We start from the raw sequence: 54,763 nt of genomic DNA, 5'->3' as shown, positions 1-54,763 counted from the left end.
TCATGTGGCGGAACAGCGCGTAGTGCTGGAACACGAAGCCGACCTGGCGCTCGCGCACATGCGTGTCCGACGCGTCCTGGCCGTCCAGCAGCACGCGCCCTGCGTCAGCCTGCTCCAGGCCGGCAATGATGCGCAGCAGCGTGGTCTTGCCGCAGCCCGACGGGCCCAGCAGCGCGACCAGTTCGCCGGTGGGGAAGTCCAGCGACACGTCGCCGAGCGCGGTGAAGTTGCCAAAGCTCTTGTGGATGTTCTGAACCTGGATGCCCATCTCATTCTTCCCGGGTCGTCGACTGGCTGGCACGCCATTCGATGAATTGCTTGATCACCAGCGTCACCAGCGCCAGCAGCGCCAGCAGCGACGCGACGGCGAAGGCCGCGGCGAACTGGTATTCGTTGTAGAGGATCTCGACGTGCAGCGGCAGTGTGTTCGTCAGGCCGCGGATGTGGCCCGACACGACCGACACCGCGCCGAACTCGCCCATCGCGCGCGCATTGCAGAGGATGACGCCGTACAGCAGGCCCCACTTGATGTTGGGCAGCGTGACGCGGCGGAAGGTCTGCCAGCCGCTGGCGCCGAGCACGATCGCGGCCTCTTCTTCGTCGCGGCCTTGCGCCTGCATCAGCGGGATCAGCTCGCGCGCGACGAACGGGAAGGTCACGAACACGGTGGCCAGCACGATGCCCGGCACGGCGAAGATGATCTTCACGTCGTGCTCTTGAAGCCACGGCCCGAACCAGCCCTGCGCGCCGAAGATCAGCACGTACATCAGGCCGGCCACGACCGGCGAGACCGAGAAGGGCAGGTCGATCAGCGTGATGAGGATCTGCTTGCCACGGAACTCGTGCTTGGCGATCAGCCAGGATGCGCACAGGCCGAACACCAGGTTCAGCGGCACGGCGATGGCGGCCGCGATCAGCGTGAGCTTGATGGCCGAGAAGGTCTCCTCGTCGGCCAAGGACGCGAAGTAGACCTCCCAGCCCTTGCGCAGCGCCTCGGTGAACACGGCGACCAGCGGCAGCACGAGGAAGATGGCGAAGAAGCCCAGGCCCAGCGCCAGCAGCGTGAAGCGGACGGCCGGTGATTCACGCGTGGCGGGGTTGTCCTGGTACTTGGCGCGGGCGCGGGGCGGTGCGATGTGCAATGCGGTGCTCATCGCGCCTCCCGCCGGGCCGCCCCAAGGCGGGCTGCACGCCCCCTCGGAGGACGGAGAGCGAAGCGAACGTGGGGGCTCATCATTTCCGGCCTCCCCGCTGCGAACTCCAGGCCTGCAGGCCGTTGATGACGAGCAGCAGCACGAAGCTGGCGATGAGCATGACGGCCGCGATGGCCGTGGCGCCGACGTAGTCGTACTGCTCCAGCTTGGCGATGATCATCAGCGGCGTGATCTCACTGACCATGGGGATGTTGCCGGCGATGAAGATGACTGAGCCGTACTCGCCCACGGCGCGCGCGAAGGCCAGCGCGAAGCCGGTCAGCAGCGCCGGCAGCAGCGTCGGCAGCACCACGTAGCGGAAGGTCGTCCAGCGTTGCGCGCCGAGCGACGCGGCGGCCTCCTCCAGCTCGGTCTCCATGTCCTCCAGCACTGGCTGCACGGTACGCACGATGAAGGGCAGGCCGATGAAGATCAGTGCCAGCAGCACGCCCAGCGGCGTGAAGGCGATCTTCACGCCCTCGGGGCCGAACAGCGGCGCCAGCAGCCCGCCCGGTGCGAACAGCGAGCCGACCCAGCCGTTGGGCGCATACAGGGCGGTCAGCGCGATGCCGGCCACGGCGGTGGGCAGCGCGAAGGGCAGGTCGATGAGCGCGTCGACCAGCTTCTTGCCCGGGAACTCGTAGCGCACGATGCACCAGGCCAGGATGAGGCCGAAGAAGAGGTTGATGAAGGCGGCGATCAGCGAGGCGCCGAAGCTGAGCTTGTACGAAGCCATCACGCGCGGCGACGTGGCGGCCGCCCAGAAGGCTTCGAGGCCGTGGCCCGAGGACTTCAGGAACACGGCAGCCAGCGGGATCAGCACGATCAGCGACAGGTAGAACAGCGTGAAGCCCAGCGTCGGTGCGAAACCGGGCAGGACGCGTCGTCGTAAGGACAGAGCCATGGGGTGATGTTGGTTTTGTTTCTCGGGCCGAGCGCCGGGCCGCTCCCAAGCCGGCCCGTCTGGCGATGTGCGACCGGCAGGCGCGCCCGCGTTCAGCGCGGCGCGACTGGGCGAGGGGTTCTCACATCAGCGCTTGATCGAAGCCATCACCTGATCGAACGTGCCGCCGTCGGCAAAGTGCGTCTTGCTGACCTTGGCCCAGCCGCCCAGCGTCTGGTCGACGGTGAACAGCTTGATGTTGGCGAAGCGCTGCTGATGCTTCTTGAAGACGGCCGGGTCGCGCGGGCGGAAGTTGTTCTTCGCGATGATCTCCTGGGCTTCCGGGCTCCAGTGGAAGTCGAGGTAGGCCTTGGCCAGCGCGGCCGTGCCCTTCTTGGCTGCGACCTTGTCGACGATGGCCACGGGTGCATCGGTCTCGATGGAGATGCTGGGGTTGACCTGCTCGAAGTTGCCCTTGCCGAACTCGTTCTCGATCAGCTCGACCTCTGCTTCGAAGGTCACGAGCACGTCCCCGATGCCGCGCTGCGTGAACGTGGTCGTCGCGCCGCGGCCGCCACCGTCCAGCACCGGCACGTTGGCGAGCACCTTGCCGACCAGTTCCCTGGCTTGCGCGTCGGTGCCGCCGGTGGCCAGCACGCTGCCCCAGATGGCGAGGTAGCTGTAGCGGCCGTTGCCCGTGACCTTGGGGTTGGGCAGGATGACCTGCACGCCGGGGCGGGCGAGGTCCGCCCAGTCCTTGATGCCCTTGGGGTTGCCCTTGCGGACGAGGAAGGTCATCGTGGACGAGTACGGGGCCGCGCCGTTCGGGAAGCGGCTGCGCCAGTCGGCCGGCGTCAGGCCGCTCGCGGCGAGCTGGTCCACGTCGGTGGCCTGGTTCATCGTCACGACGTCGGCCTCCAGCCCGCCGATGACGGCGCCGATCTGCTTGCTGGAGCCGCCATGGCTCTGGTTGACGCTGACGGCCTGCCCCTTGGCCTTCTGCGCGGCGACGAAGGCCGGATTGATCTGCTTGTAGAGCTCGCGGGCAACGTCGTAGGAGACGTTCAGCAGCGTCGGGTCGGCGGCAAACGCGGGCAGGGCGGCGGTGGCGGCGACCAGTGCAAGGACCGCACGGCGGGTGGGCAGAAGGAAGGGCATGGCAGGGCCAGTCGAATGAACGAAAGGCGTGAGGGTGCCCAAAGTCGCTTATTCGCGGAAGGACAGTTTTCTTATTTCCTTATTCGGTCCGGGGCATTGCCCTGCGGCGGGCTTGGTAACCTCATGAGCATGCCGTTTGCCCTGACCGATGCCCCCGCCGCGCCCGCCGAGGCCACGCGCCGGCTGGCGCTGCTGCTGGAGAGCACCGGCGAGGGCATTTTCGGCATCGACATGGCCGGCTGCTGCACCTTCGTCAACCGCGCCGCCTGCGAAGCGCTGGGTTGGCGCGTCGACGAGGTGCTGGGCCGCAACATGCACGAACTCATCCACCACTCGCGGCAGGACGGTGCCCACTACCCCGAGTGCGACTGCCCGATCTTCAACGCCTTCCGCCGCGGCGAGCCCTGCCGCATCGACGACGAGGTGCTGTGGCGGGCCGATGGCAGCCTCTTCCCGGCCGAGTATTCGAGCTATCCGGTCATCGAGGGCGGCGAGGTGCAGGGGGCCGTCGTCACCTTCGTCGACATCTCCGCCCGCCGCCAGGCCGAGGCGCTGCTGCGCGCCAGCCACGACGAACTGGAGCAGCGCGTGGCCGAGCGCACGGCCGAGCTGCGCGAGCTGGCCCACCACCTGGAGGCCATGCGCGAGACCGAGCGCAAGCGCATCGCCCGTGAGATCCACGACGAACTCGGCTCGCTGCTCGTCGCGCTGAAGATGGACATCGACTGGCTGGCCCGCCGCGTGGGCGACCCCGCGCAGCGCGAGCCCATGGTGGACAAATGCCAGCGCATGGGCGGCCTCGTGGACACGGCCGTGGACGCCGTCGGCCGCATCATCACGGACCTGCGCCCCAGCATCCTCGACCACCAGGGCCTGTGGGCCGCGCTGGAGTGGCAGGCGCAGGAGTTCCAGCTCGCCGGCAGCGACGAGCGCGAGGTGGTCTTCAGGATGCACGTCGCGGCGGACGTGGTGCCGCCGGAAGGGGGCCTGGCCATCGCGGTGTTCCGCATCTTCCAGGAGGTGCTGTCCAACGTGGCGCGGCATGCTCACGCCCGCCACGTCGACATCCGCATCGACGTGGATGCGCCGCCCGCACCGGTGCTCTACCTGCAGGTGCGCGACGACGGCATCGGCGCGGCGCCCGAAGCGCTCAACGATGCCCGCAGCTACGGCGTGCTGGGGATGCGCGAGCGCGCGGCGCATTTCGGCGGGCGGGTGGGCATCGAGAGCTTCCCGGGCCGCGGGACGACGGTGCGGATCGTCATGCCGCTGGAGGCCTCGCCGTGATCCGCGTGTTGATCTGCGACGACCACCTCATCGTCCGCCAGGGCATCAAGCAGGTGCTGGCCGAGGCCGAGGACGTGAGCGTCGTCGGCGAGGCGGCCAACGGGCCGGACGCCATCCAACAGGCACGGGCGGGCGGCGTGGACGTCGTGCTGCTCGACATCGCCATGCCGCAGCGTGACGGGCTGGACATCCTCAAGGCGCTGAAGTCGGAGTTCCCCAAGCTGCCGGTGCTGATGCTGTCCACCTACCCCGACCGGCAGTACGCCGTGCGCAGCCTCAAGCTCGGCGCGGCCGGCTACCTGAACAAGAGCGCGGACAGCGAGCAGATGATCGACGCGGTGCGCAGCGTGGCCCGCGGCCGGCTCTTCATCACGCCCAGCGTGGCCGAGCTGCTCGCGGGCGCCGTGGGCGCGGGCGGGCGGCCGCTGGACGACGACAAGCCGCTGCACGAGCGGTTGTCGCACCGCGAACACCAGGTCTTCCAGCTGCTCGCTGCCGGCCGCAGCGTCGGCGAGATCGCCGAGCAGCTGGTGCTGTCGCCCAACACCGTTTCGACCTACCGGGCCCGGGTGCTGGAGAAGATCGGCGTGCGCAACGACGTGGAGCTGGCGCTGTTCGCCGTGCGCATGGCGCAGTTGGGATAGGCCACCCAAAATCAAAACCTTGTTTCATTTTGGCGCTACATTGCCGGCCGCATGCATCACCGCGCCAGCCGGCGCACAGAAAGAACGCCATGAGTGCCACCCAGCAGATCGCCGAAGCCTTCACCACCGCCCGCGCCGCTGGCCGCGCCATCGACGCCTATCCCGGCACGCCGCCCGCCACACTGGCCGAGGCCTATGCCATCCAGGCTGCGGCCATCGCGCGCTGGTCCGAAGCCGTGGCCGGCTGGAAGGTCGCCCGCGTCAACCCGGCCTTCGCCGCGCAGTTTCCCGAAGAGCGGCTGATCGGCCCCGCGTTCGCTCGCAACGTCCATCGCGTCGCGCAGGGCGGTACGGCGCAATGCCCCGTGTTCGAAGGCGGCCTCGCGGCCGTCGAGGCGGAGGTCGTCATCGTCGTCGCGGCCGATTCGCCAGCGGGCAAGAGCGACTGGACGGCGGAGTCCGTCATCCCGCTCGTGAAGTCCATGCACATCGGCGTCGAAGTCGCCAGCAGCCCGCTCGCCACGCTGAACGACATCGGCCCGGGGGCGGTCATCTCCGACTTCGGCAACAACTGGGGCGTCGTCGTAGGCCCTGAGATCGCCAACTGGCGCGAGCTGGAGACGATCGCCGTCGAGACCTTCATCGACGGCCGGTCGGTCGGCACCGGCAAGGTCGCCATCCAACCCGGCCCGCTGGGCGCACTGGCGTTCACGCTGAACAAGCGTGCGCAGCAGGGACAGACGCTGAAGGCCGGCGACGTCATTTCCACCGGCATGATCACCGGCGTGCACGACATCCGCATCGGCCAGCAGTCGCGGCACGTGTTCGGCGGCGTCGGCGAGGTGCAGGTGCAGATCACCAAGGCGACGGCCACCGGCGCCTGACGCTCGACGGCGGCGCCGTCACTCGATCTTCTTCATCGCCCGCTGCACGGCCAGCTCCGCCACCTGGCGGCCCAGCGCCAAGCCGTGCTCGTCGGCCGTGCGGGTGTGGATGCCGGCCCAGATGCGGGCGTTCTCGATCTCGATCGCGGCCTGCGAGAAGCTGGTGAAGTGGCGCGTCAGTGCGCCTGCGAAGGTGGCGGTGAAGGGCACGGCATCGGTGCCGAACAGCAGTTGCAGCGAGCGCGACCAGGCGCCCGACGTCACCGAATGCCCGGAGACGTAGTCCGGATGCGGCGGCGTGTTGATCAGCGGCTCCCACGACGGGTCGGGGTTGCGGGACGCGGCCCGGATCGCCGTCAGCGGACGCCAGGTGCCGAGCTTGCGCTTGACCTCCCAGCCGGTGATCAGCGCGTCCATCGCGGCCATGTTGATGACGGCGAAGATGCGTGCGTTCTCCGGCATCGTGGTGGCTTTGGCGGCCGCGCCGGCGCGCGCGGCGGCGTTCCACATCTGGCCGCCGTTCAGCAGCGTGAAGATCGCCGCGGCGGTCTGGTCGGCCGTCCGCTCGGTGGAGTAGCGTCCGCCCAGCCGGCGCACTTCGTCCAGCTCCTTGAGGTACTGCGGGCTGTCCACGGCCAACGGGCCGGGCACGGTCACCTCGGTCGACGACTTCACGAAGAACGGCTTGACCTCGGCCCATGCGACCGACGCGAACGTGCCCATCGATGGCGGCGCGGGCTGCCAGCTGCCGGGCGTTCCCGGCGGGGTGTAGGCGACGCGCGCATTCCAGCCATCGCCGCTGCGCATGGCGATGCACTGCTCGGCCACCCGGCGGCCCAGCGCGCTGCCGGCGCTCTTGGCACCTTCGTCGGACAGCTTGGCCAGCGAGGCCTGCAGCGCTGTGTCGAGCGCCGGCTTCTGCTGCGGGTAGATCGACAGCAGCACCGCATGCGCCGCAGCGGCCGCGGCGGCCTCAGCCGACGCCCCGGCCGGCGCGGTGGGTGCGGGCTTCATGTAGGCCTCGTGCGTGCGCGTGACCGCGTTGACGGCGTCGAACATCGCGACATGCGTCAGCGCCAGCGCGCGTATCTCGATCGGCGGCGGGCTGGACTGCGTCAGGCTCAGGGCGGTGACGTTCCAGTCCGTCACGACGTCGGCGCGGGCGCTGTGCAGAGCAGGAAGCAGCGCTGCGGCCAGGGCCCATACTGGGAGGGAAAGCTTCATGGCGGCTCCTTCGCGGCCGTTCGACCGCAAGACTGCGCCCGTCACTCTCGCGGTCGCGAGCGTCGATTCAAAGCCCCATGGCGAGGGGGCGCCGTCATCAATCGCGAGGACGAGAGACGCTGCGGAGACGGAGCGCGACAGTCCCGCTGCGGCTCAGACCGCCGCCGTCGCCAGCCGCTGCGGCAGCCTCATGAACGTCAGGGCGCAGAGGAAAGAGCCGATGCCCATCGCGAAGGCGCCGACGAACAGCCACGTGTAGCTGGACGTCGAGTCGTAGATCAAGCCGCCCAGCACGGGCCCCAGCGCCATGCCGATGCTGCTGGCCATGGTGGTGCCGCCGATCACGGTGCCCATCATGCGCAGCGGGAAGTTCTCGCGCGCGATCACCGCGAACAGCGGCATCACGCCCGCGTAGGTGAAGCCGAACAGCGCGGCCACGGCGTAGAAGCTGCCCAGCTCGCGCGCCTGCACATAGCCCAGCACGACGATGGCCTGGGCCAGCAGCGCCAGCACCAGCGTGCGCGCCGCGCCGAAGCGGTCGCCCAGCAGCCCGAACACGAGGCGCCCGCCCATGCCGGCCAGCCCCTCCAGGCTGTAGATGGACACGGCCGCCATCAGCGGGATGCCGCAGGTGACGGCATAGCTCACCGTGTGGAAGATGGGCCCCGAGTGGGTGGCGCAGGTCAGAAAACTCGTCAGCACCAGGATCAGGAAGGGCGCCGAGCGCAGGGCCTGGCCGACGGTCATGCCCGGTTGGTGCGACGCGCCGGCATCGTCTGCGGTGGCGGCCTGGGCCAACGCGGGCGGGCGGCGCACCAGCAGCGCTGCGGGCAACATGATGCCGGCCACCACCGCCGCGATGATCTGCAGCACCGTGCGCCAGTCGTGCGTCTGCACCAGCCAGGCGGCCAGCGGCGACATGGTCAGCGGCGCCATGCCCATGCCCGCCGACACCAGCGACACGGCCAGGCTGCGCCGCGTGTCGAACCAGCCTGTCACGCAAGCCATCAACGGCGCAAAGATCGCCGCCGCAGCCAGACCGACGACCGCGCCGAACAGCAGCTGGAAGGCCAGCAGCGACGTCGCAACGCTCGCCAGTGCCAGGCCCGCGGTGAGCAGCAGCGAGCCCGCGATGAGCACGGCGCGCGGCCCGACGCGGTCCGACAGCGCGCCCCAGGCCATGCTGCCGACCGCCATCGCCGCGAAGGCGATGGTCATCGCGGCGGAGATGCCGGTGGTGGACCAGCCCGTGTCCAGCGCAATGGGCCGCAGCAGCACGGGCAGCGAGAACAGCGCGCCGATGACCACGCAGCCGAGCAGGCCGCCGACGGCGACGATGACCCAGCGGTAGTGGGCGCGCAGGGTGTTTGTCCAGGAAGGCATGACGGATCCTCATGTCGTGGCGCGGCGAGACGGTTCCGCCGCTTCACGATGAAGACGAACGACGGCGTGCCGGATCGACAGCGGCAGCGTTGCTCTGCTGCTTGTTCGGGTTTTGCCGAAGTTCTGGAGATCGCCCGCCCTGGCTGCGGTTCAGTGGGTAGGTTGGGGTGGAGGAACTGAACCCCAACTGATGCGGTAGGTATGAACGTGTTGGGGTTCGCCTTGCTCACCCCAACCTACGGGCTTTGGAGGCGGCCAACTACTCGGGCTTTGGAGGCGCCTAATCGCCCAGCAGCCCGCCGCGTACGTGTGTGCCAGCGCCCCCGATGCCGAGGTTGTTGGCTTCACCTAGCTCGGACGTAGTCAGCGAGGGCATGCCAAAGCCGCCTGTTCGGAACATGTCACCTAGCGTCCATATGGCCCCGCTTTCAAGGCGTTTGCGGCGCTCGGCCTCCACTTCCGCCTTGAAGTCCTGAGCAGCCAAGCCCTCGAGAAGCATTGAGCCTGCGGTCCAAAGCAGCTTCCTGAAGGTGAGAGAGACTGACCCCGGGTCGCTCCAAAGGAACTGCACCTTCTCCTCGATTTCCTTCGGCACCTGCAGGGCCTCTTTGACCAGCTTGGTGCGCTGCGCTTCCTCCAACGAAAGTGCGAACTTCTCGAGGGTGCGCTCGATGTTCTGGACGTGGTGGGCAAACGTGTTGCGGACGTTAGCGAGCGCTTGAAATGCGGTGCGCTCCGTCTTCGCAAGGATGCCCAGGTCCACCGCTAGATTCAGCTTGCCTGCCCGCCCCTCAAGGCCCAACCGGGCGCAGTGCTCAGCCAGGATCGGGTTGTGAGCGTGCGCGGCGATAACTGCGCCTAGAGCGGCCTCCAATACAACAACAAGCTTGATCGCGAATTCCCAGTCGGTCCCGCCGTCACGAAGGCTCGTGTAGTAGCCCTGAGGCAGACCCAACTTGCGCTCGATGCGAGTCAGCTGCAGCACCGAGTTGGCTTCAATCTGCGCCAGCGTCGCTTCGTGTTCTTCGCTTGTAGGCATGCTCGTAGGCCGCTGGGCGGCTTCCTCTGTCGGGCACTCTAGCCGACAAGCCTGCCAGCATGCGGTCGACAACGACCGTCGGACTATTGCTGTGAGTACCGGCCATGCCGTCGCATACCAGTAGACGACCGCTTCTGCTGCAAGTGGCCGACATGCACACATGTAGCGTCCGGTGCGGAGTCGCCGCCGAGCAACGAATGTTCAGGTTTTCCCTCGTAGTTCCACCCCTACAGAAACTCGCCGCCCACCACGATTCCGCGACGGCCCGCCCGTTCCTAGAGTCGCTCCCATCCTGAGGAGCACTCGATGACCCACGATCCCTACGACGCCGACCGACCCCTGCTGATGCGTTGCGCCTGCGGCCAGCACGCCAGCGCGGCCGACCACGTCGCCGCCGAACTACGCGCCCGCAGCGAGTCCGCCGACTTCGAAGCCGAGTCGGCCAGCTTTGTCGAAGCCACGCTGGTGAAGGCGCTGTTCCCGCAGGACGCGCTGCGCCGCCGCTTCCTGAGGGCTGTCGGCCGCAACACCGCGATGGCGGCCATCGGCAGCATGTTGCCGCTGGCCAGTCTGCAGGCGATGGCGCAGGACACCAAAGGCGCGCTGGAGAAGAAGGACCTGAAGATCGGCTTCATCCCCATCACCTGCGCCACGCCGCTGATCATGGCCCACCCGTTGGGCTTCTATGCCAAGCAGGGGCTGAACGTGGAGGTCGTGAAGACGGCGGGCTGGGCGCTCATCCGCGACAAGATGATCAACAAGGAGTACGACGCCACGCACTTCCTGTCGCCGATGCCGCTGGCCATCAGCCTGGGTCTGGGCGCACCGGCCACGGCGATGAACGTGGCCACCATCCAGAACACCAACGGCCAGGCCATCACGCTCAGCGTCAAGCACAAAGACAAGCGCGACCCGGCGACGTGGAAGGGCTTCAAGTTCGCCGTGCCCTTCGAGTATTCGATGCACAACTTCCTGCTGCGCTACTACGTGGCGGAAGCGGGGCTGGACCCGGACCGCGACATCCAGATCCGCGTGGTGCCGCCGCCCGAGATGGTGGCCAACCTGCGCGCCGGCAACATCGACGGCTTCCTCGGCCCGGACCCGTTCAACCAGCGCGCGGTGTTCGAGGAGGTGGGCTTCATCCACCTGCTCACCAAGGAGCTGTGGGACGACCACCCCTGCTGCGCTTTCGGCACCAGCACGGCCTTCACCCAGCAGAACCCCAACACCTTCATCGCGCTGTACCGCGCCGTGCTGACGGCCGCCGCGATGGCGCGCCAGGCCAAGAACCGTGAGCTGATCGCCAAGGTCATCGCGCCGCAGGCCTACCTGAACCAGCCGGAGACCGTCATCGCCCAGGTGCTGACCGGCAAGTTCGCCGACGGCCTGGGCAATGTGAAGGTCGTGCCCGACCGCGCCGACTTCGACCCCATGCCCTGGCAGAGCATGGCCGTGTGGATCCTGAGCCAGATGAAGCGCTGGGGCTATGTGAAGGGCGACGTGAACTACAAGCAGATCGCCGAGAAAGTCTTCCTGCTGACGGACGCGAAGAAGCAGATGAAGGCGCTGGACCTGGCCGTGCCGGACGACAAGGCCGGCGGCTATCCGAAGTTCAAGGTCATGGGCAAGGAGTTCGATCCGGCCAAGGCCGATGCCTATGTCAACAGCTTTGCGATCAAGCGGGCCTGACATGCAACGCTCGTTGAACTTCCGCGCCGGCCTGCTGTCGCTGCTGCTGCTCGGCTGCCTGCTCGGCCTGTGGCATCTCGCCACGCTGGGCGGCATGCAGGCTGCGGCGTCAGCGGCCATGACGCCCGAGCAGATCGAGTACGCCAAGCTGATGGGCAAGCCCTTCGACGCGACGCCGGTGGCCGCGAAGAGCGGCTTCCCGACGCTGGCAGTGATGGGCCGCACGGTGGTGCACCACCTGTCCGAGCCCTTCTACGACCGCGGTCCCAACGACAAGGGCATCGGCCTGCAGCTGGCCTACTCGCTGGGCCGCGTGGGGCTGGGCTATCTGCTGGCGGCGCTGGTGGCCATCCCGCTGGGCTTTGTCATCGGCATGAGCCCGCTGGTCTACAAGGCGCTGGACCCGTTCATCCAGGTGCTCAAGCCCATCTCGCCGCTGGCCTGGATGCCGCTGGCGCTCTACACGATCAAGGACTCGGCGGCGAGCGGCATCTTCGTCATCTTCATCTGCAGCCTGTGGCCCATGCTGATCAACACGGCCTTCGGCGTGGCCGGCGTGCGGCGCGAGTGGCTGAACGTGGCGCGCACGCTGGAGGTGAGCCCCATCCGCCGCGCCTTCGAGGTCATCCTGCCGGCCGCGGCGCCCACCATCCTGACGGGCATGCGCATCAGCATGGGCATCGCCTGGCTGGTCATCGTCGCCGCCGAGATGCTGGTGGGCGGCACGGGCATCGGCTATTTCGTCTGGAACGAGTGGAACAACCTCAGCCTGCCCAACGTCATCTTCGCCATCCTCGTCATCGGCCTCGTGGGCATGGCGCTGGACCTGCTCTTCGCCCGCGCGCAGAAGGCCGTCACCTATGTCGACTGAACTCGTGCAAGTGCAAGGCCTGGCCAAGCGCTATGGCGACGCGACCGTCTTCGACAACGTCAACTTCACGCTGACCGAGGGCGAGTTCGTCTGCATCATCGGCCACAGCGGCTGCGGCAAGACGACCATCCTCAACGTGCTGGCCGGCCTGGAGCAGGCGAGCGACGGCCATGTCTTCATGGCCCAGCGCGAGGTGAATGCGCCAGGGCTGGAGCGCGGCGTCGTCTTCCAGGGCCACGCGTTGATGCCCTGGCTCACGGTGCGCCAGAACATCGCGTTCGCGGTGCGCAGCAAGTGGCCGGACTGGAAGCGTGCCGAGGTCGACGCGCAGGTGGAGAAGTACGTCGCCCTCGTGGGCCTGACACCCGCGCTGGACAAGAAGCCCAGCCAGCTCTCCGGCGGCATGAAGCAGCGCGTGGGCATCGCGCGCGCCTTCGCCATCGAGCCGCGCATGTTGCTGCTGGACGAGCCTTTCGGCGCGCTGGACGCGCTGACGCGCGGCACCATCCAGGACGAGCTGCTGAAGATCTGCGCCGCCACGCGCCAGACCGTCTTCATGATCACGCACGACGTGGACGAAGCGATTCTTCTCGCCGACCGCATCCTGCTGATGGCCAACGGCCCGCAGGCGCGCGTGGCGGAGATCGTCGTCAACACGATGAGCCGTGACCGCCAGCGCGCCACGCTGCACCACGACCCGCAGTACTACCGCATCCGCAACCACCTCGTCGACTTCCTCGTCGAGCGCAGCGCGACCTTGTCCCACGGCCGCGCCCCGGAGCATCCACCCGAAGTGCGCCCCGGCTTGCCGGAGCCCGCCGAAGTCATTCCCCTCGACACCCACCCCGCCATCCACAGGAGCACCGCATGAGCCGCCTCGAAGTCACCGAAAAAATCATCGCCACCAAGGTTGCCAAGGGCATCAAGTGGGCCGACGTCGCCGCCGACATCGGCCTCAGCAAGGAATGGGTCACGGCCGGCTGCCTGGGCCAGATGACCTTCAACGACGAGCAGGCCGCCAAGCTGGCCAAGACCTTCGACCTGACCGAAGCCGAGGCGCAGTGGCTCAAGGTCGTGCCCTACAAGGGCAGCCTGCCGACCAGCGTGCCGACCGACCCGCTGATCTACCGCTTCTACGAGCTGATCAGCGTCTACGGCACGACCTTCAAGGAGCTGATCCATGAAGAGTTCGGCGACGGCATCATGAGCGCCATCGACTTCAAGATGGACCTGCAGCGCGAGCCCAACGCAGCCGGCGACCGCGTCAGCATCGTCATGAGCGGCAAGTTCCTGCCCTACAAGACGTACTGATTGGCCCACCCCCTACCGGCTTCGCCGGCCCCCTTCGAGGGGGCGCCGCTGGTGGCCTGGCAGAGCCAGATCCACGGCGGCCGCTGGATGAGTCGCTTCACTCCGTGAAGCTCAATGGAGCAGGCCATGCGCCCACCCTTGCCACCGTTTTCCCTTGAGTCCGCGACGCAGAAAGTGCGCCTCGCCGAGGACGCTTGGAACAGCCGCGACCCCGACCGCGTCGTCGGCGTCTACACGGACGACACGGTTTGGCGCAACCGCGCCGAATTCCCGGTCGGCCGCGAGCAGGTACATGCGCTGCTGACGCGCAAGTGGGCGCGCGAGCTGGACTACCGGCTCATCAAGGAGCTGTGGGCCTTCACCGGCAACCGCATCGCCGTGCGCTTCGCCTACGAGTGGCACGACGACTCGGGCCACTGGTTCCGCAGCTATGGCAACGAGAACTGGGAGTTCACCGACGAGGGCCTGATGCGGCGGCGCTTTGCCAGCATCAACGACCTGCCCATCGCCGAGTCGGCGCGGCTGTTCTTCTGGCCGCTGGGCCGGAGGCCGGACGAGCATCCGAGCCTGAGTGACCTGGGGCTCTAGGCGCGCACCGCCAGCATCACTGCATACGCCTTGAACACGGCCGTCGCCTGCTGGCCGACGGTCAGGCCCAGTCCATCTACCGCGTCGCTGGTCACGCTCGCGGTCACGACCGTGCCGCCCGGCAAGGTCAGGCCCACCAGCGACGACACCGCGCCGCGCTCCACGCGCGACACGGTGCCGGCCAGCTGGTTGCGCGCCGACAGGCGATAGCCACCAAAGTCCGTCACCAGCACGACCTCGCTGGACTTGACGAGCGCCAGCGCCTGCTGGCCGGTGCTGACTTCGAGTTCGTGCGCAGCCTCGGTCGTCAGCGAGGCCGTGACCTGCTGGCCGCCGTCCAGCGCGACACGCACCGTCGTCGTCGACGGGCCGGCGTGTACGGCCGAGATGCGGCCCAGGAACTGGTTGCGGGCGGTGGTCTTCATGCTCATCCTTTTCAGCAGCGCATCGAGCGCCGGTTGCGTGGCCAGCCAGGCGGCCTGTTCGTGCAGGAAGGCGGCGTGCCGGGCTTGAAGTTCTCGCCAGGCGGCCAGCAGCGCGTCGCCCTCGGCCGTCAGCCGCGTGCCGCCACCGCCGGCGCCGCCGGTGGCCTTGTCGACCAGCGGCGCATGCGTCAGCGCGGCCGCCGCGTCCAGCACCAGCCAGGCGCCCTTGTAGCTGTAGCCAGCGGTGCGCGCGGCCTTCTGCAGCGAGCCGGTCAGCGCCAGCGCGGCCAGCAGGTCAAAGAAGCGCCCGTCCAGCCGGCCGCCCAGGCGCAGCTCGCCCTGCAGCAGCGGGTGGTCCTGCGTGCTCACCCGACCTGCTCCAGCGCCGCGGCGAGATCCGGGTCATCGACACGCAGCCGGCGCTGCAGGCCGCCGCCGTCGAGTATGAAGACCTCTTCGGCAAGCGCCTTCACGTCCTCGGCGTCGTGGCTCACGATGAGGGCCGGGATGCCCAGCCGTCGCCGCAGTTCGCGCAACTCCTCGCGCAGCTGGCGGCGCAGCGTCGTGTGCAGTGCGGCGAAGGGCTCGTCCAGCAACAGCACCTGCGGCTTGCAGGCCAGCGCCCGCGCCAGCGCCACGCGCTGCTGCTGGCCGCCGGACAGCGTGGCCGGCTTGCTGCGCGCCAGGCCGGCCAGGCCGAAGGACTCGATCAGTTCGTCCACCCGCGCTGCGTCCGCGGGCGTGAGGCGGCGCCACCAGTCCGTCAAGCCGAAGGCGATGTTGTCGCGCACGCTGAGGTGCGGGAAGAGGGCGTAATGCTGGAACAGGTAGCCGATGCCGCGGGCCTGGGGCGGCAGGTCGATGCCGGCGGCCGTGTCCAGCAGCACGCGGCCGCCCAGCATCACATGGCCGGCCCGCACCGGCAGCAGCCCGGCCATGGCCTGCAGCGTCAGCGACTTGCCGGCGCCCGACGGGCCGTACAGCGCGACGAAGGGCGCGTCGGACTCGAAGGCGATGTCGAGGTCGAAGCGGCGGCGGGCGTCGCTGACCGAGAGCTTGAGCGCAATGTCGATCAAGGTCTGTCGAAGCCGTGCTTGGCGAGGATGCCCTGCGCCTCGGCAGCGCCGAGGAAGGCGACGAAGTCGCGCGCCAGCGCCGCCTGCCTGCTGTCGGCCACCACGGCCGCCGGGTAGCTGACCGGCGCATGCCCGGCCACCGTCATCGCGATGCCGACCTTGCCCCTGGCCAGCTCGGCGTCGGTGCGGTAGACGAAGCCGGCTTCGACCTCGCCGCGCGACACATAGTCCAGCACCTGGCGCACGTTGTCGGCGAACACCAGCTTGGGTTGCAGGCCGGCCCAGAGCCGCGCGTTCTCCAGCGCCTGCTGCGTGTAGCGCCCCACCGGCACGGACGCCGGTTTGCCGATGGCGATGCGCTTCACGCCGGCACCGGCCAGGTCGCGCATGCTTGCGACGGCGCCGCCGGGCGGCGTGACCAGCACCAGCGAGTTCGCCGCGAAATCGCGCCGCGTGCCGGCCGCGACGAGCTTCTGCGCGGCGGCACGGTCCATGGTCTCCTGGTCGGCGCTGGCGAACACGTCCACCGGCGCGCCTTGGGCGATCTGCTGCAGCAGCACGCCGGAGGCGGCGAAGTTGAAGCGCACGGTCGCACCGGGCCTCGCGGCTTCGAAGCGCGGGGCGATGGCCTTGAAGGCGTCCGTCAGGCTGGCGGCGGCCGAAACGGTCAGCTGCTGGGCAGACGCCAGCCAGGGCAGGGCGGTGAGGAGCAGCAGCAGGCGTTTCATGACGGCGCGCGTTGCAGGTAGCGGTTGGACAGCAGCAGGATGGCGACCGAGACGGCCGACACGATGAGGGCGAGCATCAGCGCCAGGTCGTCGCGGCCGGCCTGCACCGCGTCGTAGATGGCCATGGAGGCCGTCTGCGTCTGGCCGGGGATGGAGCCCGCCACCATCAGCGACGCGCCGAACTCGCCCATCGCGCGGGCGAAGGCCAGCAGCGTGCCGGCCAGGATGCCCGGCCAGGCCAGTGGCAGCGTCACGCGCAGGAAGGTGCTCCAGCCCGACTGGCGCAGCGTGCGCGCGGCGGCCTCCAGGCTGCGGTCCACCTGGGCGAAGGCGCTGCTGGCGCCCTTGAGCACCAGCGGCAGGGCCACCAGCGTGGACGCGACGACGGCGCCATGCCAGTTGAAGATCAGCGTGTAGTCGAAATGCTCGCGCAGCCAGCCGCCCAAAGCGCTGCGCCGGCCTGCCAGCACCAGCAGGCCGTAGCCCAGCACGGTGGGCGGCAGCACCAGCGGCAGCATGCAGACGGCCTCCAGCAGGCCGCGCCCCGGCAGCTTCGTGCGCGCGAACACCCAGCCCAGCGCCACGCCCAGCGCGAGGGCCAGCAGCGTCGCCACGCCGGCGACGCGCAGCGTCAGCAGCAGCGGCGCGGCGTCGAACTGGCGCCAGAGGTCGGTAGGCATGGATGCGTAATGTATCCAACTACATCGCGATGGGCGGCGGCCGGCGCGGAGAAGCGGGCGGCTCTATGCTGGCGGTCCCGCCTATGGACCTGATCACCGAACTCTTCTCCCGCCACGGCCTGCTTGCCGTGGCCGTGGCCGTGCTGCTGCACCAGCTCGGCGCGCCGCTGCCGTCCACGCCGCTGCTGTTGCTGCTGGGCGCGGAGTCGGCCTCGCGCGACGGCTTCGCGCTGCGCGCCTTCGGCACGGTCACCGGTGCGGCAATGGTGGCCAACGCGCTGTGGTTCTGGGCCGGCCGGCGCCTCGGGCGGCGCGTGCTGGCGGCGCTGTGCCGCATCTCCATCTCGCCGGACAGCTGCGTGCGCCAGAACGAGGTCAGCTTTGCCCGTAGGGGCGTCTTGACCTTGCTCATCGCCAAGTTCGTGCCGGGCCTGTCCATGCTGGCGCCGCCGCTGGCCGGAGCCCTGGGCATGTCGACGGGCCGCTTTCTCGCGTGGAACCTGCTTGGCTCCGCCCTCTGGACCGGCGCGGGGTTGGCGGCCGGCTGGGCCTTCCATGCGCAGATCGACGCGTTGCTGCGCGAGCTGAGCCAGCTGGGCAGCGCCGCCATCGCCCTTGGTGTGGCGGTGGTGGCGGCTTATCTTGGCTGGCGGCTGTGGCGCCGCTCGGCCGTGCGGCGCGAACTGAACCGTCTGGAGCGCCTGGACCCGGCCGAAGTGGCCGCGCTGCGCCAGCAGGGGTGCCAGGTCATCTTCGTCGACGTGCGCGGCGGCCCGCGCGACAGCCGCCTCCCCGGTGCGCGCCATCTGGACCTTGGCGCCCTGGGTGGGCCGGCGGTGGCCGGCTGGCCGCCCGAGGCCGAGTTCGTCACCTACTGCGCCTGCCCCAACGACGTGTCTGCCGCCCGCGCCGCGCAGTGGCTGAAGGCGCAGGGCTACCAGGCGCGCGTGCTGCGCGGTGGCATCGACGCCTGGCAGCAGGCGGGGTTGTCGCTGGAAGCCGTGTAGCTGGCGCCGCTGTGATCGGCTGGTTGCGTCGAATAAGTGTTAACCCTATAATCGGGTTTACCCTAGTGAGACGGAGGGCCACGAGCCCGAACCCAAGACCATGACCCTGATCCACAACTTCTTCCTGTCCCTGCGCCATGCGCTGAGCGTCGACACGCAAATCGACGTCGAGGAGCGTTACCTCGCCGCCGCAGCGGACCACGCCGACCTGGAGCGCCGCATCGCCGCCCAGTCGCACGACCACCTGTCGGCTGCGGCCATGAACATCGGCCGCTGAACCCTGCGACGCCAAGCGCCACCGACGGCCCCGCGAGGGGCCGTTTGCTTTTGGGGCCGGTTCGCCAGGCACGCGTCAGCACTGTCCGACAGCCGCTCAGCACCGCAGCCGATGCCGCCATGCGCGGCCAGGACCGAGAGTAGCGGTAACCATCCACACCCCGGCTGAGAAAGGACCTCGACATGAACCGCATCACCACCTCACGCCTCCCGCTCCTCGGTGTACTGGCACTGGCCGCTTCGCTGGCCGCCTGCAGCAAGCAGGATGACCGCACCGCCGGCCAGAAGCTGGACGGCGCCATCGCCGAAGCCAAGCAGGCCGGCGCCGAGGCCAAGACCGATGCCAGCCGGGCAGCCGATTCCGCCGAAGTGAAGATGAAGGAGGCCGCCAACGCGACTTCCGAGGCGGTGACCGACGCAGCCATCGTCACCAAGATCAACGCCGCGCTGGTGGCCGACGACCAACTCAAGGCGCTCAAGATCGACGTGAAGGCGCAGGACGGCCGCGTGACGCTCACCGGCACCGCGCCCGACGCCAGCTCGCAGCAGCGCGCGACGACGCTGGCCAATGCGGTCGACGGTGTGCGCTCCGTGGACAACCAGCTCGTGGTGGCCCGCAATGGCTGAGCAGCGCACGCCCCTGAAGCTGGATGAAGCCGGGCTGAACGCCGCCCGCAGCGACCTGGACGACGGTGCCGTCACGCCCGCCTATGGGCTTTGGCGCGACGACATCGTCGGCCTGCTTAACGGCGCGCTGGCGACCGAGCTGACCTGCGTGTTGCGCTACCGGCGCCATCACTTCATGGCCAACGGCCTGGAGTCGCCCACCATTGCCGAGGAGTTCCTCGTCCACGCGAATGCGGAGCTGTCGCATGCCGACCGCCTGGCACAGCGCATCGTGCAACTCGGCGGCGAGCCGGACTTTAATCCGGCCGGCCTGCTGGAGCGCAGCCACGCCGAGTACGACGCCGTCAATGACCTGAAGGGCATGATCCGCTCCAACCTGATTGCCGAGCGGGTGGCCGTCGAGACCTACCGCCAGATGATCAAGCTGGTGGCCGACAAGGACTCCACGACGCGCCGCCTGCTGGAGGACATCCTCGCCGACGAGGAAGAGCATGCCGACGAGCTCAAGGACTGGATGACCCGGGCCTGAGCGCCCGCACAAGGGGACCGCCATGAGAATCTTTGCGAAGCGTCACCGCGCCGACGGCTGGCCCGACCATCCGCAGGAGCCGCTGCAGACCGCCGAACTGCACCCCGCCGCCGCCGCGCCGCGGCCGCGGCTGATCAAGCGCGTGGAGCCGCACCGCTCGTCGGGGATAGCCGGTTGGCTGCTGGCCCTCGGCCTGGGTGCGGTCATCGCCATCGTGGCGGTGATCGCGATGCAGGACCCGCGCAGCGTCGGCACGCAGCTGGACGACGCGGTCGCCAGCGTGCGCAACCTCGGCAGCGAGGCCGAGCGCAGCGTGGCCGACTCCCAGAACGCCGCCGTCCAGGCCTCGCGCAACGTGGTGGACGGCGTCAGCGCGGCCATCGACGACACCGGCATCAGTGCCAAGGTGAAGGCCGCGCTGGCCGTCGACCCGGCGCTGAGCGCCTCGCGCATCGACGTGCAGACCGACAACGGCGTCGTCCGCTTGTCCGGCCCCGCGCCCGACGCCGCAGCCAAGGAGCGGGCCACGGTGCTGGCCGCCGCGCCGCAGGGCGTGCGTGCGGTCGACAACCGCCTGACACTGCCGCAGCCGGTGGCCAATGTCGTCGCCGTGGCCGGCGCCGCGTCGCAGCCGGCCCAGCCACAGTAACGTCTGGATTGAACGGGCCCCCGCGGCCTGGAATTTTTTCGCGCTTTCACGGCGCAACTTGTAAGCCCCGGCATTCCCGGGGCTGAAGTGCCTGTTTCACACTTGGAATCGGCGGGCCTCGCCTTGATCATGCTGGGCATACCTACAGCAGCGAAGCCACCCGCCACCATGGACAGCGCCAGCAAGACGCCCACCCCCGGAGTCCGCCAGAAGATCCTCATCGCCACCGCCGCCCTGGCCGTGTCGCTGCTGGTCTGGATGGGCATCTCCCAGCTGCAGGACCGCGCCGCCGCTGAAGCGCAGGCCCGCAAGAATCCGACCGCGCTGGCCTTCGAGCGTGCCGCCGAGCAGTGGCTGGCGCATCCGCGCGAGGCCTCCGAGTTCGAGCGCGCCGTGCAGGCGCGCGAGGTCGCTGCCGTCGGTGTCGACGGCTACCTCGTCCTCTACACGGACCGCAAGGGCCAGCAGTTCAGCACCCGCATGATCGACTGCGGCCTCAACTGCAAGAACGAGCTGGGCTCGCGCCTGGGCGAGCTGAGCGTGGCGCAGGGCTTTGCGCTGACCAACGTCGACGTCGATGCACGCACCGCCGGGCAGCGCCTCACGCAGAACATCGACCGGGCCATCGCGGCCCTGGCGCCGCTGCTGGCCTTCGTCGCCATCGGCGGCGCGCTCGTCTACTTCCACCTGCGCGGCTCGCTGGGCCAGCGCACCCGCCTGGCCGAGAAGCCCAAGACCCGCTTCGACGACGTCATCGGCGCCGACGAGGCCAAGAAGGCGCTCAAGCGCGTCGCCGCCTTCATGAAGGACCCCAAGCACTACGCCGGAGTGGGCGCCAAGGCGCCGCGCGGCGTGCTGCTCGACGGCCCGCCCGGCACCGGCAAGACCTTGCTCGCCAAGGCGCTGGCGGGCGAGTGCGGCGCCAACTTCATCAGCGTGGATGGCTCCTACTTCAGCTCCATGTTCTACGGCGCCGGCATCGGCAAGGTCAAAGAGCTCTTCAAGCGCGCCCGCGAATGCGCGCCCTGCATCGTCTTCATCGACGAGATCGACGGCATCGGCAAGCGCAGCAACGGCAAGGAGGCCGGCACGGGAGGCGGTGAGCAGGAGCAGAACCGCATCATCAACCGCCTGCTGGTGGAGATGGACGGCTTCTCGTCGCTGGAGAACGTCGTCATCGTCGGCGCCACCAACCACGTCGACAACATCGACGAGGCCATGCGCCGCCCCGGCCGCTTCGACCTGGTCGTGCGCACCTCGCTGCCCACTTCGCCGGAGCGCGAGCAGCTGTTCGGCCTCTACCTCGGCCAGGTCAAGGCCGCGCCCGGCATGGAGCTGGCGTCCATCGCCCGCACGGCCACCGGCATGTCGCCCGCCGACATCGCCAATTGCGTGAACCGCGCCGCCGCCTATGCGGCCGAGGCGGGCGAGGACCTGGTCAGCCAGGAGCGCGTCTACCAGTCGCTGGAGACCCACCAGCTCGGTGGCGAGGTGACCAACACCAAGGACATCATCACGCCCGAGACGCTGCGCCGCATCGCCTTCCACGAGTCCGGCCATGCGCTGGTGGCCCATGTGCTGGAGGCCGGCAGCGTCGAGCGCGTCAGCATCGAGCCGCGCGGCCCGGCGCTGGGCGTGACCTACGTGACCCGCACGCACGAGGAGCCGCTGTACGGTGAGCGCGAGCTGCTCTCGCGCCTGGCCATGATGCTGGCTGGCCGCGAGGCCGAGCTGATCGCCTTCGGCAATGCCTCCTCCGGCGCCACCGACGACCTCAAGCGTGCCTCGGAGCTGGCGACGTCGATGGTCGGCTCCATGGGCTTCGGCAAGACCTTCGGCCTGCTCAGCATGGCCGGCGTGCCGCGTGAGCTGATCGGGCCTGACGTGCAGAAGTCGCTGCTCGACGAAGCGCGCGCGCTGCTGGAAAGCGCGCAGGCCGAATGCCGCCGCGTGCTGGAAGACAAGCGCGACCGGCTCAACGCGCTGACCGAGCTGCTGCTCGGCGAAGAGACCGTCAGCGGCGCGCCGCTGAAGCGCGTGCTGTCGGGCGAGCCGGCCTGAGGGGCCAGCCCTCCGCGGCGCCGCTCAGCGCGGCCCCAGCCCACACGCTGCGGCCAGCGAGACGCCGGCCAGCCAGGCGCTGGTCGCCAGCATCAGCAGCACCGGCCGCCACCCGGCGCTGGCCAGGCGCAGGAACGAGGTCTTCATGCCCAGCCCGGCCACGCCCAGCATCAGGCAGGCGCGCGAGGCCACGTTGAGCGGTTCCTGCAACAGGTGCAGGCAGCCCAGCGAGTTGAGCGCGGCGAGCGCGACGAACAGCCACAGGAAGCCCGGCACCAGGCCGCGCAGCCGCAGCATCAGCGCGGGTGGCTGCTGGCCGGCCTGGCCCGGCGCACGGCAGGCGAGCGACACGCCCAGCACCACCACGACCAGCAGGCTCACGCGCAGCAGCTTCACGAGCGAGGCGGTGTCGCCGGCCGCCGGCGAGATGGCGTAGCCGGCCACGATCACCTGGGCCACGTCGTGGATGCTGCCGCCGATGAAGAGCCCGGCGCCGGCCGCCGACAGGTGCAGCTGCCGCGCGATCAGCGGGTAGGCCACCATCGCCGCCGTCGACAGCAGCGTGGCCATCACCGCCACCACCAGGCCGTGCTGCTCGGTCGGTGTCTCGCCGTCGCGCGCCCGCGGCAGCACCGCCGCGATGGCCAGCGCCGCGGAGGCGCCGCAGATGGCCGTGGCCCCGCCCGCCAGCACGCCCAGCATCCAGGGCAGGCGCAGCGCCTTGGCCAGCCACCAGCCGCAGGCCAGCGTGCTCGCCACCGCCCCCAGCACGACCAGCACCGTCGGCCAGCCCAGGCCCGCCACCTGCTCCCAGGTGATGCGAGCGCCCAGCAGGCCCACGCCGAGGCGCAGCAGCGTGCGGCTGCAGAACTCCACGCCGGCGGCGGTGCGGTCCTCGGGGCTCTGGCAGTGCAGGGCGGTGCCGAACAGCAGCGCGTACAGCATGGGCGGCCCCTGGTGCAGCGCGGCCACGAACGAGGCGGCCAGCGCGATCAGCACGCAGGTGGCCCAGCCCGGCCAGACGCGCCGCAGGGCCTGGCCCTGGGCGTCGAAGAAGGCGGCGCGGGCCAGCATCCCAGGCTATTTTTCGACGAAGGCGCGCTCGATGACGAAGTGCCCCGGGTGGCTCATGTTCCCCTCGGCCATGCCCATGTCGTCGAACAAAGCGCGCGTGTCGCGCAGCATCTCCGGGCTGCCGCACAGCATGAAACGGTCGTTCGCCACGCACAGCGGCGGCAGGCCGATGTCCTGAGCGAGCTTGCCGCTTTGCATCAGGGTCGGGATGCGGCCCTGGTTGCGGAAGGGCTCGCGCGTGACGGTGGGGTAGTAGATGAGCTTGTCGCGCACCTCGTCGCCGAAGTACTCGTTGTCGGGCAGCTCGCGGGTGATGACTTCTTCGTAGGCCAGCTCCGCCACCTGGCGGCAGCCGTGCACGAGGATGACCTTCTCGTACTGCTCGTACACCTCCGGGTCGCGCACCATGGCCATGAAGGGCGCCACGCCCGTGCCGGTGGCCAGCAGGTAGAGGTGGCGGCCGGGCAGCAGGTTCTGCGTCAGCAGCGTGCCCGAGGCCTTGCGGCCGATCTGCAGCGTGTCGCCCGGCCGGATGTGCTGCAGCCGCGACGTGAGCGGGCCGTCGGGCACCTTGATGCTGAGGAACTCCAGCGTCTCCTCCCAATGCGGGCTGACGACGCTGTAGGCCCGCAGCAGCGGCTTGCCGTCCACCATCAGGCCCAGCATCGTGAACTGGCCGCTCTGGAAGCGAAAGCCCGGGTCGCGGGTGCAGGTGAAGGAGAACTGGCGGTCGGTCCAGTGGCGGACGTCCAGCACCTGGGCGTCGAAGAGGTTGCTCATGCGCAAGGCTCCAAGGCAAGTTGGTGGAGATAGGGCCAGGGATAGATGCCGCGGTCATGGCCGTCGCTGAACACCAGCTGCACGCCCATCTCGCCGACGGGGTGGATGGCGGTCAGCGCGGTGCCGGCGGGCACGGCCGTCGGGCGGCCGTCGCGGCGGCGTTGTTCGCAGGCGGCACATTTGCAGGCCGCCCTCAGGCCCGCGGCCGTGAGGCGCGCCTCGCGGCCATCGGCCCAGGCCAGCGACAGCGCGCCGCTGGCCTGGTGCCACACGATCTCGGTCGGCGCGGCCATCACACCAGCTGCCCCACGCCGCGTGGGCCCACCTCGGCGCACAGGCCAGCCAGGCCGCCGTCGCTGAGCTCGCCGCCCATCGCCGCGATGCTCTCCTCGCGGATCAGGCCCTTGATCTGCCGCACCATGGCGGCGAACTCGGGCGTGGCGGTCATCTCGGGCGTGCGCGGCCGCGGCAGCGGCACGGCCAGCTCCGCCTTGATGCGGCCGGGGCGCGCCGTCATCACGTAAATGCGGTCCGACAGGAACACCGCCTCGTCGATGTCGTGCGTGATGAACAGCACCGAGATGCGCAGGCGCTGCCACATGTTGGTCAGGATCTCCTGCATGACGACGCGGGTCTGCGAGTCCAGCGCGCCGAAGGGCTCGTCCATCAGCAGCACCTGCGGGCTGGTGGCCAGCGCGCGCACGATGCCCACGCGCTGCTTCATGCCGCCGGAGAGCTGGTCGGGGTAGTGGTTCTCGAACGACAGCAGGCCGGCCAGTCCGAGCAGCGTGCGTGCCTGCGCCTCGCGTTCGCTGGCCGACGCGCCCTTCATGCGCAGCCCGAACTCCACGTTCGCGCGCACCGTCATCCACGGGAACAGCGAGTACTGCTGGAACACCACGCCGCGGTCGGACCCCGGGCCGGTGATGGGCTGGCCGTCCAGCAGCACCTGGCCGCTGCTGGGCTTCAGGAACCCGGCCACCGCGTTCAGCAGCGTCGACTTGCCGCAACCCGAGGGCCCGATGAGCGACACGAACTCGCCCGGCCGCACATGCACGTTGGCCGCGCGCACCGCTTCGAACTCCTGGCCCTTGGTGTGGAAGCGGATGTGCACGTCGCGCACGTCGACGCGGCCGTGGGATGCAACGGTCTTGTCCATGTCGGGTCTCCGGTGAGTGAGGGGGTGCATGCGATGCTTGAGTTTTTCGGGCCGAGCGCCGGGCCGCTCCCAAGCCGGCCCGCCTTGGCGATGTGCATGCGGCTCGATGCCGCGTGCATCGCCGTCCCCTCGGGGGACCGGCCAAGGTACGCCTTGGACGAGGGGCTTCATGAATGCCAGGGCATGGCGAGCTTGGCCAGCAGCCGGATGGCGCCGCTGCACAGCAGGCCCAGCACGCCGATGGTGATCATGCCGAGGGCGATCTCGGCATAGCTGATCAGCGAATAGGCCTCCCAGGTGAAATAGCCGATGCCGAACTGGCCCGAGATCATCTCGGCCGCGATCAGCGACACCCAGGCCACGCCCATGCCCACCGCCAGGCCGGTGAAGATGTGCGGCAGCGCGCCGGGCAGCACCACGTGCCGCAGCAGGCTGGCCTCGCCCGCGCCCAGCGTGCGGGCCGCGCGCAGCAGCACCGGGTCGATGGCCTCGACGCCATGCACGGTGTTGAGCAGGATGGGGAAGAAGGCGCCGAGGAAGGTGATGAAGACGATGCTCACCTCGTTGTCGGGCCACAGCATGATGGACATCGGCACCCAGGCGATCGCCGGGATGGGGCGGAACACCTCCATCGCCGGCATCACCAGCCCGCGCACGCTGCGGTAGCGGCCGACCAGCACGCCCAGGCCCACGCCGGTCACGGTCGCCACCAGGAAGCCCAGCAGGATGCGCCGCACGCTGATGCCGATGTTGGTGGCGAACTTCGGGCTGCTATTGACCTCGACCACCTTCTCCAGCACCTGCGCCGGCGTGGGGATGTTGTTGAAGCGGATGTAGGCGTCGAGCTTGTACTGCGTGGCGAGCTGCCAGAAGAGCAGCACGCTGGCGATGGACAGCGCGCCCATCAGCAGGGTGGCGCCGCGGCCCTGCCAGAAGCGGCGCCAGCGGCCGGGCGCGGCCGCCTGCGGTGTTGGCAGGGGCAGGGGCGTCACGCCCTGGCCGACATGGGCCGGCGGGACCGTCTTGGGGGGCGGTTGCGTGGCCGCCGCGGTGGGCGGCGGCGCGAAGGTGTCGATGCGGTGCAGGGCGGTCATGGCGGTCACTTCGTGCTGGCCGTGCCGGAGGCAACGACGGTGGCGGTGGCCTGGCCCAGCGCTTCCGCGTAGGTGGCGAGCCTGGCGTTGGTCTTGGCGGCGTAGGCCTCGGCGTCCTTCTTCAACAGGAAGGGCACGGCCAGCGGCGCCTTTGGGTTGCTGGCGTCCATCGCGTAGAAGGCCTTGTCGGCGACGACCTTGATGCCCAGCGCCTTGTCGTACAGGTAGGCCACCTTGACGGTCTTGCCCGCCGCCTCGTACTGCTTCACGCCGGCCAGCAGGCAGGCGGGCGAGCTGGCCACGACGATCTCGCCGCTGGCCAGCCAGATCTCGCCGGCCTCCTTGGGCCGCGTGACCGGTAGCTTGCAGATGGGGTCGTTGCCGGCGATGTCGTAGTTGGCCAGCGTCTGCTTCTGCGCCTCGTAGTCCTGGCCGCGCTGCTTGAAGGCCTCGCGCAGATAGCTCTCGTTGACCCAGGCGGCGACGTCGAACTCCTTCACGCGGCCGAGCTTGGACAAAACGCCGTGGGCGATTTTGATGGTTTCGACCCAGCGCGGCTTGATGCTCGGGTCCAGCGTGTGGATGCCGCCCGGGCCGAGGAAGAGGTAGACCACCTCCTTCTCGATCTTGGTCCAGGCCTCGATCTTGGCGGCGGCGAGCTTGGGGTCCTTGCGCACCCAGTCGTTGGCCTCCATCAGCGCCTTGATGTAGGCGACGACGGCTTCGGGGTACTTGTCGGCGAACTCCTTGCGCACGACGACGCCGTGGAAGGTCGGGATCTTGGTCTGCGCGCCGTCGAAGATCTTGCGGGCGAAGCCGCGCTGCGGCAGCAGGTCGGCGAAGGGCACGAAGTCGCCGTGCGCGTCGATCTTCCTTTCCTGCAGGTTGGTCGTGCCGACCTCGGGGCTCTGGCTGACGAGGTTCCAGTAGTCCGCCGGCCAGCCGCGCTCCTGCATGGCCTGCAGCATCATGCCGTGCGCGGCGGAGCCGAAGGGCACCGACACCGTCTTACCCTTGAGGTCGGCCAGCTCGTAGTAGGGGCTGTCCTTGTGCACCACCACGCCGTTGCCCGAGCCGAAGGCGTTGTAGGCGATGACGGCGACGAGCTGCGTCTCGTTGCCCTTGTTCTGCTGGCCGGTGGCGCCGTTCACCAGCAGCGGGTAGTCGCCCATCATGCCGATCTGCAGCTTGCCGGCGACCATGCCGTTGGTAATGGGCGGGCCGGAGGTGAAGTTCTGCCAGTCGAGCTTCCACTCGATGTTGGCGTACTTGCCCGTCCTGGGCAGGTGCTTCTCCAGCAGCTTGAGCTCCTTGAGCACGACGCCGCCGGTGACGGTGTTGGTGGTGGTGTTCTGCGTGCCGATGCCTATCGTCACCACCTCCTTGGCGGCGTGGGCGGGCAGGAGAGTCATGCCGAGCGCGAGGCCGGTCAGGCATCGCAGGATGGCGGCGGGAACATTCGAGAGCGTGGCAATCCTCATCTCAATCTCCTGGGCTGTCGGGTCACATTCACGAAAGCCGCTGCGCAGCGGCTTCCACCGGTCGTCAAACCTGTTCGGCGCTTTCGGTCAGCAGCGCGCGCTTGTCCGGCTGGTTGGCCCAGTGCTCGGCATCGGGCAGCGGGTCCTGCGCGGCGGTGATGAGCGGCCATTGGGCGGCCAGGCGACGGTTCAGCTCGACGTACTCGCGCTGTTCGGGTGGCAGGTCCTTCTCGTCGAAGATGGCCTCGACGGGGCACTCGGGCACGCAGACGCCGCAGTCGATGCAGGCGGCCGGGTCGATGACGAGAAAGTCCGGGCCTTCGTGGAAGCACTCCACGGGGCAGACCGCGACGCAGTCGGTGTACTTGCAGCGGATGCAAGCCTCGGTGACGACGAAACTCATGCGGCGCCTCCATTCATTTGAATCGTGGTGAGCGCCAGCTTGGACAGCTTGCGCACGTCCGGGTCGGGGTCGCGCAGCGTGCGCTCCAGTGGCGTGATGGCGCGCGGGTCGCCGATCTCGCCCAGCGCGATGACGGCCTCCTTGCGCAGGTTGCTGACCGGGTGGATCAGCGCCTCCACCAGCGCCATGACGCCGTCGCGCGCCTTCAGCTTGCCCAGGCTGCGGGCGGCCTTCACGCGCACCTGCCAGTACTCGTCGTCCATGGCACGCACGAGGTTGGGCACGCCCAGCGCCGAGCCGGTCTTGGCAAAGGTCGTGGCCGCTTCCTCCCGCACCTGCCACTCGGGATCGGCGAGGGCGCGGCTCAGCGCCGGATGCACGCTGACCTCGGCATCGTTGGCAAAGCTCAGCGCGCCCACCGCGACGCGGCGCACCTCGGCGTCGGTGTCGTGCGCGGCGACCTCGGTCAGCGCGGAGATGGCCTGGGGCTTCTTCAGGTAGCCCAGCACGCTGACGGCTGCGCGGCGCACCTTGGCGTCCGCATGTGCCAGCGCCGCCAGGGCCGGGTCGAAGGCGGCATCCACGCGCAGCGCCTTCACGGCCTGCAGCGCGGCCGCCTGCACCTCGGGGTCGGCGTCGCCCAGGTAGGGCAGCAGCGCGCTGGCGGAGGCCGGGTCCTTCAGCTCGGCCAGCGTGTAGGCGACGGCCGCGCGCACGTCGGCGTCCTCGTCCTTCAGCAGCGGCGCCAGGGCGGCCAGCACCTCGGGCTCCTCGAAGCCTTCGAGCGCCTTGGCGGCTTCCAGCCGCACGGTGGCATCGGCGTCCGACAGCGCTTCGACGAGCAGCGGCGCGATGTCGTCTTCCTCGTCGGTGTAGGGCAGGTCGATGACGGCGATGCGGCGCACGCCGGCATCGGGGTTGCGCAGCCGTTCATGGATGGTGGCCATCGCGTTCACCTCACGAGATAAGGGATGTCGACGCGCACGGCGCCGGTGGGGCAGTCCTTCTCGCAGGGCATGCAGTACCAGCATTCATCGAACTTCATGAACGCCTTGTTCTTGGTCAGGTCGATGGCCAGCACGTCGAGCGGGCAGACGTCGACGCAGACGGTGCAGCCCTTGTCGGCGATGCATTTGTCCTCATCGATGACGACGGGGGCCTGGGTGCGGGTGATGGCGATGGTCATGGCGGTTTCTCCGTTAGGCGGCTGCAGGTGTTGCCACGCGCAGCCGCTGGTAGGCGGACTTCTCTTCCTCGTTCAGCTCCACGACGTAGGGCTCCACGGCGCGCTTGCGGAACACCGCGTTGCCGTTGGCGTCGCTCGTCACGTTGGTGTGGCAGAACCAGTCGGCGTCGTTCTTCTCGGGGTGGTCCACACGAAGGTGGTACAGGCCCCAGCGGCTCTCGGTGCGGTAGAGCGAGGCGCGGGCGGCCAGCTCGGCGCAGTCGCGGATGGTGTGGGCCTCCATGGCCCGCATCAGCTCGTGCGGGTCGGCGGCGCCCATGTGCTGCAGGTCCTCGCGGATCTCGTCGAAGCGCTGCAGGCCGATCTCCATCTTGCGGGTGACCTTGGGCGGCTGCAGGTAGTCGTTGACGATGCGGCGCGTCTTGTATTCGACCTGGAAGGGCGTGAGGCCCTCGGTCTTGCCCAGCGGCGCGTAGACGCGGGCCTTCTCCTTCTCGATCTGGCCGGCGTCGAAGCTGGGCGAGGCGATGCCTGACACATAGTCCGCCGCGTTCTCGCCGCAGAACTTGCCGTAGACGAAGGCGCCCAGCATGTAGTTGTGCGGGATGCTGGCGCAGTCGCCCGCCGCGTACAGGCCGGGGATGGAGCATTCGCCGCGCTCGTTGGTCCAGATGCCCGAGGCGCTGTGGCCGCTGCAGAAGCCGATCTCCGAGATGTGCATCTCGATCATCTGCTTGCGGTAGTCGGTGCCGCGGCCTTCGTGGAAGCGGCCGCGGCTGGGCCGCTCGTTGGTGTGCAGGATGTGCTCGATCTCGCTGATCGTTTCTTCAGCCAGGTGGTCGAGCTTCAGGAACACCGGGCCGCGGCCGCCTTCGAGTTCGTTGAAGAACTCCATCATCATCTGGCCGCTCCAGTAGTCGCACTCGATGAAGCGCTGGCCGGCGTTGTTGGACGTGTAGCCACCGAAGGGCCCGGTCACGTAGGCGCAGGCCGGGCCGTTGTAGTCCTTGATCAGCGGGTTGATCTGGAAGCACTCGAGGTTGGTCAGCTCGGCGCCTGCGTGATAGGCCATCACATGGCCCTCGCCACAGTTGGTCGGGTTCTCGTAGGTGCCGAACAGATAGCCGCTGGCCGGCAGGCCGAGACGCCCGGCAGCGCCCGTGCAGATGACCACGGCCTTGGCCTTGATGACGTGGAAGTCCGCCGTGCGGCAGTCGAAGCCCATGACGCCGGAAATCTCGCCGTCGGGCCCCGTCAGCAGCCGCGTCGCGACGACGCGGTTGGTGATCTCCACGCGCGCCCGCTTGAGCTGCCGGTACAGCACCCGCTTCATGTGGTGCCCCTCGGGCATGGGCAGCACATAGCTGCCCAGGTGATGGACCTTGCGCACCGAGTAGTCGCCGGTCTCGTCCTTCTCGAACTTGATGCCCCAGCGGTCCAGCTCCTCGATCATCGGGAAGCTGTTGGCCGCGTAGGCATAGACACCCTTCTGGTCGACGATGCCGTCGTTGGCGACGGTGATCTCCTTGGTGTACTGCTCGGGCGTGGCATGGCCGGGGATGACGGCGTTGTTCAGGCCGTCCATGCCCATGCTGATGGCGCCGCTGCGCTTGACGTTGGCCTTGTCCAGCACCAGCACGCGCAGCTTGGGGTTCTTTTCCTTGGCCTTCACCGCGGCCATGGGGCCGCCGGTGCCGCCGCCGACGATGACGATGTCGTATTCGTGTTCGATCGTTTCCATGTCGCTTTCCTCAAGAGGCTCGTTCTGAGACGGGAACGCGATCGACCCTGACCTTGTACTGGAAGGCGTCGCCGCGGTAATAGAGGTGTTCGTAGTCGATGGGCGCGCCATCGGCCGTGTGCGTGGTGCGCTCGATGAAGAGCACCGGTGAGCCGGCCTCCACCTTGAGCTGCGCGGCCAGCGTCTCGTCGGCCAGCGTCGAGCCGATCTGCAGCTCGGCGTGGCCGAGGGCCAGGCCGTAGTCGTTCTCGAGGATGACGAAGATGTCGCGCGCGGCGAGGTCTTCCTTGGCCAGGCGCTGGCCGATGGCCGCAGGCACCCAGGTCACATCCAGCGAGATCGGCTCGCGGTTCAGGAAGCGCAGGCGCTGCAGCTCCGTGACCTTGCCGCGCTTGGGGCATTGCAGCTTCTCCGCCACCTGCGCCGACGGCGTCACCGTCTTGATGGCCAGCACGCGGGCGAAGGTCTCGTAGCCCATCTGCCGCATCGCCTCGCCGAAACCCTGCAGGCGGCCCAGGTCCTGGAAGGCCTTGGGCTTGGACACGAAGCTGCCCTTGCCATGGATGCGGAAGATCAGGCCCTCGTTCTGCAGGTCGTTGAGCGCCTGGCGCACCGTGATGCGGCTCACGCCGAACGCGGCCATCATGTCGGCCTCCGACGGCATCTGCTGATGCGGCTGGTAGCTGCCGTCGAGGATGCGTGCGCGCAGGATCTCCTTGATCTGCGTGTACAGCGGCAGCGGTGACGACAGCTTGATGCGTTGAGCGCCGTCCGCCTCGGGGGCGGTCACCAGCGTCAGCGGTTTCGCAGCTGCAAGAGCGCCTTTGCTCATGGCCATCCAACTCGTTATGACAAGTCAGCATGAGCAGGAGCCGTGCCAGCCTTTTCGAACACCGCCCGGGCGCCGCTGCAGCGCTGGCCGGGCCCGCGTGCCAGGGCCGTTGACGCCTGGCGTAGCGGGGCAGGTCGGCGCGCGTGCGGCGTCGTGGCCGAAGCTGCAGAGACGCGCCCGCGGCATGCACCGAAGAAGGGTTGATGCGCTTTATCGAGCCATTTCCCGCGCGTTTGCGGTGCCACGCCGTGCACCACGCCATGCCGTTCGGACGCGGCTCGGCCGCACGCCAGCGATGCGCAATCCGTGTCATTGCCGACGTTTTCCCGCCGTTTGGCCCAGCCAAGGCGCACTCAGGTTTGCGCTCAGCCGCCAGAATCGTTCGGACGACGGCATGTCGGCGCCCGCCCGCGGCGCATCGAGCCCGCCCATCCGCTCAGGCCGGCATGCCCACTTCGAAGCCATGACCATGCGAAGCGAGCCCATCCCTGCCTCAACCCCGACCGACGCTGCTGCGGTGGTCGAGCAGTTGCCCGTCGGCATCTTCCGCACGGACGCGACCGGCCGCTTCATCTTCGTGAACCCGGCGTTCTGCCGGCTCAAGGCCATGCCGGCGGAACAGATCCTGGGCAGGACCGCCGCGGAAATCGCCGAGCGCGAGTCGGCCGACGCCGCCTCGCCGTGGCGCCCGGAGTTCGCCGCGCAAGCCGCGGTGCAGCACGCGTCCATCATGCAGACCGGCCAGACCATCGAGCGGGAGGAAGCCTGGCCCGCTGCCGGTACGGGCGGCGCGCAGCGGCACGTCCTGGTGGTCCAGTCGGCGGTGCTCGGGCCGGGCGACAGGCCTGTCGGCAGCCAGGGCATCCTGTTCGACATCAGCCAGCGCCGCCAGGCCGACCAGGCGCTGGCTCAAGAGCGTGAACTGCTCCGCAACCTGCTGGACCACTCGCCCGACCACATCTACTTCAAGGACCTCGACTCGCGTTTCATCAAGTCCAGCGCCGGCCAGGCGCGCCAGTTCGGCATGCCGACCCCCGACGGGCTGGTGGGCAAGTCGGATTTCGACGTTTTCTCCGAGGAGCATGCCCGCCCGGCCTTCGAGGACGAGCAGGAAGTCATCCGCACCGGCGTGCCGATGATCGGCAAGGTGGAGAAGGAAACCTGGATCGACGGGCGGCCGGACACTTGGTGCCTGACGACGAAGTTGCCGTTGCGCGACCGCGACGGCAACATCATCGGCACCTTCGGCATCACCAAGGACATCACCGAGCTGAAAGCCGCGGAGCGGGAGATCGCCGTCGTGCACAAGCAGCTGGTCGAGGCATCGCGCCTGGCCGGCATGGCCGAGATCGCGACCAACGTGCTGCACAACGTGGGCAACGTGCTGAACAGCGTCAACATTGCCGCCGGCATGGTCGGTGACCGGTTGCGCAACTCCAAGCTCAAGGGCCTGGAGCGCGCCGTCGGCTTGATCGACGAACACGCCGGCGACCTGGGCGACTACCTGACGCAGGACCCCCGAGGCAAGCTGCTGCCCACCTACCTGCGCGACCTGGCGCAAGCGCTGCGCGCCGAGCAGGTGGCGATGGCCGACGAGCTCGCGACCCTTGCGAAAAGTGTCGACCACATCAAGGAAGTGATCGCGACGCAGCAGTCATACGCCGGTGCGTCATGCGTGGTCGAGGCCGTCAACGTCGGCGAGCTGCTGGATGACGCGCTGCGCATGAACGCCGGCGCACTGACCCGCCACAAGGTCGAGGTCGTGAAGACGCTGGTCGATCTGCCGGCGCTGATGCTCGACCGCCATCGCATGCTGCAGATCCTGGTGAACCTGATCAGCAACGCGAAGCAGGCGCTGAACGGCTTGAGCGACCGCGAGCCCTGCATCAGGCTGCACGCCATGCTGGCCGGCGAGGCGCCGGCGCGGGTCTTGCGCATCAGCGTCTCCGACAACGGCGAAGGCATCGAGGCGCAGAACCTGACGCGGATCTTCTCGCACGGCTTCACGACGCGCCGCAACGGCCATGGCTTCGGCCTGCACAGCTGCGTGCTGGCCGCACAGGAAATGGGCGGCGTCCTGCACGTGCACAGCGAGGGCGCCGACCTGGGCGCGACGTTCACGCTCGACGTGCCGATCGAGGCCGCGGAGGGTCAACGATGAACACCGCCACGAACCGGCGCATCCTGCTCGTCGATGACATGCCGGCGATCCATGACGACTTCCGCAAGATCCTCGCGCCCGCCGCGGCGCCGGCAGACGCGCTCGACGCGGTCGAGGCCGCGCTGTTCGGCGACGCACCGAAGGCCGCGCCGCTGAGCTTCGAGATCGACTCGGCTTACCAGGGCCAGGAAGGGCTGGCCCTGGTGGAGGCTGCGCTGAGCGCCGGCCAGCCCTATGCGATGGCCTTCGTCGACATGCGCATGCCGCCCGGCTGGGACGGCGTGCAGACGATAGAGCGGCTGTGGCAGGCCGACGCGCGTTTGCAGGTCGTCATCTGTACCGCCTTCGCCGACCATTCGTGGAACGAGGTGCTGGAGCGCCTGGACGTGCGCGACCGGCTGCTGATCCTGAAAAAGCCCTTCGATGCGATCGAGGTGCACCAGCTCGCCAGCACCTTGACGGCCAAGTGGCAGACGACGCATGACGCGGCGGTCCAGCTCAACGCGCTGGAGGAAGCGGTGCGGGAACGCACCCGCGAGATCACGCAGGCGATGCAGACGCTGCAGGCGGAGATCGGCGAACGCAAGCACCTGCAGGGCCAGCTGGTGCAGGCCGAGAAGCTCGCCTCCATCGGCCAACTCGCGGCGGGCGTCGCGCACGAGATCAACAACCCCATCGGCTACATCTTCTCGAACTTCGGCACGCTCGAAGGCTATCTCGCCAAGCTGTTAGAGATGCTGTCCGCCTACGAGCGGGCCGAGCCGGGCGTGAACCCTCCCGAGGTCGCCGGCCAGCTGCGCGACCTGCGCGAACAGGTGGAGCTGCAGTTCCTGAAGGAGGACATCCCGGAGCTGATGCGCGAGTCCAAGCAGGGCATCGCGCGGGTCCGGCAGATCGTGCAGGATCTGAAGGACTTCTCCCGCGTCGATTCGGCGCAGGACTTCGAGTGGGCCAACCTGCACCGCGGCATCGACTCCACACTCAACATCGTCGCCAGCGAGATCAGGTACAAGGCCGACGTCGTCAAGGAGTACGGCGACATCCCCGACATCGAATGCCTGCCGTCGCAGCTCAACCAGGTCGTGATGAACCTGGTCGTCAACGCGGCGCATGCGATGGGCGATGCGCGGGGGCGCATCGTCATCCGCACCGGTACCGAAGGCGAGCAGGTCTGGCTGGAGGTGGCCGACGACGGCTCGGGCATCCCGCCCGACACGCTGGCGCGCATCTTCGAACCCTTCTTCACGACCAAGCCGGTCGGCAAGGGCACGGGCCTGGGGCTGTCGCTGTCGTACGGCATCGTGCAGAAGCACCAGGGCCGCATCGAGGTGGACAGCGTGGTCGGCCGCGGCACCACCTTCCGCGTGACGTTGCCGATCCGCCGCCCGGCGGTTGAGGGTGCGGCGGCGCCGGTTTCCGGCTGAGTCACCCAGCCCGTCGCTCGCATCGCGCCTTGAAGGCGCCGCAGGTCATCGGCTGCCCACCGTGCGCTGGCGGACAGACCGCGCGCGCTGAGAGGCCCAGAGTCGATCGCACAGCGCGCTGCTGCGGGGTCACTCCCCCGCGCAGCGCCCTGGGTCGCCGGCCTGCCCGGCGTTTGCCGCCCGCGCGGCTTGACCCGAGGAACCCCCCATGAACTCCACCCTCTTCGCAGCCGCCAGCTGCGTTCTCCTGCTCAATGCCTGCGGCTCGGCACCCAAGGCGCCGCCGCAGCTTGCCGTCGCCGAAGCCGCCGTGCAGCGGGCCAGCACGCCCGCGACGATGGCCGATGCGCCGGCTGAACTGCGTGTGGCCACCGACAAGCTCGCCGCAGCCCGCGCTGCCGTGACCGCGGGCGACGCCACCCGCGCCCGCCTGCTCTCCGAGCAGGCCGAGGTCGACGCCCGCGTGGCCGAGCTGCATGCGGACAGCGTGCGCTCGGGCAAGGCCGCCAAGGAATCGCAAGCCGCCGCCCGCGCGCTCGCCGAAGAAATCCAGCGCAAGCCCACGGCCCCGTGACCGAACGGCTACCCAACAGCTCCGAACACTTTGAAAGACCTCCCATGAACACCCGATTCCACCGAACCCCCTTGATGGGCGCCATCGCCGCCGCCGGCCTGGCGCTGCTGGCGGCCTGCTCATCCACGCCGATCCAGAACAGTGCGCTGGATCATGCCCGCAGCCGGCTCAATGCCGCGCAGGCGCAGCCGGAGACCGTGAAGATGGCCGCCGAGGAGCTGGCCCGCGCCCGCGAGGCCCTGCGCCGCGGTGACCAGGCATTGATCAATGGCGACGACACGGCCCAGGTGAACCACCTGGCCTACCTGGCGCTGCAGCAGGTCGTGATCGCCGAGGAGACGGCGACGAGCCGCAACGCCCAGGCGGTGGTGGCCGGTGCCGGCGCGGAGCGCGACCGCATGCGGCTGGCGCTGCGCACCCGTGAAGCCGACCTGGCACAGGCCCAGAAGACGGCCGCCGAGCAGGCCTCGGCGATGAAGAGCGTGCAACTGGCGCAGGCCGAGGCTGCCACGCAGGCCGAGCGTGAGCGCGTGGCCCGGCGCGATTCGAAGGTCAGCGATCTCGAATCTCAGCTGCGGGACATGAACGCACGCCAGACGGACCGCGGCACGGTCGTCACGCTCGGGGATGTGCTCTTCGACACCGGTGCCTCGAACCTGCGCCCCGCCGGCCAGCGCAGCATGGCGCAGTTGGCCGATTTCATGAAGCGCCATCCGGACCGGCGCGCGTCCATCGAGGGCTACACGGACAGCACCGGCAACGCGGGCGCCAATCAGACGCTGTCGGACCGCCGCGCGCATTCGGTGATGTCGGCGCTCATGCAGCTGGGCGTGTTGGGCGGGCAGCTCAGCACCTCGGGATTCGGCGAGGAGCGCCCGGTGGCCGGCAACGACACCGCGGGCGGACGGCAGATGAACCGCCGCGTGGAGGTCGTGTTCGCCCATCAGGCCGGGGATCCCGTGCCGAAGTGACCCGCGCCCGGCGCCGCTGACCGATTGCCGGGCGGGCAGGGCGCTGTTTGCGCCGTGTAACAGCTTATGTGCGCTATCGAACACACGGGCCGGCGTGCCGTGGCTAGAGTGGCCCTTTCGCTCAGCCACGCAAGGGACCGATGCCCGCACCGACCGATGCCCAATCACCCCGCAGCAACCGCCTGCTGGCGGCCTTGCCGGCGGACGAATGGGCGCGCTGGGCCGGCCAGCTCGAGAGCGCGCCGCTGCAGCTGGGGCAGGTGCTGTACGAATCCGGCCGGCCGCAAAGCCATGTGTACTTCCCCACCACGGCCATCGTGTCGTTGCTCTATGTGCTGGAGGACGGCGGATCGGCCGAGATCGCGGTGGTGGGCTACGAGGGCGTCGTCGGCGTGTCGCTGTTCATGGGCGGTGAAACGACACCCAGCCGCGCGGTCGTGCAGAGCGCGGGCGGGTGCTTCCGGCTCAGCGCCGCCGCCATCAAGGCCGAGTTCAACCGCTATGGGGTGGGCATGCACCTGCTGCTGCGCTACACCCAGGCGCTGCTGACCCAGATGTCGCAGACGGCCGTCTGCAACCGCCACCACCTGCTGGAGCAGCAGCTGTGCCGCTGGCTGTTGCTGAGCCTGGACCGCATCAGCGGCGACGAGCTGGTGATGACGCAGGAGCTGATCGCCAACATGCTCGGGGTGCGGCGCGAAGGCGTCACCGAGGCGGCGCTCAAGCTGCAGAAGCTCGGCCTGATCGACTACGCGCGCGGGCACATCACCGTCATCGACCGCGCCGGGCTCGAGAAGCGCAGCTGCGAGTGCTATGGCGTCGTCAAGGACGAGTACGACCGGCTGCTAAATCGCCCGTTGCCGCTGCCGCACGCGCATTGACGCTGCCAGGGTTCGTTAGCGCACAGCGCTGCCGGCGGGGTGCTCCCAGACTGGCGCATGACCGTCAACCACCTGCTAGCCCACCTGCCTGCGGTCGAGCAGCGGCGGCTGTTGAAGCGGTGCAACCCGGTGGCCTTGCGCAGCGGCGAGCAGATCGCGCTGCAGGATGCGCCGATGCGCGCGCTGCTGTTCCCGGTGCGGGGCTGCCTGGCTCTCTTGACGCCGCTGGACGCCCACCCGTTGCTGCAGGTCGGCATGGTGGGCAGCGAAGGCGTGCTGGGCGCGCAAGTGGCGTTGGGCATGCCCGCCAGCCCGGTGACGGTGGTCGTGCAGCAGGACGGCCAGGCATGGAGCATGCCGGCCGAGGTGCTGCGGCATGAACCGGCCGGTGGCGCGGGGCTGCGACGCCTGCTGATGCGCTATGTGCTGGTGCAGTTGCGCCAGGCGGCCACGGCCGCGGCCTGCCTGCACTTCCACGCGCTGCAAGAACGGCTCGCACGCTGGTTGCTGATGGGGCAGGACCGGGCCGCGGGCAATGGCTTTGCCGTCACGCAGGAAACGATGGCGCACCTGCTGGGCGTGCGGCGTGTCGGCGTCACGGTGGCGGCGGGCAGCCTGCAAGCCGCCGGCCTGATCCACTATCACCGCGGCTGGGTGACGGTCAGCGACCGCAGCGGCCTGGAAGCGGCGGCCTGCGCCTGCTACGCGCAGGACCGCGCGAGCTACCGGCTGGGCATGCAGTTTGCGCCACATGCCTTCGACGAGGGCGGCGAAGCGCGCTGAGGCGATCTCCGGTCAGCCGCCCTGGATCGGCATGAGCACCGTGTCGATGACGTGGATCACGCCGTTGGCGGCCTGGACGTCGGGCTGGACGATGCACACCGCGTTCACCCGCGGGCCGTGCGCGCTGTGCATGACCAGGTCCTCGCCCTGCAGCGACTTGAAGGTGGCCGGCTCTTCGCCCGGCGCGGCTGCCCTGACGCGCCGGGGCACCAGGTGCAGCCTCAAGATGGCGGTCAGCCTGGCCTTGCCTTCGGGCTTGAACAGGTCGGCCCGCAGCGCCTCGGCGAGCTTGCCGAAGGCGAGGTCGTTGGGCGCGAACACCGTGTGAGGCCCTGCCGCATGGAAGGGGCTGGCCAGGCCGGTCGCCTTGATGGCCGCAATGAGGTCGTTGAAGTGGCCGGCGCCATGGAGCGTCTGCATCAGCGTGCGGCTGGGTGCCGCCGCTGCCTGGCCCGGCGGCGGGGTGCCGGGCGTCACGGAGGTGGTGGCGGCGAGGTAGGCGGAGGTCATGTGCGCTTTCGTGGACGTGTTCTTCAAGCCCAGCAGCCCGGGCGCTGGCAATTGGCGTGCAACACCACCTCGCAGTCGCGGTGGATGGAGGCGGCATCCTGGTAGACCGGGCTGCACTTGACCTGCTCGCGTGTCAGCGTCACGTGGATCTGCTGCGCGGCCCAGTCGATGCGGTCGACCCAGGGCAGGCCGACCAGCACCTTGCGCCCGCCCGGCCACCAGCTTTGCGTGTGGACGACGAGGTAGCGGATCGCCCAGCTCTCATCGTCGAAGATCAGGTCCGCCACCTCGCCGATGCGTTGGTCGACGGCCTGCACCTCGAAGCCGTCCATCTGCCCGCTGCTGCGCAACCGCATGTCCGCAGGGTATGCGCCGCCGGCACCTCGATCGGCATTGGGCGGCGGTGCAACCGACGGATACGGCGTGGCGCCCAGCGCCCACAGCCCGCCGCCGTCCCAGTAGGCGGGGTAGTGGTAGTGGCGCTGGAACTCATCCTCCTGCTGCCGCGAGAGCGGCTGGCCGATGTCCAGCGCAGGGCTGGTGCGCACCAGCCGGCGCGTCAGCGCGATGTCGATCACGCGGTCCCGCCGCAAGGGCTGCTTGATCGAGTAGGGCGAGATCAACACATCGCGTTCTGCCAGCCACGTGCCGGCATCCACCACCAGGTAGCGGATGACCCAGCGCCGGTCGTCGAACAGCAGGTCCTCGACGGGGCCGATGTCGCCGTCCACCGCCTTCACGCGGGCGGTGACGGCTTGGCTGACGCTGGTGAACATACAAGGCTCCTGGGATGCAGGCGGATGGTGACGCGGCCCTCCGCTTGCGTCGGTGCGGTTGCGCACGTCCAAGAGCAGGTCAAGCGCGATCAGTTCATTGCGCTTCTTCCATCTCGGCCAGCAGCTCTTCCTTGCGCTGGGCCATCTCCTCGCCGAGCGCTTCGACGTCGAGGTCGCTCTTCTTGATCTTCGGGAACATTTCGCCTTCTTCTTCCTTGACGTGATGGTCGATGTACTCGCCCAGCACTTTCACCTTGGCGTCGTACAGCGGGTCTTCGGGAGCGGATTGCATGATCTGCGCCATCAAATCCTTGGCGCAGGCGTGCTCCACGTCGGCCTCGTCGACGAGGTCCTCGTCATCCTCCAGCACGTCGCGCGCGGCGGGGTAGAACAGCTCTTCCTCGACGGTGGCGTGCACGGTGAGCTTGGTGCAGATCTCCAGCGCGAGCTGCTGCTTCTCTTCGTCGTCGCCCTCGGCTTCGACCAGTTGCTCATAGGCCTTGAACAGCGCCTTGACCTCCTTGTGGTCGGCGGTCAGCAGTTGGATGGCGTCGGTTGACGCGGTGGTCTTGGGGGTGTTGGCCATGGTGTTGTCCTTCGCCCGGCGGTTGCCGGGCCGTTGCGAGGTGCTTCGCGGTTGCGGTGGATGGGCGTTGGCCGCGTTGGCCCGCCGGTATACGGTCAGTTGGCGTCGTCGGCGTGCTGCTGGCCCGGCGTTTCCAGGGTGTCACCCTGTCCGGACTGCCGCTGTTGCTGGCCCTGGTCTTGCGATGGATTGCTGTTCATGTCGAACTTTCATATGCCGGTTATCCGGTGAAGGTCACGAGGCAATGCGGGTACCCGCTTGCATGCCTGACGTGTAAAGCCCCGGTGCGCCTGGCGTGAGGGGCCATTCGCGAGGGCGCATCGCCCCTTGGGCCCCAGCAGCAACCGGCAAAAACGGCCGACCGCGGCGGCGGCTTTCGCCGTGCTTGCCGGTGCCCCGCGTGCTCAGCCGTGCTCGGGCCCGGTCTGATGCAACGCGAAGAAGCTGTAGCAGCCTCCGCCTGCGCGTTTGCTGCGGTACATGGCCTGGTCGGCGCAGTCGACCAACTGCTCGACGTTGTCCGCGTCGTCGGGATACACGGCGATACCGATGCTGGCGGCGACGCGCACGGGCTTGCCGCCCGCGTCAGCGATCTGGCTCAACGCGTCCATCAGCTTTTGCGCCACCAGCCCGGGGTTGGCCGCGTCGGCGATCTCCGGCAGCAGCACGATGAACTCGTCGCCGCCCAGGCGGCAGACCGTGTCGATCTGGCGCACGCAGCCGACCAGGCACCGGCTGACCGCGCGCAACACCTCGTCGCCGACCGTGTGGCCGTGCTTGTCGTTGATCTGCTTGAAGCTGTCCAGGTCCATGAAGAGCAGGGCGAGCCGCCCGTCGTTGCGCCTGGCCTGGGTGAGGCTCTGCGAGAAGCGGTCGAGCAGCAGCAGCCGGTTGGGCAGGCTGGTCAGCGCGTCCAGTTCACTGGAGCGGGTCAGTTCCGCCACCAGCAGCGCGGTGGATTCGGCCATGTCGCGCGACCGCATGGCATCCACTACCAGTTGCTCGTTCGCTTCGAGCAACTGATGCAGGTGGTGGCCGCTGAGCTGCCGCTGGGCCTCGGCCAGGTCGGCCAGCACGTGGGCCAGCTCCGCACGCGCGGCCGCAGTCTGGGCACGCAACGCGGCCAGTTCCGCTTGCACTTGTCGCGCATCGCGTGGTTCGGAAGCCGTGGCCATACAGCATCCCTGCTCGTTGACTGCCGTTCGCAGCGTGGCTCAGCCGCCGCGGGCGGGAGAGGCCGGGGCGCGTGTCGCCGGGCGACCGCCCAGCAAGCCTTCCTGTTCGGCAAGCATCGTGCCCAGTTCGATGCCGTCGTCGCCGATGCGGTATTCGCGCAACTCGTCGGAGTGGCGGCTGTCGCGCACCTTCACGACGGCCAGCACGCGCCGCAGCCGGCTTTGCACCTCGATGTAGCGCTGCACGATGATGGCGTCCGTCATGAACGCCGTGCCGTAGGGGCTGAAGCGCAGGTCGGTGTAACGGTCCTCCAGCTCGGAAGTCATCAGCACCGTCACGCCCAGCCCGGTCAGCGACATCACCAGCCGCAGCAGCGACTCGCGGAAGTCCTCCTTGAAGGACGGCCCAAGCGCCAGCTCGAAGCCCGACAGCGAGTCGATGACGACGCGGCTGGCGCTGAGCCTGCGGATCTCGGCGACGAGCAACTGCATGACCTCCTCGATGGACACGTCGGCCGCATGGCTCTCGACCACGCCGACGCGGTCGTCCGCAATGGCTTGCGCCAGCGTGCTGCTGTGTACGCGGTTGGGCCGGCGCTCGAACGCGGCGATCACGCCGGTCTCGCCATTGCGCACACCGGCGTCCAGGAAGGCCGCGGCCAGGATGCTCTTGCCCGAGCCCGACGGCCCCGCCACCAGCAGCGAGTAGCCGCGCGGCAGGCCGCCGTCCATCATCTCGTCCAGCCCTCGGACACCCATGGAGGCCCGCGGGACCTTGCCTCCGTCCTTGGCCGGTGGCGCGGCGGCCGGCGTCGGCACGAAGATGTGCAGCCCGTCCCTGCTGATGCGGAACGGGTGCAGCCCCGGCAGCGACGGCTGGCCGCGCATCTTCATGATCTCCATCTTGCGCACCATGGAGTTGCGCTGCACGCTCTGGCGCATCCAGATCAGGCCGTCGGCCACGGTGAACACCGGGTTGGCGTCCGTGTCGGTGAAGTACTCGCCGATCAGGAAGGTCGTGGCCTGCCAGCTCGTCATCAGCATGCCGAGCTGCTGCATGAAGCGTTGCAGGTGGTTGTGCGCGTTGCCGCCGCCGTCCGTGGCCAGCACGACGGAGCGGAACGAATCGACGAAGACCAGCGCAGGCTCGTGCCGGGCGACCTCCTCGGTGATGCGCGCCAGCACGTGGTCCAGGTCGCCCGCCATCGCCTCCTCGCAGAGGTTGACGAAGTGCACGCTGCGGTTCACGGCCGCCGCGTCGAAGAAGGCGAACTGCTGCTGGTAGCGCAGCATCTTCAGCGGCGGCTCGCCCAGCACGGTGAAGTACAGCGCCGGCCGTGCCTCGGTGGCCAGCGAGAACATGAGCTGGTGCGCCAGCGTCGTCTTGCCGCAGCCCGGCTGGCCGGCGATGAGGTTGAACGAGAACTCGGGCAGGCCGCCACCCAGCAGGTCGTCCAGCCCGGGCACGCCCGTCGACAGGCTGTTGATCTTCACTTTGGATGTCATGGGCTAGGGTCCTGCTCCGGAGGAGCGCTCGAAGGGGGCGACCAGGCGGCTTGCAGCAGGCGTTCGCTCAGCCGCGCGCCGATCAGGGTGGTGAGCAGCTCGCGAAAGGTCGTGAACAGTTCGCTGCCGACCTCCATGGCAACGGCGGGCGGCTGTGCGGCGAAGAGCGTGGCCAGGTCGGCTGTGTCGTCCGTCGCGTCGGCGCGCTCCACCTTGAGCGGCGCGAGCCATGGATGGCGAGCGGCGGTGAGGTGCAGCGTGCGCCTGAACAAGGCCGCCACGCCGCGGCGGCCGACCACCGCTTGCAGGGCGGACGTGACGTCCGACCACATGCCGACGATCGCGTCGGCAATCTCGCGGGAGTCGGCGTCCTCAGCCACGCGTTGGGCCAGAGGAGCCGTGCATCGGCTGCTCTCTCGGCTATCCATGGACGGGGGCATCAGAGCGGAAGAGCGGAGGAGTGTAGGCCTCGGCAGGCGCGCCGCGCGCCGGCCTGCGTGCCCGCCTCCCCCCGCGAAAAACATGATTGCAAGCGTCTCACTGGATCCGCCCTGTGCAGCTGCGGTGCTCGGCCCGGTCGGTTGAAGGGCGGGCGTGCGCGGTCGACCAAGCAGCCGAATGGTCGAACCCAGCATCGATCGATTCGAGATCCCTGTCGGTGCGGTAGCGCACATGGGCCACTTGAACCGCGCCCGCCGTGGGAAATTCGTCCGCGAGGGGTGAATCGTCCGGGCAGGCCCGTGACATGACGAGAGCGCCCGTGGCGAGCGTGGTGCCCGTCGCCATGGCGGTGCGCTGGTAGGGCTCCTTCAAGAAGGCTGCCCGCCGTGCCGGACCAGGCGCTTCTGGAAGCCCGTGATGGTGACCGTCACCGTGACCGGCTGCTGGCTGCGGTTCTTCCAGAACCAGCCATGCGTTCCAGCGAATGGTGCGATGAAAGTGCCGGCGCCCTGGCGCTGCCCGGCGTCGATGTCGTAGCTGGTGTACTCGTCCTTGGAGCCGGGCCGCTCGCCGTGCAGGTCCACGGCCACGTCGGCACTCGCGGACCACTGGAAGACCATGCCCTGGCCGGCGTCCAGTTCGGCCTGGACCTCGGCGCCCTTGCCCGGGGCCAGCGTCACCGTCACGGTCTCGGTGCGCGGTGCCAGCCCACTCGGCTTGACTGCCTGGGCATCGAAGCTTTGGCCGGGCTGCTTGCCGAACACGGCCTCGGCCTTGGCGGCCAGCGCGGCGTTGTCCCGCGGGTCGGCGGCCCGGAGCGGCGTGCCGGCAGCCAACAGCAGGCTCACGGCGATCATACGTTGCGTTTTCATGGCGACCTTTACTTGATGGTGAAGCGCAGGGTCGAGGTCTTGGCTTCGACGTTGTTCAGCACGGCGACAACCTTGGCGCCAGGGGCGATCTTCACGCCGGTGGCGCTAGAACGCTTCCTGTGTGCCGGCTGCGGGCTCGTCGTCCCTTAACAGCCGTGCCAAGGGCCGCTCGCCCACCAGCCAGAACACGACCGGCGTGAGCACCGTGTCCAACAACGTGGAGCTGACCAGGCCGCCGAAGATGACCACGGCCACCGGATGCAGGATCTCCTTGCCCGGCTCGTCGCCGGCCAGCAGCAGCGGGGTCAGCGCGAAGGCCGCCACCAGCGCCGTCATCAGCACGGGCGTGAGCCGCTCCAGCGAGCCGCGCACGATCATGGGCTGGCCGAAGCGTTCGCCCTCGAGCCGGCACAGGTTGACGTAGTGGCTGACCTTGAGGATGCCGTTGCGCGTGGCGATGCCGGCCAGCGTGATGAAGCCCACCATCGTCGCCACCGACAGCGTCACGCCGGCCACCCACATCGCGATGACGGCGCCTATCAGCGCCAGCGGGATGTTGGCCATGATGACGCCGGCCAGCACGGCCGAGCGGTAGCGCGTGTAGAGCACCAGGAACATCAGCGCCAGCGACACCGTCGACAGGCCGACGATGAGCTGCGTGGCCTGCTCCTGTGCCTGGAACTGGCCCTCCAGGCTGACGAAGGCGCCCGTAGGCAAGGCGGTCCTGGCGATGACCTGGCGGACGTCGCCGATGACGCGGCCCATGTCGCGGCCGTCCGTGTTGGCGTAGACGACGATGCGCCGCCGGCCGTTCTCGCGGCCGATCTGGTTGGGGCCGTCGGCCTCTTCCACCGTCGCGATGCTGGACAGCGGCAGCCGCCCGGACGGCGTGTCGATCAGCATGCGTGCCAGGTCCTGCGGGCCGCGACGGTCGTCCGGCAGGCGCAGCACCAGGTCGTAGCGGCGCTGGCCGTCGACGATCTGCGCGCCGTGGGAACCATCGGTGAGCGCCTGCAGCACGCGCACCGCCTCACCCGGGGACAGCCCCGCCTGCGCCACCTTGCGCTGGTCCAGCCGCACGGCGATCTGCGGGATCAGCACCTGCTTCTCGACGGTGAGGTCGACGAGGCCCGGCACGCCGCTCAGGCCTGCGCGCATCTGCTCGCCCAGGCCGCGCAGCGTGTCGGTGTCGTCGCCATAGATCTTCACGGCGACCTGGGAGCGCACGCCGGACAGCAGGTGGTCCAGCCGGTGCGAGATCGGCTGGCCAATGGCGACCTGGGCGGGCAGCGAGGCGAGCTGGGCGCGGATGCGGGCCATCACGGCGTCGCGGGCTATGGGTCTGCCGTCGCGCCGCAGGTCCACGTCGATCTCCGACGAATGCACGCCCTCTGCGTGTTCATCCAGCTCCGCACGGCCGGTGCGGCGGCCCACCTGCGTCACCTCGGGCACCTGCGCGATCAGCGTCTCGGCCAGCGCGCCCATGCGGTTGGCCTCCGCCAGTGACGTGCCGGGGTTGAACATCAACGACAGCACCAGCGAGCCCTCGTTGAACGCCGGCAGGAAGGCGCGTGGGAAGAAAGGCACGCTGGCCGCGGCCGCCGCAACGGCGACCGCGGCCGTGCCGATCAACAGCTTCGCGTGCGGGAAAGACCACGCCAGCACCCGTTCGTCCCAGCGCTTGAGCCGCGTGACCAGCGGGCTGTCGCCATGCGTCAGCCGCTTCATGCGGGGCAGCAGGAAGGCGCTCAGCACCGGCGTGACGGTCATGGACACCAGCATCGACGCCAGGATGGACACGATGTAGGCGATGCCCAGCGGCGTGAACAGCCGCCCCTCGATGCCCGGCAGCGCGAACAGCGGCACGAACACGAGGACGACGATCAGCGTCGCGTAGACGATGCCGGTGCGCACCTCCACGCTGGCGGCCCGCACGACCTCCAGCACCGGCTTAGGCTCGGCCAGCGCGCGGTTCTCGCGCAGGCGACGCTGGATGTTCTCGACGTCCACCACCGCGTCATCCACCAGTTCGCCGACGGCGATCGCCAGGCCGCCCAGCGTCATCACGTTGATGGACTGGTCGAGCAGGCGGAACACCAGCGCCGTGACCGCCAGCGACAGTGGGATGGCGACCAGCGAGATCAGCGTCGTGCGCAGCGACAGCAGGAAGGCGAACAGCACGATGGCCACCATGACGGCGCCATCACGCAGCGCGCCGGTGACATTGCCGATCGAGGCCTCGATGAAGTCCGCCTGGCGGAACAGCACCTTGGGGGCGCTCAGGCCCTTGGGCAGCCCGGCCTTCAGCCCGGCCAGGGCGGTCTCGATCTGCCGCGTGAGTTGCACCGTGTCGGCGGCGGGCTGCTTCTGCACGCTGACGATGACGGCGGGCGCGCCCTTGTAGCCGGCATCGCCGCGCTTGAGTCCGGCCGCGAAGCGCACGCTGGCGACCTGCTCCAGCAGCACCGCACGGCCCTCCTTCCAGGCGACGGCAATGCCTTGCAGGTCCTCGGTGCGGTGGGTGCGGCCGAGGTGGCGGATGAGGTACTCGCGGCTGTTCAGGTCGATGAAGCCGCCACCGGCATTGCTGGCAAAGCTTCGCAGGGCCTGCTCGACCTGCGTGAGCGACACGCCCAGCTGGGCCATGCGCACCGTGTCGGGCTCCACGCGCAAGGTGCGCACCTCGCCGCCGATGGGGATGACCTGCGCCACGCCGTGGATGGCCAGCAGACGGGGCCGCAGCACGAAGTCGGCGTACTCGCGGGCCTGCATCGCGTTCGCCTCGTCCCCCAACGGCAGCGCGATCAGCATCACCTCACCCATGATGGACGAGACCGGCCCCATCGCCGGCGTGATGTCGCCCGGCAGCTGGCCGCGCAGCTGCGCCAGCCGCTCGGCCACCTGCTGCCGGTTGCGATGGACGTCGGTGCCCCAGTCGAACTCGGCGTAGACGATGGACAGGCCGACGCCTGAGGTCGAGCGCACGCGCGTGATGCCCGGCATGCCGTTGAGTGCCGTCTCGATGGGGAAGGTGACCAGCTGCTCCACCTCCTCGGGCGCCATGCCGCCGGCCTCGGCCAGCACGGTGACCTGCGGCTTGTTCAGGTCGGGGAAGACATCGACGGGCGTTCGCCACGCGGTCAGGCCGCCATAGGCCATCAGCAGCGCGGCGATGGCCAGCACGAAGAGCCGGTTGCGCAGGCTGGTGTGGACGATCCAGTTGAACATGGCCGGCCCTTCAGCGGATCTGCGCGATCAGCGCGGCGCCCTGCACGACGACGCGGTTGTCCGCCGCGAGGCCGCGCGTGACGAGCACGGTCTTGGCGTCCAGCGGCGTTACCTGCACCGGCTGTGGCAGGTAGCGCTCGGCGCCCGTCTTGATCCACACGACGGCCTCGTTGACGGGGCTGCGCACGACGGCGTCGGCCGGCAGCACGATGCCCTTGGCGCGGTCCTTCAGCGCGACGATGACGCTGACCGTCTGGCCGACTGCGAGCGGCGCTGCCATGTCGGCCCGGGCGCGGAAGCTCAAGGGCAGGGTGCCGTCGCGCAGCGTGCGGGGCACGCCGGCCAGCTGCAGCTTCACGCCTTCGACACCCGCCAGCGCCGCGCCGGCGATGCGTAGGCCCAGCGTGAGGTCAACCGCCTGCGCTTCGATCATCAGCCGCGCGGGGTCGACGATGTCGACCAGCACGTCGCGCGCGTCGATCACCTGGCCGGCCATCAGCTCGGAGCGGGCGATGACGCCCGACACGGGCGCGCGCAGCGGCTCGCGCTGGTCCAGGCTGGCAGCGATGCTGCGTTCGCGCGCGGCCAGGGACTGGGCCTCCAGCCGCGCCGCGTCGATCTCCTTGCGCGGCACCGTGCCTTCCAGGCCTTCGAGGCGCTTCAGGCGCTGCTCGGCGAGCTGGCGGCCGGCGCGCAGCTCGGCGCGCTGCGCCTCCTGGTTGGCCTGCGCGAACGGCTCGGCATGGTGGTGCAGCCAAGCCAGCACGTCGCCCTTGCGCACCGCCTGGCCGGGCACCGGCAAGCCGTTGGGGCCGGGCTCGATGCGGCCGCCGTGGCTGGCCTGCACCCGCCCGCTGGCGTTGGGGTCCTGCACGACGCGGCCGGGCAGTTCCAGCGTCGCGGCGGCTTCGGTCTCGGGCGCGAGCCGCGTGCGGATGCCCATGCGGCGCTGGGCGATCTTGGGCACGTTGACGCTGCCGTCGGGCAGGCGCAGGAGGCCCGAGGCGTGGGCCGGCCCGGCCTGGTCGAGGTGTTCGCCGTCGGGGCCGTGGGCGCCCGGGCCGGCCAGGCCGGCGGTCGTGGCGAGCAGCAGGCCGAGCGTGAGCAGCGGGCGCTTCATGCCTGGCCTCCGTGCCAGGTCTTGGCGCCCTTGCGGCGGCGCCAGGCGGCGAGGGCCACCAGGACCGCCGCGACGACGCCCAGGCCGATCCACAACTTGCGGGAACCGCTGGTGTGCTCATGGCCGCGGTCGGCGGCGCCGGCATGGTCGTGCGCGTGCGGCGCTTCGGCGGCGGCTTGCGCCTGTTCGGCCGTCACCTTCAGCGTGGCGTCCAGCAGGTCGGACTGGTTGCCGTGGATGACGGTGATGACCACGGCGTGGTCGCCAGGCTTGCCGAGCAACTTCAGCATGGCCTCGTCGGCCACGGCGTAGTCGCCGATGTCTTCATGAAAGGGCGCCTTGGCCTTGAGGCCACCCGACTCGACCTCGACGCGCGCATTCAGCACCGGCTCGTTGGTGGCGAAGCGGTCGATCAGCATCGAGAACTCGCCACCACTCAGCGTGGCGACCAGCTCGAACTGTTCGCTCTTGGCCTCGATGCGGGGGCGGCTGCCGCCGGGCGCTGGGGTGGTCGCCGGGCCGTCGAGGTGCTCGCCGTTGGGACCGTGGGCGCCCGGGCCGGCCGCGGCGCCAAGGCTGAAGGTGGCCGCAAGCAGCGCCGTGGCCAGGCCGCGCAGCAGGGAGATCGGGATGGTCATGGGAGGAATCCTTGGGCTTGTTGGAGCCGCGCCTGGGCAAGGTGCAGCTGGGCGTGCTGGCGTTCACTGGCGGCTTCGGCCTGTGCGGCGGCGCCGAGCGCGCGCAGCAGTTCAGGCAGCGGCGACTCGCCGGCCCTGAAGGCCTTGTCGATGTGGGCGGCGCGCTGGCGCAGCAGCGCGGCGCGCTGGGCCTCCAGGTTGGCCTGGGCCTGCGCGGCCTGGACTTGGCTGCGCGCCAGTTCCAGTTCGGCCGCGAGGCGGTCGCGGGTGCGCTGCTGCTGGGTCAGCGCCAGGTCGACCTCGGACAGCGCCGCCGCGATGCGCGGCTGGGCATGCGCCTGCGTGCCGAAGGGCAGGCGCAACGCGACGCCGACGCTGTTCTGCGTGGGATTGCCCTGGCCAGGGCGCTCCTGGCGCAGGTTGACGCCCAGTTCCGGCCCATCGCCCCGCTGGGCTTGCGCGAGGGCCAGCTTGCGCTGGGCGCGCTCGACAGCCCGCGCGGCGAGCTGCAGTTCCGGGTGTGCAGCGCTGAGATCGAAGGTGGCCGCCGTGGCCGCAGGTCGAGCCTGGGGCGAGACGGCCAGGCCCGTCAGCAGCTGCCACTGCGCCTGCTGTGCGCGCAACTTCTGCTGCGCGTCGGCCGCCAGTGCCTGGCTCGCCAGCCATTCGGCGCGGGCGGCCATGGCATCGGCGGGCGCGAGGTCGCCGGCCTGGACGCGGCGGTCGACGTCCTCGGCCAGGCGGCCGAGCAACTCGCCCTGCAGCGCGGCGAGGCGCTGTTCGGCCTCGAGGGCGGTCCATTGGCCGAGCGCTTCGCGCACCTGGCCGGCCACATGCAGGCGCGCGGCCTGCTCGGCGGCGGCGCTCCAGTCCAGCTCGGCCTGGGCGGCCTGGCCCGCGGTGGCACGGGCACCGAGGCGCCACAGCGGGAGCGCGATGCCGACCTCGGTTTCGCGCTGGCCGTCAGCGGCGTTGCCGCGACCTTCACGCTGTGACAGCTGCAGCGCTGGCGGCGCAGCGAGCCAGCTGCCGGCGACGGCCTGGTCGGCGCGCGCCTGGCGCTGCCGGCCTTGCGCCTGCGTGGCCTCGACGGAGCGCTGCCAGGCGGCTTCGACGGCCTGGGCCAGCGTAGGGCGGGTTGCTGCAGACGCCGCGGTGGTTGAAGCGGGCTGCGCCTGGGCGACACAGCCGAGCGCGCTGGCAGCGAGGGCGCTGCCGGCGAGCCATGGAACGAGCCATGGGTGGGATTTCACGAGGGTCCTGATGCGAAAGGAGCGGCGACCCGCCTGACGCCAGCGCAGCGCAGGTCAGGCAGAAGACGCCGCCGCCGGGAAGCGACAAGCGGCCGCGCGTCACGCGCAGGCCGCGGCGGCGATCAGGACAGGGCTTTGGGTGGCCGCTCGGGGCCGGCCAAGCAGGGCGGCGGCGGGGGTGTCGCCGCGGTCTGCACCAGCATCGCGGGCGGCAGTTGCAGCAGGCTCAGGTTCATGCAGCTCATCAGCACCGGCGCGTGGACGCCGCAGTCGCTGGCCAGGTGCTGGGCCGATGTGAGCGACTGGTCCTCGTGGACGCCGTCCGCAGCGCCGACCTCGTCGTGATGGTGGCCCTGGCCCTCGAAGTGCATCAGCGCATGGCCTTGCTCTTCATCGTCCGCCATCACGGCGGCAATGCCCGCATGCGCCAGCGCTTGCCAGCACATGCACAGCATCAGGATGAAGTTCGTGAGGCCACGCCGCATGAACGTCAGTTTAGCGGAGCGATCGTTCGAGGCGCATCGGCGCGGCCATGACGGCCATGTCTCGTCCGGGGAGACGAGGCTCAGTTCGCCGGCTTTGCGATGACCCTCACCTCGCTGAGTGCGGCCGGGTGTGCGGCCGTCACCGTGGGGAAGCGAATGCGCAGGAAGGCCGCTGTGAGGGGTTTGTCGAACAGCGCGAAGTCGTAGTTCTTGCGCCCGCCCTTGGCTTGGTGAACTTGCTGCCAGGTGGTGGAGTCCTTGCTGATCTCAACGACAAAGTCGGGGCCGCCCTCACCGGGCACAGCCAATGACAGCCAGTGCAGGGCGTAGACGTTCTCAAGGTGGACGAGCCAGAACGCACTGCCGTCGACGGGGTCGGCCTGCCACGAGGTCTGCTCCTGATCGTCGTTGGCCTTCGGGCCTTCGTGGCCAGGCTGCGCGCTGCTGACGGCCGTGGGCCGGTTGATGGTCACGTTGACCGGGTCGCCCGGGAAGGCGATGCGCGTGAACGGCGGGTGGTTGACGACGGGCTGGTCGGGCGCCAGGGGCGACTGGCCCGGCACGAAGCGCTCCGCCCCGGTCGTCGTGATGGTGATGCGCGCCGGCTTGAGGCCGGGCGACGTCGCCTCGATGACGGTCTCGCCAGCGAAGTACGACCGGAAGCTGATCGCGGCCTGGCCGTCGCGGATGGCGACCGGCGACTTGCTGCTGAAAGCGATGCTGCGCCCGGTGGGGAACTTGCCTGGGCCGCTGACGATGGTCAGCGTCACGTCCGGCGAGTTGCTCAGCGCCCGGCCGGTCCCGTCCTGCACGGTGACGACGAGATGGATGTCGTCCAGCCCCTGCGTGCCGCGGATGACGGTCTGGCTGGCGGCCAGTTGCAGCTGCGCAGGCTTGCCGTCCACCGGCCAGGCGGGCGGTGGCACGCCGGCGTAGGTGTGGCGGTACCAGTGGTACTGGCGCTTGGGCAGGCGGAAGTAGTCGACGAAGCCCATGGCGCCGAACTCGATGGAAGCGATGGAGCCGTGGTCGAAGGCGCACCACAGCGCCTCGCCCGAGCGCCAGGGGTAGCGCCACGAGTAGGGACGCGGGTTGGCCTGCTGGTCCGGCGTGTCGGGCATCAGGCCGAAGCCGGGCTCATAGGCACCGGGGCGGTCCACCATCGTCGAGCCGTATTCCGACACGACCGAGGGCACGCCGGGGTTCAGGAACAGCGTCGCGCCGTCGCCGTTGTAGCCCGCCACGTCGCCCAGCTTGTCGATCTCGCCGCGCTGCGCACCGCCGATGGCGACCGGCCGTGTCGGGTCGATGCGGTGGAAGAAGGCCACCTCGCGTTTGAGGAAGTCCCGCATCGCCCCCATCGCCTCGCCCTGGGTGAAGAAGGGCTCGTTGCTGGCGCTCCAGATGACGATGGACGGGTGGTTGCGGTGGATGCGCACCATTTCCTCGACCTGTCGCAGCACGCTGGCCTCGAACTCGGGACGGTCCGCCGGGTCGGGCGGGTAGGCGCTGGACAGCCAGCTGCCGTCCGCACCGAAGCCGCCGATGCCCCAGAAGGGCGCTTCGGACCAGAACAGCATGCCCAGCTCGTCGGTCGCCTTCGAGAAGGCCGGCGAATGCGGGTAGTGCGAGCCGCGGATGAAGTTGAAGCCGGCGTCCTTGACCATCTTCACGTCGCGCCTCGCGGCGCCGTCGGTCACACCGTCGCCCCAGCCGGCCTGGTCCTGGTGGACGTTGGCGCCGATCATGTAGAGGTGCTTGCCGTTCAGGAAGAAACCCTTGTCGGCGGTGAACTTGACCGTGCGGATGCCGAAGGGCGTCTCGAAGCGGTCGACTGCCCGGCCGTTCACGAAAAGGCGGCTGACCATCTTGTAGAGGTAGGGCTGTCCGGGCGACCACAGCCGCGGCGAGGGGATGGCGGGCAGGGTCTGGTCGTAGTCGAGCTTGCCCGCGGCGGGCACGGTCTGCTCGCTGCGATGCTGCGCCACGCGCTGGCCGGCGGCGTCCAGCACTTCGGACACCACGGCGACCTTGGCCGGCGCGGGGCGGCCGTTGAGCACCTCGGTCTGCACGCGCACGGTGGCCCGCTCGTCGGACACCTGCGGCGTGGTCACGAAGGTGCCGTACCAGGCCACGTGCACAGGATCGGTGATGACCAGGCGCACGTTGCGGTAGATGCCGCCCGAGAACACGTGCTCGCCGGCGCGTGGTGCGACGCGGGCGTTCCACTCGTTGTTGACGTGCACGGCCAGCAGGTTGCGGCCGGTCTTCACATGCGATGTGATGTCGACGCTGAAGCCGGTGTAGCCGCCGACGTGGCGACCGGCCTGCTTGCCGTTGACCCAGATGACGGCGTCCTGGAAGACACCGTCAAACTCCAACGTGATGCGCTTGCCCTGCGCGCTGGTGGGCAGTTCGAGGTTCCTGCGATACCAGCCATGACCCACGTAGAAGCCGGTGCCCAGAAAGTAAGGCTCCGAGAACGAGTGGGGCAGGTCGGCGCGCCGCCATTGCGAGGTGTCGTGTTCCGCCGCGTGCGCACCGGCCGGGTTGCCGAGGGTAAAGAGCCAGTCGCGGTTGATGGGTTCGCTGCTGCGCGGAACCGCGCTGGCGATGCTGGCGAGTAAGCCCAGGCACAGGGCCACTGCGAGGTGAAAAAGCCGTTTCATGTCGACGTCCTTGGCCTGGGCTGCACAATCAACGCTGCGGCGTGACCCGCACCATGATCACGCCATGCGGGGCGACCTTGCCGCCGTAGCTGCCGCTGACGCCCTTCGTGACCTTCTTGCTCCACAGGTCTTTCACGTCGGCCTTCTGTTCGGTAGCCAGGCCCAGGCGGTCCCACTTCAGCTTCATGTCGGCCGGCGTCTTGCCGCGGTTGAACAGCACGGCCGCGAACTCACCACCCTGCAGCGGCCGCACCCAGACTTCGAGGTCACCTTCCTTCAGCATCCGGCGCCCTTGCTTGCCCAGCGGATCCTGGTCCACGGCGATGACGTCCTTGTTGGTCAGGATGCGCACGGTGTCGGCGTCCATCCTGGACAGGTCGTTGCCGGCGATCAGCGGTGCCGCGAGCATGGCCCACAGCGAGAAGTGGCTCTCGTATTCCGTCGTCGTCATGCCGCCGTTGCCGACTTCCAGCATGTCGGGGTCGTTCCAGCCGTTGGGGCCGGCATGGGCGGCGCGCTCGACCTGCATGTCGAGGATGTTGGTCATGCCGTGCGACCAGTCCTTCTGGCCTTCCCAGGCGTCGTAGATGTCGCCGGTGGTGCGCCACAGGTGGCCGGTCGTCGGGCCCCAGCGCTCGGGATTGGCGGTTCCCCATTCGCAGATGGACAGCACGATGTCCCGGCCCGACTCGCGCAGCGCCTTGGCCATGATGGTGTAGGCGGCTTCGGCGTTGCGCGTGCCGGTGTG

The 54,763-nt window shown here is 69.3% G+C and carries 56 protein-coding genes and 1 pseudogene (1 of these 57 running past the window's edge); 20 read left to right on the top strand and 37 right to left on the bottom strand.

What is annotated here, in order from left to right; all coding sequences use genetic code 11:
- The 4 genes from ASD35_RS22040 to ASD35_RS22025 form a co-directional block, all read right to left on the bottom strand.
- Positions 1 to 268, bottom strand: partial view of a sulfate/molybdate ABC transporter ATP-binding protein gene (locus tag ASD35_RS22040; RefSeq protein WP_056877061.1) — the 5' portion only. The gene continues 785 nt to the left of window position 1, outside the view; the window shows 268 of its 1,053 coding nt (coding positions 1-268); its start codon is at positions 266 to 268; the stop codon falls past the left edge of the window.
- Between the two features lies 1 nt (position 269).
- Positions 270 to 1,154, bottom strand: coding sequence for a sulfate ABC transporter permease subunit CysW (cysW, locus tag ASD35_RS22035; RefSeq protein ID WP_056877060.1), 885 nt, complete (start codon positions 1,152 to 1,154; stop codon positions 270 to 272).
- Positions 1,155 to 1,233: 79 nt separating this feature from the next.
- Positions 1,234 to 2,097 carry a sulfate ABC transporter permease subunit CysT gene (gene cysT, locus ASD35_RS22030; RefSeq protein WP_056877059.1) on the bottom strand — a complete coding sequence of 288 codons (864 nt, stop codon included), beginning with the start codon at positions 2,095 to 2,097 and terminating at the stop codon, positions 1,234 to 1,236.
- Positions 2,098 to 2,223: 126 nt separating this feature from the next.
- Positions 2,224 to 3,234, bottom strand: coding sequence for a sulfate ABC transporter substrate-binding protein (locus tag ASD35_RS22025; protein WP_056877058.1), 1,011 nt, complete (start codon positions 3,232 to 3,234; stop codon positions 2,224 to 2,226).
- A 129-nt stretch (positions 3,235 to 3,363) separates the two neighbouring features.
- Between ASD35_RS22025 and ASD35_RS22020 the strand changes: the two genes are divergently transcribed.
- From ASD35_RS22020 to ASD35_RS22010, 3 genes are all read left to right on the top strand, one after another.
- Complete coding sequence (locus ASD35_RS22020) at positions 3,364 to 4,521, top strand: PAS domain-containing sensor histidine kinase (RefSeq protein WP_056877485.1); 1,158 nt, start codon at positions 3,364 to 3,366, stop codon at positions 4,519 to 4,521.
- Entirely contained in the window at positions 4,518 to 5,165 is a 648-nt protein-coding gene (locus tag ASD35_RS22015; RefSeq protein ID WP_056877057.1) for a response regulator transcription factor, read from the top strand. The genes ASD35_RS22020 and ASD35_RS22015 overlap by 4 nt, the downstream gene beginning before the upstream one ends.
- A gap of 89 nt (positions 5,166 to 5,254) precedes the next feature.
- Positions 5,255 to 6,049, top strand: a complete 795-nt coding sequence (locus tag ASD35_RS22010; RefSeq protein ID WP_056877056.1) for a 2-keto-4-pentenoate hydratase — start codon at positions 5,255 to 5,257, stop codon at positions 6,047 to 6,049.
- A gap of 18 nt (positions 6,050 to 6,067) precedes the next feature.
- On the opposite strand, the gene ASD35_RS22005 is transcribed toward ASD35_RS22010, so the two are convergent.
- From ASD35_RS22005 to ASD35_RS21995, 3 genes are all read right to left on the bottom strand, one after another.
- A complete protein-coding gene (locus ASD35_RS22005) occupies positions 6,068 to 7,273 on the bottom strand; it encodes a vanadium-dependent haloperoxidase (protein WP_056877055.1) in 1,206 nt (401 codons plus the stop codon).
- A 153-nt stretch (positions 7,274 to 7,426) separates the two neighbouring features.
- The gene (locus ASD35_RS22000; protein WP_056877054.1) at positions 7,427 to 8,656 is read right to left on the bottom strand and encodes an MFS transporter; all 1,230 of its coding nucleotides are present in this window, start codon (positions 8,654 to 8,656) and stop codon (positions 7,427 to 7,429) included.
- A 280-nt stretch (positions 8,657 to 8,936) separates the two neighbouring features.
- Positions 8,937 to 9,695, bottom strand: coding sequence for a hypothetical protein (locus tag ASD35_RS21995; RefSeq protein WP_157275707.1), 759 nt, complete (start codon positions 9,693 to 9,695; stop codon positions 8,937 to 8,939).
- A gap of 306 nt (positions 9,696 to 10,001) precedes the next feature.
- On the opposite strand from ASD35_RS21995, the gene ASD35_RS21990 reads away from it, so the two are divergent.
- The 5 genes from ASD35_RS21990 to ASD35_RS21970 all read left to right on the top strand — a co-directional run bounded on the left by ASD35_RS21990 (position 10,002) and on the right by ASD35_RS21970 (position 14,154).
- Positions 10,002 to 11,384 carry a CmpA/NrtA family ABC transporter substrate-binding protein gene (locus tag ASD35_RS21990; protein ID WP_056877052.1) on the top strand — a complete coding sequence of 461 codons (1,383 nt, stop codon included), beginning with the start codon at positions 10,002 to 10,004 and terminating at the stop codon, positions 11,382 to 11,384.
- A gap of 1 nt (position 11,385) precedes the next feature.
- The gene (gene ntrB, locus ASD35_RS21985) at positions 11,386 to 12,255 is read left to right on the top strand and encodes a nitrate ABC transporter permease (protein ID WP_056877051.1); all 870 of its coding nucleotides are present in this window, start codon (positions 11,386 to 11,388) and stop codon (positions 12,253 to 12,255) included.
- On the top strand, positions 12,245 to 13,126 hold the full coding sequence (locus ASD35_RS21980; protein WP_056877050.1) for an ABC transporter ATP-binding protein: 882 nt from the start codon (positions 12,245 to 12,247) through the stop codon (positions 13,124 to 13,126). The genes ntrB and ASD35_RS21980 overlap by 11 nt, the downstream gene beginning before the upstream one ends.
- On the top strand, positions 13,123 to 13,566 hold the full coding sequence (gene cynS, locus ASD35_RS21975; protein WP_056877049.1) for a cyanase: 444 nt from the start codon (positions 13,123 to 13,125) through the stop codon (positions 13,564 to 13,566). The genes ASD35_RS21980 and cynS overlap by 4 nt, the downstream gene beginning before the upstream one ends.
- 114 nt (positions 13,567 to 13,680) lie before the next feature.
- Positions 13,681 to 14,154: a nuclear transport factor 2 family protein gene (locus ASD35_RS21970; protein ID WP_056877048.1), complete on the top strand. Its 474-nt coding sequence runs from the start codon at positions 13,681 to 13,683 to the stop codon at positions 14,152 to 14,154.
- Here ASD35_RS21970 and ASD35_RS21965 read toward each other — a convergent pair.
- Genes ASD35_RS21965 through modB form a run of 4 tightly spaced genes read right to left on the bottom strand, consistent with a single transcriptional unit; the run spans position 14,151 to position 17,063 of the window.
- Positions 14,151 to 14,948: a TOBE domain-containing protein gene (locus ASD35_RS21965; protein ID WP_056877047.1), complete on the bottom strand. Its 798-nt coding sequence runs from the start codon at positions 14,946 to 14,948 to the stop codon at positions 14,151 to 14,153. The genes ASD35_RS21970 and ASD35_RS21965 overlap by 4 nt on opposite strands.
- Positions 14,945 to 15,655, bottom strand: coding sequence for an ATP-binding cassette domain-containing protein (locus tag ASD35_RS21960; protein WP_056877046.1), 711 nt, complete (start codon positions 15,653 to 15,655; stop codon positions 14,945 to 14,947). Before ASD35_RS21960 ends, ASD35_RS21965 begins: the two co-directional genes overlap by 4 nt.
- Complete coding sequence (modA, locus tag ASD35_RS21955; RefSeq protein ID WP_056877045.1) at positions 15,652 to 16,383, bottom strand: molybdate ABC transporter substrate-binding protein; 732 nt, start codon at positions 16,381 to 16,383, stop codon at positions 15,652 to 15,654. The genes ASD35_RS21960 and modA overlap by 4 nt, the downstream gene beginning before the upstream one ends.
- Complete coding sequence (gene modB, locus ASD35_RS21950) at positions 16,380 to 17,063, bottom strand: molybdate ABC transporter permease subunit (protein WP_056877044.1); 684 nt, start codon at positions 17,061 to 17,063, stop codon at positions 16,380 to 16,382. Before modB ends, modA begins: the two co-directional genes overlap by 4 nt.
- A gap of 83 nt (positions 17,064 to 17,146) precedes the next feature.
- Between modB and ASD35_RS21945 the strand changes: the two genes are divergently transcribed.
- The 6 genes from ASD35_RS21945 to ASD35_RS21925 all read left to right on the top strand — a co-directional run bounded on the left by ASD35_RS21945 (position 17,147) and on the right by ASD35_RS21925 (position 22,212).
- Positions 17,147 to 18,070, top strand: a complete 924-nt coding sequence (locus ASD35_RS21945) for a VTT domain-containing protein (protein ID WP_162254505.1) — start codon at positions 17,147 to 17,149, stop codon at positions 18,068 to 18,070.
- Positions 18,071 to 18,170: 100 nt separating this feature from the next.
- Positions 18,171 to 18,347, top strand: coding sequence for a hypothetical protein (locus ASD35_RS27430; RefSeq protein WP_157275706.1), 177 nt, complete (start codon positions 18,171 to 18,173; stop codon positions 18,345 to 18,347).
- A gap of 182 nt (positions 18,348 to 18,529) precedes the next feature.
- Entirely contained in the window at positions 18,530 to 18,973 is a 444-nt protein-coding gene (locus ASD35_RS21940) for a BON domain-containing protein (RefSeq protein ID WP_056877043.1), read from the top strand.
- Entirely contained in the window at positions 18,966 to 19,502 is a 537-nt protein-coding gene (locus ASD35_RS21935; RefSeq protein WP_056877042.1) for a bacterioferritin, read from the top strand. The genes ASD35_RS21940 and ASD35_RS21935 overlap by 8 nt, the downstream gene beginning before the upstream one ends.
- A gap of 22 nt (positions 19,503 to 19,524) precedes the next feature.
- Positions 19,525 to 20,151: a BON domain-containing protein gene (locus ASD35_RS21930; RefSeq protein WP_056877041.1), complete on the top strand. Its 627-nt coding sequence runs from the start codon at positions 19,525 to 19,527 to the stop codon at positions 20,149 to 20,151.
- Between the two features lie 168 nt (positions 20,152 to 20,319).
- Entirely contained in the window at positions 20,320 to 22,212 is a 1,893-nt protein-coding gene (locus tag ASD35_RS21925; RefSeq protein WP_056877040.1) for an AAA family ATPase, read from the top strand.
- A gap of 24 nt (positions 22,213 to 22,236) precedes the next feature.
- On the opposite strand, the gene ASD35_RS21920 is transcribed toward ASD35_RS21925, so the two are convergent.
- The 11 genes from ASD35_RS21920 to ASD35_RS21870 all read right to left on the bottom strand — a co-directional run bounded on the left by ASD35_RS21920 (position 22,237) and on the right by ASD35_RS21870 (position 31,962).
- On the bottom strand, positions 22,237 to 23,286 hold the full coding sequence (locus ASD35_RS21920; protein WP_056877039.1) for a YeiH family protein: 1,050 nt from the start codon (positions 23,284 to 23,286) through the stop codon (positions 22,237 to 22,239).
- A gap of 6 nt (positions 23,287 to 23,292) precedes the next feature.
- Complete coding sequence (locus ASD35_RS21915; protein WP_056877038.1) at positions 23,293 to 24,066, bottom strand: ferredoxin--NADP reductase; 774 nt, start codon at positions 24,064 to 24,066, stop codon at positions 23,293 to 23,295.
- Positions 24,063 to 24,359, bottom strand: coding sequence for a gamma-butyrobetaine hydroxylase-like domain-containing protein (locus tag ASD35_RS21910; RefSeq protein ID WP_056877037.1), 297 nt, complete (start codon positions 24,357 to 24,359; stop codon positions 24,063 to 24,065). Before ASD35_RS21910 ends, ASD35_RS21915 begins: the two co-directional genes overlap by 4 nt.
- Entirely contained in the window at positions 24,359 to 25,225 is an 867-nt protein-coding gene (locus ASD35_RS21905; protein ID WP_056877036.1) for an ABC transporter ATP-binding protein, read from the bottom strand. Before ASD35_RS21905 ends, ASD35_RS21910 begins: the two co-directional genes overlap by 1 nt.
- Positions 25,226 to 25,392: 167 nt before the next feature.
- Positions 25,393 to 26,319 carry an ABC transporter permease gene (locus tag ASD35_RS21900; protein WP_056877035.1) on the bottom strand — a complete coding sequence of 309 codons (927 nt, stop codon included), beginning with the start codon at positions 26,317 to 26,319 and terminating at the stop codon, positions 25,393 to 25,395.
- A 5-nt stretch (positions 26,320 to 26,324) separates the two neighbouring features.
- Complete coding sequence (locus tag ASD35_RS21895) at positions 26,325 to 27,731, bottom strand: ABC transporter substrate-binding protein (protein ID WP_235538422.1); 1,407 nt, start codon at positions 27,729 to 27,731, stop codon at positions 26,325 to 26,327.
- Between the two features lie 133 nt (positions 27,732 to 27,864).
- A complete protein-coding gene (gene fdxA, locus ASD35_RS21890; protein ID WP_056877033.1) occupies positions 27,865 to 28,203 on the bottom strand; it encodes a ferredoxin FdxA in 339 nt (112 codons plus the stop codon).
- Entirely contained in the window at positions 28,200 to 29,150 is a 951-nt protein-coding gene (locus ASD35_RS21885; protein WP_056877032.1) for a HEAT repeat domain-containing protein, read from the bottom strand. Before ASD35_RS21885 ends, fdxA begins: the two co-directional genes overlap by 4 nt.
- Before the next feature lie 5 nt (positions 29,151 to 29,155).
- Positions 29,156 to 29,389 carry a ferredoxin family protein gene (locus ASD35_RS21880; RefSeq protein ID WP_056269581.1) on the bottom strand — a complete coding sequence of 78 codons (234 nt, stop codon included), beginning with the start codon at positions 29,387 to 29,389 and terminating at the stop codon, positions 29,156 to 29,158.
- A gap of 13 nt (positions 29,390 to 29,402) precedes the next feature.
- Positions 29,403 to 31,130, bottom strand: a complete 1,728-nt coding sequence (locus tag ASD35_RS21875; protein ID WP_056877031.1) for a fumarate reductase/succinate dehydrogenase flavoprotein subunit — start codon at positions 31,128 to 31,130, stop codon at positions 29,403 to 29,405.
- Positions 31,131 to 31,140: 10 nt separating this feature from the next.
- Complete coding sequence (locus ASD35_RS21870; RefSeq protein ID WP_082580405.1) at positions 31,141 to 31,962, bottom strand: GntR family transcriptional regulator; 822 nt, start codon at positions 31,960 to 31,962, stop codon at positions 31,141 to 31,143.
- A gap of 469 nt (positions 31,963 to 32,431) precedes the next feature.
- On the opposite strand from ASD35_RS21870, the gene ASD35_RS21865 reads away from it, so the two are divergent.
- The 6 genes from ASD35_RS21865 to ASD35_RS21840 all read left to right on the top strand — a co-directional run bounded on the left by ASD35_RS21865 (position 32,432) and on the right by ASD35_RS21840 (position 38,756).
- Positions 32,432 to 34,123: a PAS domain-containing sensor histidine kinase gene (locus ASD35_RS21865; RefSeq protein ID WP_056877482.1), complete on the top strand. Its 1,692-nt coding sequence runs from the start codon at positions 32,432 to 32,434 to the stop codon at positions 34,121 to 34,123.
- Entirely contained in the window at positions 34,120 to 35,547 is a 1,428-nt protein-coding gene (locus tag ASD35_RS21860) for an ATP-binding protein (protein ID WP_056877030.1), read from the top strand. Before ASD35_RS21865 ends, ASD35_RS21860 begins: the two co-directional genes overlap by 4 nt.
- Before the next feature lie 208 nt (positions 35,548 to 35,755).
- Positions 35,756 to 36,121 (top strand): DUF4398 domain-containing protein, encoded by a 366-nt coding sequence (locus ASD35_RS21855; protein WP_056877029.1) that lies wholly within the window; start codon positions 35,756 to 35,758, stop codon positions 36,119 to 36,121.
- Between the two features lie 44 nt (positions 36,122 to 36,165).
- Positions 36,166 to 37,092, top strand: a complete 927-nt coding sequence (locus tag ASD35_RS21850) for an OmpA family protein (RefSeq protein ID WP_082580345.1) — start codon at positions 36,166 to 36,168, stop codon at positions 37,090 to 37,092.
- Positions 37,093 to 37,232: 140 nt separating this feature from the next.
- Positions 37,233 to 37,973: a Crp/Fnr family transcriptional regulator gene (locus tag ASD35_RS21845; protein WP_056877027.1), complete on the top strand. Its 741-nt coding sequence runs from the start codon at positions 37,233 to 37,235 to the stop codon at positions 37,971 to 37,973.
- Between the two features lie 57 nt (positions 37,974 to 38,030).
- Positions 38,031 to 38,756 carry a Crp/Fnr family transcriptional regulator gene (locus tag ASD35_RS21840; RefSeq protein ID WP_056877026.1) on the top strand — a complete coding sequence of 242 codons (726 nt, stop codon included), beginning with the start codon at positions 38,031 to 38,033 and terminating at the stop codon, positions 38,754 to 38,756.
- Between the two features lie 12 nt (positions 38,757 to 38,768).
- On the opposite strand, the gene ASD35_RS21835 is transcribed toward ASD35_RS21840, so the two are convergent.
- The 15 genes and pseudogenes from ASD35_RS21835 to ASD35_RS21765 form a co-directional block, all read right to left on the bottom strand.
- A complete protein-coding gene (locus ASD35_RS21835) occupies positions 38,769 to 39,266 on the bottom strand; it encodes a fasciclin domain-containing protein (RefSeq protein ID WP_157275705.1) in 498 nt (165 codons plus the stop codon).
- A gap of 23 nt (positions 39,267 to 39,289) precedes the next feature.
- Positions 39,290 to 40,042, bottom strand: coding sequence for a PRC-barrel domain-containing protein (locus tag ASD35_RS21830; RefSeq protein ID WP_056877024.1), 753 nt, complete (start codon positions 40,040 to 40,042; stop codon positions 39,290 to 39,292).
- Positions 40,043 to 40,136: 94 nt separating this feature from the next.
- Positions 40,137 to 40,628, bottom strand: coding sequence for a hemerythrin domain-containing protein (locus ASD35_RS21825; protein WP_056877023.1), 492 nt, complete (start codon positions 40,626 to 40,628; stop codon positions 40,137 to 40,139).
- Between the two features lie 404 nt (positions 40,629 to 41,032).
- The gene (locus ASD35_RS21820) at positions 41,033 to 41,746 is read right to left on the bottom strand and encodes a GGDEF domain-containing protein (RefSeq protein ID WP_235538421.1); all 714 of its coding nucleotides are present in this window, start codon (positions 41,744 to 41,746) and stop codon (positions 41,033 to 41,035) included.
- A gap of 96 nt (positions 41,747 to 41,842) precedes the next feature.
- A complete protein-coding gene (locus ASD35_RS21815) occupies positions 41,843 to 43,309 on the bottom strand; it encodes an ATPase domain-containing protein (protein WP_056877021.1) in 1,467 nt (488 codons plus the stop codon).
- On the bottom strand, positions 43,306 to 43,689 hold the full coding sequence (locus ASD35_RS21810; protein WP_056877020.1) for a hypothetical protein: 384 nt from the start codon (positions 43,687 to 43,689) through the stop codon (positions 43,306 to 43,308). Before ASD35_RS21810 ends, ASD35_RS21815 begins: the two co-directional genes overlap by 4 nt.
- A 157-nt stretch (positions 43,690 to 43,846) precedes the next feature.
- A complete protein-coding gene (locus ASD35_RS21805; protein WP_157275704.1) occupies positions 43,847 to 44,095 on the bottom strand; it encodes a hypothetical protein in 249 nt (82 codons plus the stop codon).
- Between the two features lie 23 nt (positions 44,096 to 44,118).
- Positions 44,119 to 44,622, bottom strand: a complete 504-nt coding sequence (locus ASD35_RS27840) for a hypothetical protein (RefSeq protein ID WP_200956080.1) — start codon at positions 44,620 to 44,622, stop codon at positions 44,119 to 44,121.
- Between the two features lie 105 nt (positions 44,623 to 44,727).
- On the bottom strand, positions 44,728 to 47,850 hold the full coding sequence (locus tag ASD35_RS21795) for an efflux RND transporter permease subunit (RefSeq protein WP_056877017.1): 3,123 nt from the start codon (positions 47,848 to 47,850) through the stop codon (positions 44,728 to 44,730).
- Positions 47,851 to 47,860: 10 nt separating this feature from the next.
- Complete coding sequence (locus ASD35_RS21790; protein WP_056877016.1) at positions 47,861 to 48,970, bottom strand: efflux RND transporter periplasmic adaptor subunit; 1,110 nt, start codon at positions 48,968 to 48,970, stop codon at positions 47,861 to 47,863.
- Complete coding sequence (locus tag ASD35_RS21785; protein WP_056877015.1) at positions 48,967 to 49,608, bottom strand: hypothetical protein; 642 nt, start codon at positions 49,606 to 49,608, stop codon at positions 48,967 to 48,969. The genes ASD35_RS21790 and ASD35_RS21785 overlap by 4 nt, the downstream gene beginning before the upstream one ends.
- Positions 49,605 to 50,861: a TolC family protein gene (locus tag ASD35_RS21780; protein WP_082580344.1), complete on the bottom strand. Its 1,257-nt coding sequence runs from the start codon at positions 50,859 to 50,861 to the stop codon at positions 49,605 to 49,607. The genes ASD35_RS21785 and ASD35_RS21780 overlap by 4 nt, the downstream gene beginning before the upstream one ends.
- Before the next feature lie 122 nt (positions 50,862 to 50,983).
- Entirely contained in the window at positions 50,984 to 51,346 is a 363-nt protein-coding gene (locus tag ASD35_RS21775) for a hypothetical protein (RefSeq protein ID WP_056877014.1), read from the bottom strand.
- A gap of 80 nt (positions 51,347 to 51,426) precedes the next feature.
- A complete protein-coding gene (locus ASD35_RS21770) occupies positions 51,427 to 54,015 on the bottom strand; it encodes a glycoside hydrolase family 2 TIM barrel-domain containing protein (protein WP_082580343.1) in 2,589 nt (862 codons plus the stop codon).
- Positions 54,016 to 54,043: 28 nt separating this feature from the next.
- Positions 54,044 to 54,763 (bottom strand): annotated as a pseudogene (locus ASD35_RS21765) (glycoside hydrolase family 27 protein); the annotation flags it as partial.

Origin of the sequence: Pelomonas sp. Root1444, from assembly GCF_001426885.1 — a bacterium.
Taxonomy (GTDB): Bacteria; Pseudomonadota; Gammaproteobacteria; order Burkholderiales; family Burkholderiaceae_C; genus Pelomonas.
Note: the sequence above shows the minus strand (reverse complement) of the source record. Positions and strands in the feature narration are given on the sequence as shown.

Excerpts from the sequence above, each read along its gene's own strand:
- ASD35_RS21990 (WP_056877052.1), top strand. The coding sequence starts at position 10,002 with ATGACCCACGATCCCTACGACGCCGACCGACCCCTGCTGATGCGTTGC.
- ASD35_RS21865 (WP_056877482.1), top strand. The coding sequence starts at position 32,432 with ATGCGAAGCGAGCCCATCCCTGCCTCAACCCCGACCGACGCTGCTGCG.
- ASD35_RS21775 (WP_056877014.1), bottom strand. The coding sequence starts at position 51,346 with ATGCGGCGTGGCCTCACGAACTTCATCCTGATGCTGTGCATGTGCTGG.
- ASD35_RS21980 (WP_056877050.1), top strand. The coding sequence starts at position 12,245 with ATGTCGACTGAACTCGTGCAAGTGCAAGGCCTGGCCAAGCGCTATGGC.
- ASD35_RS21915 (WP_056877038.1), bottom strand. The coding sequence starts at position 24,066 with ATGAGCAACCTCTTCGACGCCCAGGTGCTGGACGTCCGCCACTGGACC.
- ASD35_RS21910 (WP_056877037.1), bottom strand. The coding sequence starts at position 24,359 with ATGGCCGCGCCGACCGAGATCGTGTGGCACCAGGCCAGCGGCGCGCTG.
- ASD35_RS21815 (WP_056877021.1), bottom strand. The coding sequence starts at position 43,309 with ATGACATCCAAAGTGAAGATCAACAGCCTGTCGACGGGCGTGCCCGGG.
- ASD35_RS22025 (WP_056877058.1), bottom strand. The coding sequence starts at position 3,234 with ATGCCCTTCCTTCTGCCCACCCGCCGTGCGGTCCTTGCACTGGTCGCC.
- ASD35_RS21905 (WP_056877036.1), bottom strand. The coding sequence starts at position 25,225 with ATGGACAAGACCGTTGCATCCCACGGCCGCGTCGACGTGCGCGACGTG.
- ASD35_RS21790 (WP_056877016.1), bottom strand. The coding sequence starts at position 48,970 with ATGAAGCGCCCGCTGCTCACGCTCGGCCTGCTGCTCGCCACGACCGCC.
- ntrB (WP_056877051.1), top strand. The coding sequence starts at position 11,386 with ATGCAACGCTCGTTGAACTTCCGCGCCGGCCTGCTGTCGCTGCTGCTG.
- ASD35_RS21785 (WP_056877015.1), bottom strand. The coding sequence starts at position 49,608 with ATGACCATCCCGATCTCCCTGCTGCGCGGCCTGGCCACGGCGCTGCTT.
- ASD35_RS21900 (WP_056877035.1), bottom strand. The coding sequence starts at position 26,319 with ATGACCGCCCTGCACCGCATCGACACCTTCGCGCCGCCGCCCACCGCG.
- ASD35_RS21770 (WP_082580343.1), bottom strand. The coding sequence starts at position 54,015 with ATGAAACGGCTTTTTCACCTCGCAGTGGCCCTGTGCCTGGGCTTACTC.
- ASD35_RS21935 (WP_056877042.1), top strand. The coding sequence starts at position 18,966 with ATGGCTGAGCAGCGCACGCCCCTGAAGCTGGATGAAGCCGGGCTGAAC.
- ASD35_RS21840 (WP_056877026.1), top strand. The coding sequence starts at position 38,031 with ATGACCGTCAACCACCTGCTAGCCCACCTGCCTGCGGTCGAGCAGCGG.
- ASD35_RS21855 (WP_056877029.1), top strand. The coding sequence starts at position 35,756 with ATGAACTCCACCCTCTTCGCAGCCGCCAGCTGCGTTCTCCTGCTCAAT.
- ASD35_RS21940 (WP_056877043.1), top strand. The coding sequence starts at position 18,530 with ATGAACCGCATCACCACCTCACGCCTCCCGCTCCTCGGTGTACTGGCA.
- ASD35_RS21875 (WP_056877031.1), bottom strand. The coding sequence starts at position 31,130 with ATGGAAACGATCGAACACGAATACGACATCGTCATCGTCGGCGGCGGC.
- ASD35_RS21870 (WP_082580405.1), bottom strand. The coding sequence starts at position 31,962 with ATGAGCAAAGGCGCTCTTGCAGCTGCGAAACCGCTGACGCTGGTGACC.
- cynS (WP_056877049.1), top strand. The coding sequence starts at position 13,123 with ATGAGCCGCCTCGAAGTCACCGAAAAAATCATCGCCACCAAGGTTGCC.
- ASD35_RS21930 (WP_056877041.1), top strand. The coding sequence starts at position 19,525 with ATGAGAATCTTTGCGAAGCGTCACCGCGCCGACGGCTGGCCCGACCAT.
- ASD35_RS21995 (WP_157275707.1), bottom strand. The coding sequence starts at position 9,695 with ATGCCTACAAGCGAAGAACACGAAGCGACGCTGGCGCAGATTGAAGCC.
- ASD35_RS21885 (WP_056877032.1), bottom strand. The coding sequence starts at position 29,150 with ATGGCCACCATCCATGAACGGCTGCGCAACCCCGATGCCGGCGTGCGC.
- ASD35_RS22000 (WP_056877054.1), bottom strand. The coding sequence starts at position 8,656 with ATGCCTTCCTGGACAAACACCCTGCGCGCCCACTACCGCTGGGTCATC.
- cysT (WP_056877059.1), bottom strand. The coding sequence starts at position 2,097 with ATGGCTCTGTCCTTACGACGACGCGTCCTGCCCGGTTTCGCACCGACG.
- ASD35_RS27430 (WP_157275706.1), top strand. The coding sequence starts at position 18,171 with ATGACCCTGATCCACAACTTCTTCCTGTCCCTGCGCCATGCGCTGAGC.
- ASD35_RS21860 (WP_056877030.1), top strand. The coding sequence starts at position 34,120 with ATGAACACCGCCACGAACCGGCGCATCCTGCTCGTCGATGACATGCCG.
- ASD35_RS21830 (WP_056877024.1), bottom strand. The coding sequence starts at position 40,042 with ATGTTCACCAGCGTCAGCCAAGCCGTCACCGCCCGCGTGAAGGCGGTG.
- ASD35_RS22020 (WP_056877485.1), top strand. The coding sequence starts at position 3,364 with ATGCCGTTTGCCCTGACCGATGCCCCCGCCGCGCCCGCCGAGGCCACG.
- ASD35_RS27840 (WP_200956080.1), bottom strand. The coding sequence starts at position 44,622 with ATGAAAACGCAACGTATGATCGCCGTGAGCCTGCTGTTGGCTGCCGGC.
- ASD35_RS21945 (WP_162254505.1), top strand. The coding sequence starts at position 17,147 with ATGGACCTGATCACCGAACTCTTCTCCCGCCACGGCCTGCTTGCCGTG.
- ASD35_RS21920 (WP_056877039.1), bottom strand. The coding sequence starts at position 23,286 with ATGCTGGCCCGCGCCGCCTTCTTCGACGCCCAGGGCCAGGCCCTGCGG.
- ASD35_RS21795 (WP_056877017.1), bottom strand. The coding sequence starts at position 47,850 with ATGTTCAACTGGATCGTCCACACCAGCCTGCGCAACCGGCTCTTCGTG.
- ASD35_RS21850 (WP_082580345.1), top strand. The coding sequence starts at position 36,166 with ATGAACACCCGATTCCACCGAACCCCCTTGATGGGCGCCATCGCCGCC.
- fdxA (WP_056877033.1), bottom strand. The coding sequence starts at position 28,203 with ATGAGTTTCGTCGTCACCGAGGCTTGCATCCGCTGCAAGTACACCGAC.
- modA (WP_056877045.1), bottom strand. The coding sequence starts at position 16,383 with ATGAAACGCCTGCTGCTGCTCCTCACCGCCCTGCCCTGGCTGGCGTCT.
- ASD35_RS21880 (WP_056269581.1), bottom strand. The coding sequence starts at position 29,389 with ATGACCATCGCCATCACCCGCACCCAGGCCCCCGTCGTCATCGATGAG.
- cysW (WP_056877060.1), bottom strand. The coding sequence starts at position 1,154 with ATGAGCACCGCATTGCACATCGCACCGCCCCGCGCCCGCGCCAAGTAC.
- ASD35_RS21970 (WP_056877048.1), top strand. The coding sequence starts at position 13,681 with ATGGAGCAGGCCATGCGCCCACCCTTGCCACCGTTTTCCCTTGAGTCC.
- ASD35_RS21895 (WP_235538422.1), bottom strand. The coding sequence starts at position 27,731 with ATGACTCTCCTGCCCGCCCACGCCGCCAAGGAGGTGGTGACGATAGGC.
- ASD35_RS21845 (WP_056877027.1), top strand. The coding sequence starts at position 37,233 with ATGCCCGCACCGACCGATGCCCAATCACCCCGCAGCAACCGCCTGCTG.
- modB (WP_056877044.1), bottom strand. The coding sequence starts at position 17,063 with ATGCCTACCGACCTCTGGCGCCAGTTCGACGCCGCGCCGCTGCTGCTG.
- ASD35_RS21825 (WP_056877023.1), bottom strand. The coding sequence starts at position 40,628 with ATGGCCAACACCCCCAAGACCACCGCGTCAACCGACGCCATCCAACTG.
- ASD35_RS22005 (WP_056877055.1), bottom strand. The coding sequence starts at position 7,273 with ATGAAGCTTTCCCTCCCAGTATGGGCCCTGGCCGCAGCGCTGCTTCCT.
- ASD35_RS22010 (WP_056877056.1), top strand. The coding sequence starts at position 5,255 with ATGAGTGCCACCCAGCAGATCGCCGAAGCCTTCACCACCGCCCGCGCC.
- ASD35_RS21925 (WP_056877040.1), top strand. The coding sequence starts at position 20,320 with ATGGACAGCGCCAGCAAGACGCCCACCCCCGGAGTCCGCCAGAAGATC.
- ASD35_RS21835 (WP_157275705.1), bottom strand. The coding sequence starts at position 39,266 with ATGACCTCCGCCTACCTCGCCGCCACCACCTCCGTGACGCCCGGCACC.
- ASD35_RS21805 (WP_157275704.1), bottom strand. The coding sequence starts at position 44,095 with ATGGCGACGGGCACCACGCTCGCCACGGGCGCTCTCGTCATGTCACGG.